This is a genomic window from Streptomyces africanus, assembly GCF_002150735.1.
GTDB lineage: Bacteria > Actinomycetota > Actinomycetes > Streptomycetales > Streptomycetaceae > Streptomyces > Streptomyces africanus.
This window is the reverse complement of record NZ_MUKA01000207.1, coordinates 1-40,441: the sequence shown is the minus strand read 5'-3', so window position 1 is coordinate 40,441 and position 40,441 is coordinate 1. Positions and strand designations below refer to the sequence as shown.

Sequence of the window (40,441 nt, the reverse complement as noted above, 5' to 3'; positions counted from 1 at the left end):
TGGTACGCCTCGCCGATGAGCTGCATGTCCGCGTACTCGATGCCGTTGTGCACCATCTTCACGAAGTGGCCGGCACCGTCAGGACCGACGTGCGAGACGCACGGTGAACCGTCGGCCGCCTTCGCCGAGATCTTCTCCAGCATCGGGCCCAGCGAGTCGTACGACTCCTTCGGACCGCCCGGCATGATGCTCGGGCCGTTGAGCGCGCCCTCCTCACCGCCGGACACGCCCATGCCGACGAAGTGGATGCCCTGCTCGCGCAGGTCGCGCTCCCGGCGCCGGGTGTCCGCGAAGTGCGCGTTGCCGCCGTCGATGATCATGTCGCCGGGCTCCAGCAGCGGGGCGAACTCCTGGATCACCGCGTCCGTCGGATCACCGGCCTTCACCATCACGACCAGCCGCCGCGGCCGCTCCAGTGCCGCCACGAAGTCCTTCGCGGACTCGCACGCGACGAAATCCCCTTCCCCGCCGAACTCCTCGACCAGGGCGCGCGTGCGCGAAGGCGTCCGGTTGTGCACCGCCACCGTGTAGCCGTTGCGGGCGAAGTTGCGGGCGAGGTTGCGGCCCATGACCGCGAGACCCGTGACGCCGATCTGCGCTGTACTGCTCATTCGGTTCGCTCCTAAAGACCTCGGTATCGGTGCTGCTGCCGGTGTCCACCAGCGTGTCCACCAGCATGCCCCGTCGACCATCCTGACGTGCCGCTACTCCGTCCGCACGCGCGGGTCGCACGACGTCGCGCAGGCAGATACGCACACGAGCCCCCGTCGCACTCACCCGATGTACGCGTCCCCGCGCGCGCCGCACCCGCGCACGGGGTGACGTACACGGTGCGCCGCCGTGGCGCACGACGCGCAACAGGGGCCTCATCCCGGCCATTTGGGCAACCGGGCGGCCGATAGCCGCCTTGTCCTGGCCGGTTCGCAGCGCTTACTTTTGCCCCTCCTGACGCATGTCTAGGGGGGCTCTCGATGGCCGTACGCGGCCGGCATCGCCGGTATCAGCCGAACAGGATCAACCGCGCCTCACTCACCGTCACGGCGGGCGGCGCGGGCATGGCGCTCCCGTTCATGGGCGCCGGCACCGCCCAGGCGGCGGACGTGGACACCTGGAACAAGGTCGCCGCCTGCGAGTCGAGCAGCGACTGGAACGTCAACACCGGCAACGGGTTCTACGGCGGCCTCCAGTTCACCCAGTCCACCTGGGAGGCGTACGGCGGCCGGGCCTACGCGGCGCGCGCGGACCTGGCCTCGAAGCACCAGCAGATCGCCGTCGCCGAGAAGGTGCTCGACGGGCAGGGGCCGGGCGCCTGGCCGGTGTGCTCCGACCGGGCCGGACTGACCCGGGGCGGTGCCGAGCCCGACATCCGGCCGGCCGCCGAGAGCACGCGCACGAGCGAGAAGGCGGACCGGAAGACCAGGGCCAAGACGTCCATCGAGGACGTGCGGCCGCAGTCCACGCCGCAGTCCCGGGCGGGCAGCGCCGAGCTGTACACGGTGGTGCGGGGCGACACGCTCTCCGGCATCGCGGAGGAACGGGACGTGCGGGGCGGCTGGCGGGGTCTGTACGCCGCCAACCGCTCGGCCATAGGGGGCGATCCCGACCTGATCGTGCCCGGCCAGCGGCTCGCGCTGCGCGGGGAGGGCGCCACGAAGACGCGTCCCGCGCCCGAGCGGGCCCCGGCCCCGTCGGCCAAGCCGTCGACGAAGAAGCCGGCGAAGAAGCCGTCATCGAAATCCCCGGACCGTGCCAAGGAACGGTCCAAGGACGAGAGCAAGGAGCGCGCCGCACGGTCCACGTCCACCCGGCAGGGCTTCGTCGCCCCCGTCAGCGCCTCCCTGGGGACGCCCTACCGCAAGGCGGGCCCGTCCTGGTCGAAGGGCTACCACACCGGCGTCGACTTCCCCGTGCCCACGGGCACGTCCGTCAAGTCCGTCGCCTCGGGCAGCGTCGTCAGCGCGGGGTGGGGCGGTTCGTTCGGCTACCAGGTCGTCATCCGGCACGGCGACGGCCGCTACAGCCAGTACGCCCACCTGTCGGCGATCTCCGTGCGGGACGGGCAGACGGTGAGCGCGGGCCAGCGCATCGGCCGCTCCGGCTCCACCGGGAACAGCTCGGGCCCGCATCTGCACTTCGAGGTGCGGACGGGGCCCGGGTTCGGCTCGGACGTCGACCCCATCGCCTATCTGAGGGCCGGCGGCGTCAGGATCTGATACGCGTGCGGTGCCGGTCCACGGTGGGCATCGGCACGTACGGGATGCCGTAGCAGGCGGCGTAGGAGAGCGGGCGCTCCCCGCTCTCGTACGCGTCGTCCGGTCCGGCCTCGGCTTCACCGGCAACGGCACCGGCAACCGCAGGCACGGACACCGGCACGTCCCCTGACGCCCCCCGGCCGGCCTCGGCACCCGTCGCCCCGGTCAGCGCCCCCACAGCGACGGGCGGCGCACCCACGGTCCCGGGCAGCGAGGCGCCCACGGACTCGGGAAGCAACGCGTCCACGGTCTCGGGCAGCGACGCGTCCACCGTCTCGGGAAGCGACGCGCGCCCCGGCTCGGCGTGGGTGAGCCGCTCCGTCGTCAGCAGGATCAGGCCGCCCGCCGCCACCACGCCGCAGCTCAGGGCGAGCGCCGTGCCCGTCGTGCCGTAGCGGAAGGTTTCGCCGAACATCGTGATGCCCACGGCGGCCGCCACCACCGGGTTCACGACCGTCAGCGTGGCCAGCGGGGCCGCGAGGCCGGCACCTCGGTAGGAGGCCTGCGACAGCAGCATGCCGGCCGTGGCCAGGACACCGATCACCGCGAGGGACGGCACGTCCGCCGCCGACACACCGCCGGTCCAGTCGACCGCGACGGTCTTGGTGAACACCGAGGCCATTCCGAACGCGATACCCGAGGCCGTCGCCAGCAGCATGCTGCGGACCGCCGGGTGCCGGTGCGCGGCCCGGCCGGCGATCATCAGGGACACGACCACACCCGCGGTGACCAGGGCCACGGCCACCCGCTCCGCCGCGTCGAGCGACCGCGCGTCGGACGCGGCGACCAGGGACAGCAGACCCGCGAGCCCCACCGTCGCCATGATCGCGCCCCGCCACGCCGTGGCACCCGCCTTGCGGCCGACGAACAGCGCCGCCATCGGCAGGGCCACCACGATGGTCAGCGCGCCGAGCGGCTGCACCAGACTGAGCGGACCGTACGCCAGCGCCACCACATGCAGCAGACCACCGAGGCCGTTCAGCGCGACCGCCGCCCACCAGCCCGGCCGCCGCAGCGGCGCGTACTGCTCGTCCGGCGAGGACTCCGCCACCCGCTCCTGCACGATCGCCCCGCCCGCGTAGGCGAACGCGGACACGAGGGACAGCAGGACGGACAACGCGAGGGCGCTCATCGGCTGCTCCTCTGCGTCAGGCGGGGGCGCTCGGCCCGGCGCGGCGAAAGGTCGGCTTTCATGACCAACACCCTGCCGTGTCCAGGTCTTCCCGTCGTCGTCCCTGAGCACTCATTGGGTCCTACTGCCGATGGAGTACGAGGGGACCCCCATCATCCCCAGGGTGGGCGACCTTGGTCGGGGGCACCGGGTCGCATCCCTCAGGTGCCTTGGTACTACTGCTCTTCGTGGACCTCGACCCCGGCCTTGCCGCGCTCCGCCCGCTCGGCGGCTACTTCGTGCTGCGCACGGGAGAAGCGGCGGCGGGGCCTCCCCCCACTCTCGCACAGGCCTACGCCGCCGCGTCACCGGATGTATACGGAAATCCCCTGATTTTCCGTGTCGGCAAAGTCGCCCATGCACTGCGCGCCCCGGAGTTACGCGTCGCGGCCTCCGTGGCCCACCTCGGACTCGCGGCCCGCCTCTGGTCCGTGGCACTGGGCTGCGCCGCGCTCTACGGCCGTCTCCCCGACCTCGACCCCCGGCTGCTGCACTGGGACGCCGACGCCGGGGCCCCCGACGACCTGTGGCTCCCGGACGTACGGCCGCTCCCCGGGGACGCGCCGGCCCTCGCCGACGTCGTCCTGCACGGTCACCTCGAACCCCTCTCGGCCGCCCTGCGCGCCCACTACCGCCTCGCACCGGGCCTGCTGCGGGGCAATGCCGCCTCCGCGCTGGCGGGCGCCGCCCGGGAACTCGACCGCTGGGCCCGGCGGCACGGCCGTACGGACACCGCCGCCCGGGCCCGTTCCCTGACCGCCGAACTCCTCGCGCACCCCCTGCTGACCGGCTCCGGAACCCTCACCGGCACGGCCTTCCGGCGCCGCAGCTGCTGTCTGTACTACCGCGTGCCCGGCGGGGGCCTGTGTGGTGACTGTTGCTTCACACGGCCGCCTCGCTCTTCCCCACACGCCCCATCTGGGTGACCATGAAAGGGAACGGCCGCTGAGAGCAGGGAGTTGCGGGTGCGCGTCGGACTGCTGACCCGGGAGTACCCGCCGGATGTGTACGGCGGCGCAGGTGTCCATGTGGAGTTCCTCGCCCGGGAGCTCCGGCCACTGGTCGACCTCGACGTGCACTGCTGGGGCGAGGGGCGCGCCGACGGCGTGCTGCGCCATCGCCCCTGGTCCACGCTCGACGGGGCCAACGACGCGCTGCGCACCTTCTCCGTCGACCTGGCCATGGCCGCAGCCCTCGAAGGCCGCGAGCTGGTCCACACCCACACCTGGTACGCCAACCTCGGCGGCCACCTCGCCAAGATGCTCCACGGCATCCCGCACGTGATGACCGCCCACTCCCTGGAGCCTCTGCGCCCCTGGAAGGCCGAGCAGCTCGGCGGCGGCTACGAGCTGTCGAGCTGGACCGAGCGCACCGCGATCGAGGCCGCCGACGCGGTGATCGCCGTGTCCGCCGCCATGCGCGAGGACATCCTCGGCTGCTATCCGGCCCTGGACCCGGAGAAGGTCCACGTCGTGCACAACGGCATCGACACGAGCCTGTACCGGCCCGACCACGGCACGGACGCCCTGGACCGCGTCGGCCTCGACCGCTCCCGTCCGTACGTGCTGTTCGTCGGCCGCATCACCCGCCAGAAGGGCGTGCCCCACCTGCTGCGCGCGGTGCGCGACATCGACCCGGCCGCGCAGGTCGTGCTGTGCGCGGGAGCACCGGACACGCCGGAGATCGACCAGGAGTTCCGCGAGCTGTTCGGGGAGCTGAGCCGGGTCCGCGACGGCGTCTTCTGGATTCCGAAGATGCTGCCGCGCCCGGAGGTGATCCAGCTCCTCACGCACGCCGCGCTGTTCGTCTGCCCCTCGGTGTACGAGCCGCTCGGCATCGTGAACCTGGAGGCGATGGCCTGCGGCACGCCCGTGGTGGCCTCGGCGGTGGGCGGCATCCCCGAGGTGGTGGACGACGGCAGGACGGGCCTGCTCGTCCCGGCCGGCGACGGCTTCGAGGCGGGACTCGCCCGGGCCATGGACTCCGTCCTGGGCGACCCGCAGGCCGCCCGGCGGATGGGTGAGGCCGGGCGGGAACGCGCGGTCGGCGAGTTCGGCTGGGACGCGGTGGCCCGCCGCACGGTCCGACTCTACGAGGAGATCCTGAAACAGGCTTAGTCCGAGCTGCTCAGGGGCAGGCATCGGGAAATCTGCGTGAGGGGAGCGGCCATGCGTCGTGGTGGTCCTTCGGTCCTGGGAATCGTACTGGCGGGCGGAGAGGGCAAGCGTCTGATGCCCCTGACCGCGGACCGGGCGAAACCCGCGGTGACCTTCGGCGGTACCTACCGCCTGGTCGACTTCGTCCTGTCCAACCTGGTGAACGCCGACGTGCTGCGCATCTGCGTGCTGACGCAGTACAAGTCGCACTCGCTGGACCGGCACATCACCACCACCTGGCGGATGTCCAGTCTGCTGGGCAACTACGTCACCCCCGTGCCCGCCCAGCAGCGCCTGGGCCCGCGCTGGTACCTGGGCAGCGCCGACGCGATCCTGCAGTCGCTGAACCTGATCTACGACGAGCGCCCCGAGTACGTCGCCGTCTTCGGCGCCGACCACGTCTACCGCATGGACCCCCGCCAGATGCTCACCCAGCACATCGACAGCGGGGCGGGCGTCACGGTGGCCGGGATCCGGGTGCCGCGCACCGAGTCCTCGGCGTTCGGCGTGATCACCCCGGGCTCGGACGGCCAGACGGTGGAGCGCTTCCTGGAGAAGCCGACGGACCCGCCCGGCCTGGCCGACGACCCCGAGATGGTCTTCGCCTCCATGGGCAACTACATCTTCACCACGAAGGCCCTCATCGAGGCGCTCCAGCGGGACGCGGAGGACGAGCACTCCGTGCACGACATGGGCGGCTCGATCCTGCCCCAGCTCACCGACCGGGGCGAGGCCGCGCTGTACGACTTCAGCGCCAACCACGTGCCCGGCGAGACCACCCGCGACCAGGGCTACTGGCGGGACGTCGGCACGCTGGACGCCTACTACGAGGCCCACATGGACCTGATCGCCGAGCGCCCGGCCTTCAACCTGTTCAACCGCAGCTGGCCCATCTACACGCACTCGTACCAGCTCTCTCCGGCCCGCTTCAACGCCGGGGGCATCGCCAGCGAGTCCATCATCAGCGCCGGCTGCCTCATCCGCGGGCAGGTGACGCGGTCCGTGCTGTCGCCGGGGGTGGTGGTCGACCCGGGGGCCGTCGTGCAGGGGTCGGTGCTGCACGACAACGTGCACATCGGCCGGGGCGCGGTGGTGCGCGGTGCCGTGCTGGACAAGAACGTCGAGGTGCCGCCGGGCGCGACGATCGGCGTCAACCCGGAGCGTGACGCGGAGCTGTACACGGTGTCCAAGGGCGGCGTCATCGCCCTCGGGAAGGGGCAGCTGGTCACCTGACGAGGAGCGCCCGGGGGACTTTGTCCTGGCTCTGGACGAAGAACGGAATCCGTGATGTTGTCATGCCAACTCCTGTCCATGACAACGTTGTTATGGAGGTTCCGTGCGTACCGGACGTCTCAGAGCCCGACTCGCGTTACTGCTCGCCGCGCTCCTCGCCCTCGCCGGCCTGACCGCGGCACCCGCCCTCGCGGACGACCCGGCCGAGATCCACGGCCTCAAGGGCGAGTACTACACGCACTCCGCCCCCGGCGCCTTCGACTTCCACACCCTCAAGGCGACGACCTTCGACCAGGACCTCGACTTCGACAACCTGGAGCCGCGCCTGACCTTCACCACCGGACAGTCCGACGACGTCAGCGTCCGCTGGACGGGGAAGATCGTCCCGGAGAAGACCGGGCCGCACACCTTCTCGATCACCGCCGACAACGGCTTCCGCCTGTGGGTCGACGGACAGCTCGCCATCGACCACTGGGTCGACGACTGGGACCGTGAGCAGACCGCCCGCCCCGTCGACCTGACCGCCGGCAAGGCCTACGACATCAAGGTCGAGTACTTCGAACACTACGGCGGCTCCAACCTCCACCTCCGCTGGACGCAGCCCGGCGGCGGCAAGGAGCCCGTCCCGCAGTCGGCGTTCCGCCTCCCCGACGGCTTCGCCTACGACGGCGCCCTCGCGGCCGCGGTCCAGCCCACCGGCCGCACCCTCAAGCTCGACTTCGCCCAGCCCCTCGCCGTACCCCCGGCGGGCTTCACCGACCACCTCAAGGCGGTGATCGGCGGCGCCGCATGGCCCCTGGGCGCGGCACGGCCGGACCCGTCCGACCCCACCTCCCTCCTGGTGACCCTCGACGAACCGGTCGTCGGCAACAGGACCGGCACGGCCCGCGGCACCGCCGACGTCCGCTACGACGGACAGGGCGGCCTCACCGACGCCGACGGCAACGTTGTCAAGGAGTTCTGGACCAGCGGCCCGAACCGCTCGACGTACCAGCTGCGCACCCGCTGGGCCGACGAGGTGGGAGCCGGCAACGCCCTCCCGGAGTACCCGCGCCCGCAGCTGACCCGGGACACCTGGCAGAACCTCAACGGCCGCTGGCAGTTCGCCGCCGCCGAGCCGGGCGAGCAGCCGCCCGTCGGCAGGGCCCTGAAGGAGCGCATCCTCGTCCCGTACCCGGTGGAGTCCCAGCTCTCCGGCATCAAGCGGCACGAGGACCTCATGTGGTACCGCCGCACCTTCACGGTCCCGCCCGACTGGCACATCGGCTCGGCCAAGCGGCTCAGGCTCAACTTCGGCGCCGTCGACTGGCGGGCCGAGGTGTACGTCAACGGCACCGAGGTCGCCGCGCACGAGGGCGGCTACGACAAGTTCAGCGCCGACATCACCGACGCGCTCAAGCCCGGCCGCACGCAGGAGCTCATCGTCGGCGTCTACGACCCCACCGACGCGGCCGCCGGCGAGAACCCGCCGCTCGGCAAGCAGCGCCTGGACCCCAGCGGCATCTGGTACACCCCGTCCTCCGGCATCTGGCAGACGGTCTGGATGGAGCCGGTGGCCCGCGACCACGTGGACTCCCTCCAGCTCGTCCCCGATGTGGCCGGCGAGAAGCTGACCGTGCAGGCCCGGGGCGTCCGGGACGGCGTACCGATCACGGCGACGGCGTACGACGGCCGGCGCAAGGTGGCAACGGCCAGCGGCCGCACCGGCAGCCCGCTGACCCTGACCGTCCACGACCCCCACCTGTGGTCACCCGACGACCCCTTCCTCTACGGCCTGAAGGTGAAGGTCGGCGCCGACCGGGTCGGCAGCTACTTCGGGATGCGCTCCATCGCCGTCGAGAAGGTGAACGGCGTCCCGCGCACGGTCCTCAACGGCGAGCCCGTCTTCATGATGGCCACGCTCGACCAGGGCTTCTGGCCGGACGGCCTGCACACCGCGCCCACCGACGAGGCCCTCGCCTCCGACCTGAAGGCGCACAAGCGGCTCGGCTTCAACTCCGTCCGCAAGCACATCAAGGTCGAGCCGGACCGCTGGTTCTACTGGGCCGACCGGCTCGGGCTGCTGGTGTGGCAGGACATGCCCGCGATGACGGCCGGGGTGAACCCGAGCGCCGCCTCCCGCGCCCGCTACGAGCGCGAGCTGAAGGAGATGATCGACGAGCACGTCAGCAGCCCGTCGGTCGTCATGTGGGTGACCTTCAACGAGGGCTGGGGCCAGTACGACGTGGGCCGGATAGCCGAGCAGGCCAAGGCGTGGGACCCCACCCGGCTCGTCAACGGCCAGTCCGGGCTGAACCTCGGCGCCGACGGCGGCACCGGCGACATCATGGACGAGCACGGCTATCCGAGCCCGGCCCTGCCGCCCCGCCCCGACGGCGAGCGCGCCCTGGTCAGCGGCGAGTACGGCGGCCTGGGCCTCGCGGTGCCCGGCCACGCCTGGTCGGTGCAGCAGTCGTACGTCGACGTCGACCCCGCCACCTACACGGACGACTACCTGGCGAAACTGGACGAGGTCCGGGCGCTGGCGTGCCGGGGCGGCAACGGGGCCGTCTACACCCAGATCACCGACGTCGAGGGCGAACTGAACGGCTTCCTGACGTACGACCGGGCCGTGCTGAAACCGGACACGGCCCGGCTGAAGGCAGCCCACCAGGCGCTGATCCGTGACGCCTCTCGGGTGACTCCCACGGGGTGCCCGGCGCCGTAACCTGTGCTGAACTGACCACACATGCACCATAAGTCCCGTCCCTCTCGCCAGGGCGGGACTTAATGTGCTGTTAACTGTACGTAGCCTGATCGTACTTGACCGTAATCGGCTGGGGGCGATTGACTGCTGGCCCACCCGTTCGACGCGAGGCAAGCCCTTGACTGCTGACCTGCTCGCTCCTCTCGACCTGGCGTTCTGGAACATCGAGTCCGCGGACCACCCGATGCACCTCGGCGCGCTCGGGATCTTCGCGGCCCACTCGCCCGCCGCCGGCGCCCACGCGGCCGACCTGCTCGCGGCCCGCGCCGCCGGCGTGCCCGGACTGCGGATGCGGATCCGCGACGTGTGGCAGCCGCTGCCCGCCGCGCTGCGCCGGCCCCTCGCCTTCGGCGGCGCGGCCCGCGAACCCGACCCGGACTTCGACGCCCTGAACCATGTGCGGCTGCACGCCCCGACCGCCGACTTCCACACGGTCGCGGGCCGGCTCATGGGACGTCCGCTGGAGCGGGGCCGGCCGCCGTGGGAGGCCCATGTGCTGCCCGGCGAGGACGGGGACTCCTTCGCGGTGCTGTTCAAGTTCCACCACGCCCTGGCCGACGGGCTGCGGGCGCTGACCCTCGCCGCGGGCGTCATGGACCCGATCGACATGCCCGCGCCCCGGCCCCGCCCCGCCGAGCCCCCGCGCGGTCTGCTGCCCGATGTGCGCGAGCTGCCCGGGAGGGTGCGCGGCGCCCTGTCCGACGTGAGCCGGGCCCTGGACATCGGCGCCTCCGTCGCCCGCTCCTCCCTAGACGTGCGCTCCACGCCCGCCCTCACCTGCGAGCCGAGCGGCACCCGCCGCACCGCCGGAGTGCTGCTCGACCTCGACGACGTGCACCGCGTCCGCAAGACCGTCGGCGGCACCGTCAACGACGTGCTGATCGCGGTGGTCGCGGGCGCGCTGCGCCGCTGGCTCGACGAGCGCGGCGACGGCAGCGAGGACGTCGCGCCCCGCGCCCTGATCCCCGTCTCCAAACGCCGCCCGCGCACCGCGTACCCACAGGGCAACCGGCTCTCCGGCTACCTGATACGGCTTCCGGTGGACGACCCGGACCCGCTGGCCCGCCTCGCCTCGGTCCGCACCGCCATGGACCGCAACAAGGACGCCGGCCCCAACCGGGGCGCGGGCGCCGTCGCCCTGCTCGCCGACCACGTCCCGGCCCTGGCCCACCGGCTGGGCGGACCCCTGGTCGGCCAGGCGGCCCGGCTCTGGTTCGACATCCTGGTCACCAGCGTGCCCCTGCCCAGCCTCGGCCTGAAGCTCGGCGGCAACCCGCTCACCGCCGTCTTCCCGTTCGCCCCGCTGGCCCCCGGCCACTCCGTGGCGGTGGCGGTCTCGACGTACCGGGGCAGCGTCCACTACGGGCTCGTCGCCGACGGTCATGCCGTGCCGGACCTCGACCGGCTCGCGGTGGCCGTCTCGGAGGAGGTGCGCACGCTGATCACGGCCTGCCGGTCCTGAATCGGGCGGGTTTGGCGGTGTGGCCCGCCGCTCGCGTAAAATCCGCCCTTCGAAAGCGGGCGCGACCGGCGCGCCGCCACAGCAGAGCAGGGAACGACAGCGGCGATGACGGTGACAGAGGACGGTCCGCAGGCCATGGACGAGGCGAGCGGGCTCTCGTACGGACCCGGCATCGACCCGGAGCGGCTGGCCGTCTGCCTCAGTGTGCTCGAGGAGCTCGACAAGCTGGAGATCGACCACCCGGACGCCGTGGCCGTGCGCCGGGCCACCGCGGGTGTCTACCGCCAGGTCAAGCAGCGCCGCCGCCAGGAGCGCCGGGCCGCCAAGACCGCCCACGACAAGGCGGTCACGGAGGCCACGGCGACCGGCTCCGCCCAGCGCATCGACGACGAGACCGAGGGCCTGCTGCCCTCCTCGCGCACCGAGGAGGGCAGGATCGCGGGGATACTCCAGCGCCCGCGCTCCTGCTACACCTGCAAGACCCGGTACGTGGAAGTCGACTACTTCTACCACCAGCTCTGTCCCGACTGCGCCGCCGTGAACCGAGCCAAGCGCGACGTCCGTGCCGACCTCTCCGGCAAGCGCGCCCTGCTCACCGGCGGCCGCGCCAAGATCGGCATGTACATCGCGCTCAGGCTGCTGCGCGACGGCGCGCACACCACGATCACCACGCGCTTCCCCAAGGACGCCATCCGCCGCTTCAAGGCGATGGACGACTCCGCGGACTGGATCCACCGCCTGGAGGTCGTCGGCATCGACCTGCGTGACCCCGCCCAGGCCGTGGCCCTCGCGGAGCAGGTTGCCGAGGCGGGTCCGCTCGACATCCTCGTCAACAACGCGACCCAGACCGTACGCCGCCTGCCGTCCGCCTACGCCGCCCTGGTCGAGGGCGAGAGCGCCCCGCTGCCCGCCGGTGAGCTCCCCGCCCACCACGTCATCGGCGCGTTCAACTCCGGCGCGGTCGACGGCCTGGCCGCCCTGCCCCTGGGCACCAGCGGCCTCGACGCCCAGCAGGTCGCCGACCTCGCCCTGGTCGCGGGCAACGCCAGCGTCGAGCGGCACCTCGACGGCACGGCGATCGACGCGGGCGGGCTGGTGCCCGACGTCGTCGACTCCAACACCTGGGTACAGACGATCGAGCAGATCTCCCCGGTGGAGCTGCTGGAGACCCAGCTGTGCAACTACACGGCGCCGTTCATCCTGATCAGCCGGCTCCGCCCGGTCATGGCCGAGGCCGCGAAGAAGGCGGCGAGCGGACGCGCGTACGTCGTGAACGTCTCGGCGATGGAGGGCGTGTTCGGCCGCGGCTACAAGGGTGCGGGGCATCCGAACACGAACGCCGCGAAGGCCGCGATGAACATGGTGACGCGGACCAGTGCGCAGGAGATGTTCCAGACCGACGGGATCCTGATGACCTCGGTCGACACGGGGTGGATCACGGACGAGCGGCCGCACTACGACAAGCTGCGGCTCGCGGAGGCCGGGTTCCACGCGCCCCTGGACCTCGTCGACGGCGCGGCCCGGGTCTACGACCCGATCGTGCGGGGTGAGGCCGGGGAGGATCTGTACGGGGTGTTCCTGAAGGATTACGCACCGGGCAAGTGGTAGGGCTTCCCGGCTTCCCGGCTGACGTCTGGAAACCGCCGGTGCGGGTTTACCCCGTTCGGGTGATCGGCAAAACGTCTTTCGATGGGGCAAAACGGTGCGTAAACCTGAGCTGAACACGGGATGACGCGCGATCGTTACCGCTTGTTTTCAGCCCCATCGAGCGGGGGGCCGCTCATTTGGTTAACCTGGGGCCGACGGACAGCAGGACGGGACCCACACCCACGGTCCGTCATGGGACTAGCCGGTACACCACGGCCTGCGCTCCCGCGAGTTACCGGCGCCACCGCGTCCGAACTGCATTTGGCATCAGACCCGCGCGGGCGTCAGGCGCAGAGCAGGATGGCGCACCGTCCCGAGGGTGACCGACACATAAGGAGTGCGCGGTGACACCGGAGAAGACGAATCGCGAGCAACGCCCCAAGGAACGCACCGAGCGCAAGGGCCGCCGGTCCGACGAGCTCGGCAGCCTCGACGTGTGGGCCCGGTCGGCCCCCATCCGACTCGCGGGCTACGAGGAGGACCTCGCCGAGCCCCACATCCTGCCCAGCGTCGACTGACCGGGCGCGAGCCCTCCGCGTTCGCCGATCAGCATGGGCGTGCCAGACTCACGCCCATGCTGATCAGGGAAGCAGCGGCTGACGACTGGCCGCGCATCTGGCCGTTCTGGCACCGCATCGTCGCCGCGGGCGAGACCTACGCATGGGACCCGGGCACCTCCGAGGACGAGGCCCGGGTCCTGTGGATGAATCCGGCGAAACGCGTCTACGTCGTCGAGGACGACAGCGGCAGCGTCGTCGCCTCCGCGTACCTCACCCCCAACTACGGCGGGCCCGCCGCCCGTATCGCCAACGCCGGCTTCATGGTCGACCCGGACCAGGGCGGCCGGGGCTACGGCCGTGCCCTCGCCGAACACCTCCTGACCGAGGCCGGGGCCGCCGGCTACCGGGGCATGGTGTTCAACGCCGTCGTCGAGACCAACCCGGCCGTGAAGTTGTGGACCTCCCTCGGCTTCACGATCCTCGGTACGGTGCCCGACGCGTTCGAACATCCCCGGCACGGCCTCGTGGGGCTGCACATCATGTACCGGGCGCTGTGATCCGGGCGGCCGTCAGGGACGGACGTACGGCCGCGTCATGATCTCCATGTTGTGTCCGTCCGGGTCGGCGAAGTAGGCGCCCCGGCCACCGAAGAGGTCGTTGACCCGCCCGGGCTCGGTGTGCCTCGGGTCGGCGTAGTAGGTGACCCCCAGCGCCTCCAGCCGGGCGATCATGGTGTCGAACCGCTCCTCGGGCACGAGGAACGCGTAGTGCTGTGCCTGGATCGGCTCGTCGGTCTTCTCGTAGTAGTCGAGGGTCACGCCGTTGCCCAGGTCGACGGGGAGGAACGGCCCGAAGGGGGCGCTCACCTCCAGGCCCAGGACCGCCGCCAGGAACTCCGCCGACAGGCGGCGGTCCGAGGCGTAGACGACGGTGTGATCGAGGCGGGCGACGGCGGCCGGCGGTTCGGGTGCGTGCGGTGCGTGGGACATGGGTGTGAAACCTCCGGTCTCGGGATCCTTGGTGAAGCGCCGCGGTGGCGCCAGGGGATGAGGAAACGCGGAGACGCCAGGCGGGGCTCGTGCCCTCTCCGGCTCTCGGCGGGGCCCGCGCGGGGTCGCCCCCGCCGCGCTCACTCCGAGGCCGGGCGCCTCACTCGTACATGGCCTACGGCCGACCCGGCAGTCACCCGGCCGACTCTAGTTCATCGGCGCCGTACGCCGCCACGGATTACGTTCCTGCAACTGCTCGGCCAGTTCCAGGAGTTGGTACTCCGTACCGGGGCGGCCCACCAACTGCACGGCACAGGGGGCGCCGGAGGGGAGGCTTCCGCAGGGGACCGACATCGCGGGCCAGCCGGTCAGGTTCCACGGGGGCGTCAGGGGCGAGTAGTTCGTGTTCGCCAGGACGTTGCTCAGCCAGCCCCGTTCGTGCCAGGGCCCGGCCTTCGGGGAGCGGCGGGCGAGCGCGGGCGTGAGCAGCACGTTGTACTCGGCGAAGAACGGCTCCAGCCGCCGGCGCAACTGCTCCCGGGCCGCCCCCGAGCGCGCCCTGTCCAGGAAAGGCCGGCCGAGTCTCGCGTGGACCCGGGTGCGCCGGGTCAGCAGGTGTGCGTCGAGGTGCCGGGCGTCCGCGGCGGTGCCCGCCGTCCAGTGGACCAGTGAGGTCACGGCGAGGGACATCGGGTAGGGCGGGTCGGCGCGCCGGACCTGGTGGCCCGCCTTCATCAGCACCCCGGCCGCCTCCCGCGCGGCCGCCGTGTACGGTCGGCTGACGGTGACGCCGGCCAGCGGACTGCGCAGCGACACGGCGACCCTGAGCGGACCGGGCTCGGAGCGCAGGGCGGGCTCGTCGCCCGCGAGTACCGAGAGCATCAGGCGGGTGTCCTCGACGGTCGTGGCGAGCGGTCCGTGCTCCGCCATGCCGAACCAGCCGCCGTCCCCGGCGCCCGTCGGGACCACTCCGCGCCCCGGCTTGATGGTGACGAGGCCGCAGTTGGCGGCCGGTATGCGCAGGGACCCCATGCCGTCGTTGCCGAGGGCGATCGGCACCATCCCGGCGGCGACCGCGGCGGCACTGCCGCCCGACGAGCCGCCCGCCGAGCGCGTCGGGTCCCAGGGGTTGCGGGCGGTGCCCAGCACACCGTCCGTCGTGCCGAAGACGCACAGCTCGGGCACGTTCGTCAGCCCCACGACCACCGCGCCCGCCGCCCGCAGCCGGGCGACCGTCACATGGTCCTCGGCGGCCGGGGTGTCCGGTGTCGCGGCCGAGCCGACGCGGGTGGACTCGCCGCGCACGGCGAGATTGTCCTTGACGGCCACCGGCACCCCGGCCAGGGGCAGAGAGGCGAAGTCGCCGCGTGCGGCCACCTCGTCGGCCTCGGCCAGCGCCGCCTCGGCGCGCACGGTGCGGAAGGCCCCGACACGGCCGTCGAGCCGCTCGATCCTGGCGAGGTGCTCGGCGGCCACCTCGCGCGGGGTGACCTGCTTCTCGCGTACGGCGGCGGCTATCTCGGCGGCGGTGCGGCCGGCCCAGGTGGTCACGGAGGCTCCTCGGCGTGGAGGGACGGGACTTACTGACGAGTACGTAGGGAGAACTGTGCACGGGCCGGGGGCGCACGTCGAGGCCGGGAGCGGGGCGTCGGGTCGGCGGGAGACGCACGTCACATTCCTCGATGTCACATCGGGCCGGGCCGCCGGCTCATAAGGGCGTAAGCATCGACAACGACAGAGGAGTTCACCATGAGCGCGCGTCTGGACGTCTTCGCCATCCCGAGCGCCGGCAAGGTCATGAAGCAGTTCATGTCCCTGGGGCACCTGGTCGTTCAGTCACCGCTGCCGGCCGCCACCCGGGAGCTGGTCTCGCTCCGGGTGAGCCAGATCAACGGCTGCGCGGTCTGCATCGACATGCACACCAAGGAGGCCGCGGCGGCGGGTGAGACTTCCGTACGCATCAACCTGGTCGCCGCCTGGCGCGAGGCCACGGTCTACACCGAGGCCGAGCGGGCCGCTCTGGAACTGGCCGAGCAGGCGACCCGGATCGCGGACGGCGCCGGCGGGGTGCCGGACGAGGTGTGGGAGCGGGCCGCCAAGCACTACGACGAGGAGCAGCTCGTCGCGCTGGTGACCCTGATCGCCTTCATGAACACGGCGAACCGGCTGAACGTCGTCCTCCAGCAGCCGGCGGGCGACTACCAGCCCGGTCAGTTCAAGTAGCGGCGGCACATCGGGCCCTGGGGACTGTGCGGACACGCCCCTAGGGCCCGAGCTGTGTCCGCAGCCACTCCTCCACCTCGCCCACGTGCGCGGCCGCCGCCGTGCGGGCCGCCTCCGGGTCGCGGGCCGCCAGGGCGCGGTGGATCGCGGCGTGTTCGCGGCGGGTGCGGGCGAAGGCGCCCTCCTCCTGGTAGCCGCGCCAGACACGGGCGCGGAACGTCCGCGACGACAGGCCCTCCAGGATCGCGGCCATGGTCTCGTTGCCCGCGGCCACCGCGATCTCGCGGTGGAAGGCCAGATCGTGGGCGAGGATCTCCTCCGGATCGTCCGTGGCGTTCATCGCCGCCAGGTGCCTCTCGACCTCGGCCAGCTGGTCCGCGGTGATCCGGGCCGCGGCCAGAGCCGTCGCCGTCGACTCCAGGATCCGCCGGATCTCCAGCAGCTCCACCAGACGCGGACCGCGCGACAGGTCCGCCACGACCCCGAAGGTCTCCAGCAGGTCGCCGGCCTCCAGCTGCGTGACGTAGATGCCCGACCCGTGCCGGGCCTCCAGCACGCCCAGCACCGTCAGCGCGCGGATCGCCTCCCGCATCGAGCTGCGGGACATGCCGAGCTGGGCCGCCAGATCACGTTCGGTCGGCAGTCGCTGGCCCGGCTCCAGCCGGCCCTCGCCGATCATCGCCTTGATCCGCTCGATGGCGCGCTGCGTCACGGTGCCCTTCTGCGGGGCTGTCTCGTCGTCCACGCCATTCCTCCGATCACCGGCTGCGGCGCAGTCTAATCCGCGATGTGGTCGGACCACTATGCGCCAGAAGCGCGAAAAAGTGGCGTCGCAGGGTGTTCCGTCGGGGGAGTGGTCTGATAAGTATGCGGGCATCTGCTGGAAGACCGGTCGATGGGAGGGCCTCAGATGCCCGGAAGCACAGCCCGCAAGCGGAACAGGTCCCGGATCGTCGGCACGGTGGCCTTGGCCGCCGGCGCCTCCCTCCTGCTCGCCGCGTGCGGCAGCACCAAGGACACCGGCGCCTCCAGTACCGGCGGCGGCGACGGCAGCGGCAAGGTCGGGGTCGTCCTGCCCCTGCTGACCTCGCCGTTCTGGCAGTCGTACAACGACTACGTGCCGAAGATGGCGAAGTCCGAGGGCGTGGACGCGATGAAGACCGTCAACTCCAACAGCGATCCCTCGCAGCAGATCACCGACATCAACAACCAGCTCAACCAGGGCGTCAAGGGCCTGGTCGTCGCCCCCCTGGACAGCGCCGCCATCGAGGCGGGCCTCGACCAGGCCGAGCGCAAGGGCGTGCCGGTCGTCGCCGTGGACGTGGCGCCCGACAAGGGCAAGGTCGCGATGGTGGTCCGGGCGAACAACGTGGCGTACGGCGAGAAGGCCTGCCAGTACCTCGGTGAGCACATCACCTCCGGCAAGGTCGTGCAGATCATGGGCGACCTCGCCTCGGTCAACGGCCGCGACCGCTCCGAGGCGTTCCGCGCCTGCGTGAAGAAGAACTTCCCGAAGCTGAAGGTCCTGGAGATCCCCGCCAAGTGGGAGTCCGACGCGGCGGCCTCCAAACTCGACACCCTCCTCAACGCCAACCCCGACCTCAAGGGCATCTACATGCAGGCGGGCGGCGTCTACCTCGCGCCCACCCTCCAGACCCTGAAGTCCAAGGGAATGCTGAAGAAGGCCGGGCAGCCGGGCCACATCGCCATCGTCTCCAACGACGGCATCCCGCAGGAGTTCGACGCGATCCGCAAGGGCGAGATCGACGCGACCGTCTCCCAGCCCGCCGACGCCTACGCCAAGTACGGCATGTACTACATCAAGGCGGCGATGCAGGGGAAGACGTTCAAACCCGGCCCGACGGACCACGACTCGACCATCGTCAAACTGCCCAGCGGCATCCTGGAGGACCAGCTGCCCGCGCCGCTGGTGACGAAGGACAACGTCGACGACCCCAAGCTCTGGGGCAACACGGTCAAATGAGTACCCCTCTGGCTGAAGCGCGGGGCGTCGTCAAGCGGTACGGCCCCACCACCGCCCTCGCCGACGGACAACTCACCGTCCTGCCGGGCGAGTCCCACGCCCTCGTCGGACGCAACGGCGCCGGCAAGTCGACCCTCGTCAGGATCCTCACCGGCCTTGAGGCCCCCGACGAGGGCACCGTCCGCTTCGACGGCGACCCCGCGCCCCCGCTCACCGACCGCGACGCCTGGCGCCGCAAGGTCGCCTGCGTCTACCAGCACCCGACGGTCGTCCCCGAACTGACCGTCGCGGAGAACCTGTTCATCAACCGGCAGCCGCTCCGGCGCGGGTTCATCAGCTGGCGCCGCCTGCAGACCGAGGCGTCCCGGCTCCTCGACACCTGGGACGTGCGCGTCGACCCCGGCGCCCGCACCGCCGACCTCAAGGTCGAGGACCGGCAGATGGTGGAGATCGCCCGGGCCCTCAGCTTCGGCGCCCGCTTCATCATCCTCGACGAACCCACCGCCCAGCTCGACAACCGCGAGATCGAGCGGCTGTTCACACGCATGCGCGCCCTGCAGGACTCGGGCGTCACCTTCCTGTTCATCTCCCACCACCTCCAGGAGGTGTACGAGGTCTGCCAGACCGTCACGGTGCTGCGCGACGCCCGCTGGATCACCACGGCCCCGGTCGCCGACCTGCCCCGCCAGGCCCTGGTGGAGGCCATGGCGGGGGAGACGATCGCCGAACAGGCCGAGCGGCTGCGGACCGCCTCGGCCGCCGGGCCCGTCCTCCTCGACGTCCACGGCCTCACCTCGCCCGCGTACGAGAACGTCGACCTCACCGTCCGCCGCGGCGAGGTCGTCGGACTCGCCGGATCCAGCGCCAGCGGCAAGATCGAGCTCGCCGAGTCGTTCACCGGACTGCACACCCCCACCGGCGGGACGGCCCGGATCGACGGCGCCCCGCTGCCGTTCGGTGACGTCCAGGCCGCGCTGAAGGCCGGTGTCGGCTTCGTCCCCCGCGACCGGCACGACGAGGGCCTGGTGTTCGGCATGTCCATCGGCGACAACGCCACCCTCAGCGTCCTGGACCGGCTCGGCCGCTTCGGCTTCGTCGGCACCGACCGCAAGCGCGGGGTCGCCACGGCGCTGATCGAACGCCTCGACATCCACGCTCAGGGCCCCGACCAGCCCGTCTCGGACCTGTCCGGCGGCAACGCGCAGAAGGTCGTCATGGCCCGGGCCCTCGCCTCCGACCCACGGCTCCTCGTCCTCGTCAACCCGACCGCGGGCGTCGACGTCAAGTCCAAGGAGTCCCTGCTCGCCCGGGTGGACAGCGCCCGTGAGGACGGCACCGCCGTGCTCGTCGTCTCCGACGAACTCGACGACCTCAGGCGCTGCGACCGGGTCCTCGTCCTCTTCCACGGCCGTGTCGTCGCCGAGCACCCGGCCGGCTGGCGCGACCACGAGCTCATCGCCTCCATCGAAGGAGTGGACCATGGCTGAGACCAAGGCGGCCCCGCCGCTCGCGCCCGCGCGAGTCACCGACCCGCGCGCCGCCAAGGCCGTCCTGATCCGCCGCGCCCGCGAACTCGCCCTGGTTCCCGCCCTGTTGCTGCTCCTCGTGCTCGGCGCGGTGGTCAACGACTCGTTCCTCACCGAGCGGAACATCGTCTCGATCCTCGGTGCCTCGGCCGCCCTCGCGATGGTCGTGCTCGCCGAGTCCCTCGTGCTCATCACCGGCAAGTTCGACCTGTCCCTGGAATCGGTCGTCGGCATCGCACCCGCCGTGGGCGCCCTGCTCGTCCTGCCCGCCGCCCAGTCCGGCTGGGGCACCGAACTCCCCGCCGCCCTGGCCCTGTCGGCGATCGTGGTCGCGGGTGCGGCCGTGGGCGCCTTCAATGGCCTGCTCGTCGTGAAGTTCAAGCTCAACGCGTTCATCGTGACGCTCGCGATGCTGATCGTGCTGCGCGGCCTGCTGGTCGGCGCGACCAAGGGCAAGACCCTGTTCGGGATGCCCGACAGCTTCTACGCGCTGGCGACCACCACCTTCCTCACCGTGCCGCTGTCGGTGTGGTTCGCCGCGCTCGCCTTCGCCGTCGCCGGGCTGGTCCTGAAGTACCACCGGGTAGGCCGCGCCCTGTACGCCATCGGCGGTAACGCGGACGCGGCCCGGGCGGCGGGCATCCGCGTGGAGCGCGTCATGCTCGGCGTCTTCGTCGTCGCGGGCGCGCTCGCCGCCGTCGGCGGCATCATGCAGACCGGGTACGTCGGCGCGATCAGCGCCAACCAGGGCCAGAACATGATCTTCACCGTGTTCGCCGCCGCGGTGATCGGCGGCATCGCCCTCGACGGCGGCAAGGGCACCATGTTCGGCGCCCTGACCGGCGTCCTCCTGCTGGGCGTCGTGCAGAACCTGCTCACCCTCGCCCAGGTGCCGTCGTTCTGGATCCAGGCCATCTACGGCGGGATCATCCTGGTCGCCCTCATGATCGCCCGGGTCACCACGGGCCGCGCCCAGGACTGACCAGCCCGCCTCCGCAACCGACCCGAAAGGCCCTCAGTGTCCCCGACGCCCGCCCGCATCATCGCGGTCGACACCCACGACATCCGCTTCCCCACCTCGCGCGAGCTCGACGGCTCCGACGCGATGAACCCGGACCCCGACTACTCGGCGGCCTACGTCGTCCTGCGCACGGACGCGGCCGACGGGCACGAGGGGCACGGATTCGCCTTCACCATCGGGCGGGGCAACGAGGTGCAGGTCGCCGCGATCGACGCGCTGCGCGGACACCTGATCGACCGCTCCGTCGACGACCTGTGCGCCGACCCGTCCACCCTGAACCGCGACCTGATCGGCGACAGCCAGCTGCGCTGGCTCGGCCCCGAGAAGGGCGTGATGCACATGGCGATCGGCGCGGTCGTCAACGCCGTGTGGGACCTGGCCGCCAAGCGCGCCGGCCTGCCGCTGTGGCGGCTGCTCGCCGAGGCCGAACCCGAATGGCTGGTCCGCCAGGTCGACTTCCGCTACCTCACCGACGCCCTCACCCCCGAGGAGGCCCTGACCCTGCTGCGCCACGGCAGGCAGGGCGCCGAGGAGCGCACGGCCCGGCTGCTGGAGCGCGGCTACCCCGCCTACACCACCTCGCCCGGCTGGCTCGGCTACGACGACGAGAAACTCACGCGGCTCGCGGACCGGGCCGTCGCCGACGGCTTCCGGCAGATCAAGCTGAAGGTCGGCGCCGACCTCGACGACGACATCCGCCGCTGCCGCGTCGCCCGGTCCGTCATCGGCCCGGACGTCCGCATGGCCGTCGACGCCAACCAGCGCTGGGACGTCGACGAGGCGATCCGCTGGACCAAGGCCCTCGCCGAGTTCGACCCCTACTGGATCGAGGAACCGACCAGCCCCGACGACATCCTCGGCCACGCGGCGATCCGCCGCGCCGTCGCCCCCGTGAAGGTCGCCACCGGCGAGCACGTGCACAACCGGATCGTCTTCAAACAGCTCCTCCAGGCCGGCGCGCTCGACGTCCTCCAGATCGACGCGGCGCGCGTCGGCGGCGTCCCCGAGAACCTCGCGATCCTGCTGCTCGCGGCCAAGTTCGGCGTCCCGGTCTGCCCGCACGCGGGCGGCGTCGGCCTGTGCGAACTCGTCCAGCATCTGTCGATGTTCGACTACGTGGCCCTGACCGGAACCACCGAGGACCGTGTCATCGAATACGTCGACCATCTGCACGACCACTTCCTCGACCCGGTCGTCATCAGCGAAGGTCATTACACGGCACCCAGCGCGCCGGGGTTCTCGGCCGCCATGCGGCCCGAGTCGCTGGCGCGGTACACCTACCCGGGCGGCGAGTTCTGGGCCGCCGACCTCGACAAGCAGAAGAAGGGTCGGGCTGCATGAGCGACTTCGAGGGCATCAGGGCCCTGGTGACGGGCGGCGCCTCCGGCATCGGCCGGGCGACCGCGGAACTCCTGGCCGAGCGCGGCGCCCAGGTCGCCGTCCTCGACCTGGACCCGTCGCAGGTCGACAAGCCCCTGACGGCCTACCGCGCGGACGTCACCGACGACGCCTCCGTGCGCGAGGCCGTCGCCGCGGCGGTCGCCGACCTCGGCGGGCTGGACGTCCTGGTCAACAACGCGGGCATCGGCGCCCAGGGCACCGTCGAGGACAACTCCGACGAGGACTGGCACCGCGTCTACGACGTCAACGTCGTCGGCATGGTCCGCACCACCCGCGCCTGCCTGCCCCACCTGCGCGCCTCCGCGCACGCGGCCATCGTCAACACCTGCTCCATCGCGGCCACCGCGGGCCTGCCGCAACGCGCCCTGTACAGCGCCACCAAGGGCGCCGTGTACTCGCTGACCCTCGCCATGGCCGCCGACCACGTCCGCGAGGGCATCCGCGTCAACTGCGTCAACCCGGGCACGGTCGACACCCCCTGGGTCGGCCGCCTCCTCGAAGCGGCCCCCGACCCGGCCGCCGAACGCGCCGCCCTGGAGGCCCGCCAGCCCACCGGCCGCCTGGTCGGCGCCGGCGAGGTCGCGGGCGCCATCGCCTACCTGGCGAGCCCCCTGTCCGGCGCCACCACGGGCACCTCGCTCGCCGTCGACGGCGGCATGCAGGGCCTGCGGCTGCGGCCGGTGACCCGGTGAACCGGCTCGGCCGCAGCGGCGTCGGGGTCAGCGCCCTGTCCTTCGGCGCGGCCGCGATCGGCAACCTGTACACCGAGGTCGGCGAGGAGCAGGCCCACGAGGCGGTGGAGGCCGCCTGGCAGCGGGGCATCCGCTACTTCGACACCGCCCCGCACTACGGCCTCGGCCTGTCCGAACGCCGCCTCGGCGCCGCCCTGCGCGGCCACCCCCGCGAGCAGTACACGATCTCCACCAAGGTGGGCCGCCGCCTGGAGCCCGCGGACGGCACCGGCGACGACCTCGCCGGCGGCTTCGCCGTGCCCGCCACCCACCGGCGCGTCTGGGACTTCAGCGCCGACGGCATCCGCCGCACCCTGGAGTCCAGCCTGGAACGCCTCGGCCTCGACCGGGTCGACGTCGTCTACCTCCACGACCCGGACGAACACGCCGAGTGGGCCTTCCGCGAGGGCTACCCGGCGCTGGAGAGGCTCCGCTCACAGGGCGTGGTCGGGGCGATCGGCGCCGGGATGAACCAGGCGGAGATGCTCACCCGCTTCGTCCGCGACACCGACGTCGACGTGGTGCTGTGCGCCGGCCGCTACACCCTGCTGGACCAGAGCGCCCTCACCGGCCTGCTGCCCGCCGCCCACGACCGCGGGAAGTCCGTCGTCATCGGCGGCGCCTTCAACTCCGGCCTGCTGGCGAACCCGCAGCCGGGCGCGAAGTACAACTACACCGTCGCACCCTCCGACCTCGTCCAGCGGGCGCTGCGCCTGAAGTCCGTCGCCCACCGCCACGGCACCACGCTGCGCGCCGCCGCCCTGGCCTTCTGCGCCGCCCACCCGGCCGTCGCGAGCGTCCTCGTCGGAGTCCGCTCGGCCCACGAAGTGCGCGACTGCGCCCACCAGTTCGCCGCCCGGGTGCCCGCCGCGTTCTGGCGGGAGCTGCGCGCCAAGGGCCTGCTGCCCGCCGAGGCCCCCGTCCCCGGCGAGGTGCCGTCGAAGGAGCCGTCATGAGGGTCGCCCTGCACACCAAGGTCCGCGCCGACCGCATCGCCGACTACGAGGCCGCCCACCGCGAGGTGCCCGAGGAGCTCACCGACGCCATCCGCGCCGCGGGCGCCACCTCCTGGACGATCTGGCGCAGCGGCACCGACCTGTTCCACGTCCTGGAGTGCGAGGACTACGCCCGTCTCCTCGCCGAGCTGGAGAAGCTGCCGGTCAACGTCGCCTGGCAGGCCCGCATGGCCGAACTGCTGGACGTGGTGCACGACTACTCCGGCGAGGGCGCGGACGCCGGCCTGCCCGTCGTCTGGGAGCTGCCGTCATGACGGTCGTCGACGCCCACCACCACGTGTGGGACCTGTCCGTGCGGGACCAGGACTGGATCGCGGAAGGCAGCCCGATCCGGCGGGATTTCACGGTGGAGGACCTCGCACCCGAGGCCCGCGCGGCGGGCGTCGACCGCACCGTCCTCGTCCAGACCGTCACCGTCGCCGAGGAGACCCCGGAGTTCCTCGCCCTGGCCGCCGGGCACGAGCTGATCGCCGGGGTCGTCGGCTGGACCGACCTCACCCGCCCCGACGTGGCCGACGAGCTGGCCCGGCTGCGCGAACTGCCCGGCGGGCGGTACCTCAAGGGCATCCGGCACCAGATCCAGGGCGAGCCGGACCCGGAGTGGCTGCTGCGTCCGGACGTGGGCCGGGGCCTGACCGCCGTGGCCGACGCGGGGCTGGTGTACGACCTGGTCGTGCTGCCCCACCAGCTCCCGGCCTGCACCAAGGCGGCCGCGTCCGTGCCGCACCTCACCTTCGTCCTGGACCACTTGGGCAAGCCGCCCATCGCCTCCGGCGCCCTCGAACCCTGGGCGTCCGGCCTCCGCGCCCTCGCGGCGCTGCCCAACACGGTCTGCAAGCTCTCCGGCATGGTCACCGAAGCCGACCTCGCGTCCTGGACGATCGACGACCTGCGCCCGTACGCCGACGTCGTGCTGGAGGCCTTCGGCCCGGACCGTCTGATGTTCGGCTCGGACTGGCCGGTGTGCACCCTCGCGGCGGGCTACGGCGACGTGCTCGACACCGCACGCCGGCTGACCGGCCCGTCCGAACACGCCCGGATCTTCGGAGCCACTGCCACCCGCGTCTACGACCTCTGAGCCACCCCGGTCAGCCGCGTCGGCGGCAGATACTCCCGTACATACGTCCGCTCCCAGCACGCGCCCGTCTCCCGCAGCTCGCGCCAGGTCGTGTACCGGTAGCGGAAGAGGCGGGCGCGGACGAAACGGGGCGGCGCGTCGGGCGGGAACGGGGAGCGGCGCAGCAGCTTCAGCGTGTCGCGGTCGTTCTCCAGCAGCCGCTCCACCAGGACGCCGAACCATACCCCGGCGTACGCGGGGGAGAGGGCCGCGAACCACATCATCCAGTCCAGGCGCAGATGGTACGGCGCGAACTGGCGCGGCCAGCGCCGGGGATCACCGGGCTTGCCCTTGAACTCGTACTCCCGCCAGCCGGAGTCCTCGCGGGGGACGTCGTCGGCCGTGCCCTCGACGACCACCTCGAAGCGGACCCGGCCGACGCTGCCGAACGCGCCGTAGGTGTTGACCAGATGGAGCGGGTCGAAGGAGCGGTTCATGATCTGCCGGCGGGAGATCATGTTGCGGACCGGCTGGTAGCTGAGCCCCACCAGCAGCGCGGCGACCGCGAGGACCACGACCTCGTACCAGAGCGGCGCGCCGGGCACCGACGGCGGATCGGCCGGGAACTGCACCGCCGACAGGGCCAGCACGATCGTGATCCAGTTCAGCCAGGAGAAGTTGCCCGACAGCACCAGCCACCCCTGCGTGACGATCATCAGCGCGGCGGCGGCCGACGCGACCGGCTGCGGGGTGAAGAGCAGGAACGGCACCACGAGTTGCGTGACGTGGTTCGCGGCCACCTCGACCCGGTGCAGGGGCCTGGGCAGATGGTGGAAGAACCAGCTCAGCGGGCCCGGCATCGGCTGCGTCTCGTGATGGTGGTCCAGGCAGGTCAGCTTCCGCCAGCACTCGTCGCCCCGCATCTTGATCAGCCCCGCGCCGAACTCCACCCGGAACAGGATCCACCGCAGCAGGAACAGCACGACGACGGGCGGCGCCACCTCGTCGTTGCCGAGGAACACGGCGAGGAAGCCGACCTCCAGGAGCAGCGACTCCCAGCCGAACGAGTACCAGGTCTGCCCGACGTTGACGATCGACAGGTACAGCACCCACGGCACCAGCCACAGCAGCATGCCGCCCCACAGGGGCAGAGCCGAGTCGAGCCCGGCCAGCAGCGCCGCCGACACCGCGCAGCCCGCCCACGCGCAGACGGCGAAGAAGCGGTCCGAGTAGTGCACCTGGAACAGGCTCGGCGCCCGCTTGAACGGCACCCGCTCGACGAACCGCGGCACCGGCAGCATGCCGCGTTCCCCGAGCAGCGCGCGGAACTGCAACGCCGCCGTCAGGAACCCGACCAGGTACACGGCGGCCAGGGCCCGCTGGAAGACCAGCCGGCTCAGCCAGTAGTCGGATGCGGTGAACCAGTCCACGGCTGTGCGTTCCTCCCAGTGCGGCGCCGGACCCCGGCGTCACGTTCCGTGTACCAACGCTCCGGTTGCGTGACCCGAGTGAGTGTGCGGCCACCACGACGGCTACCCCCTCGCCCGTGCCCCGAACGCCGGAGACGGTACGCCGACCTCATCCTCGTCAGCCCCACGGACATCTTCGGTAACGGAGGGCCGGTTCGGCGGAGTGGCCCGTAAACTCAGCACATCCGGTCGAAGAATCGGACGAATCCTGGCAAGGTGGGCCCATGGCTGATCGGGGAGCGAGTGCCCTGTCCCTCCCGGACGACTGGCCCGCCCACCCGGACCCGATCCTCGCGCTCAACCGGATGGGCAGCTTCGACTGGGATCTGGACACCGGCCTGATGCACATGGACGCCCAGGCCCACGACATCTTCGACGTGCGGCCCGACGAGTACGACGACCATCCCGAGACGCTCGCCCAGCGCGTCCCGCCGGATGAGTCCCGGCGCCTGGACACCGCAGTCTCCCAGGCCCTGAAGGACGGCAGCGAGAACTACGGCGCCTACTTCCGAGTCCGCCGCCGCGACGGCTCCCTGCGCTGGACCCACACCCAGGGCTACATCCGGCGCGACGACACCGGACGGCCCCGCCGCATCATCGGCATCGTCCGGGACGCCACCCGGGAACTCGCCGAGAGCGATGCCCGCAGCGACGAGGCCGCCCAGGACGAGGCCCGCCGGCAGCAGACCAGCGTCGTCGAACTGACCACGGCCGCCCTCGCCCACGCCCGCACCGTCCAGGACGTCATCGACGTCCTCAAGGACACCCACGGGCTCACCCACCTGGGCGCCACCAGCCTCGTCATGGGCCTGGTCGAGGCGGGCCGCATACGCCTGGTCGCCGAGGGCCCCTCGGACAGCTTCGTGCCCGGCACCCGCATCACCCGGATCGACGAGCCCTACCCGATGAGCGAGGCCGTACGGACCCTCGGCCCCTGCTTCATCGAGTCGCCGGAGGAATTCGCCGAGCGCTACCCGATCCTCTGGCCGCACATCACCGACCTGAACATCACCTCGGCCGCCTATCTGCCGCTCATCGTCCAGGCCCGGCCGATCGGCGCCATGGGCCTGCTCTACAGCGACCGGCGCGGCTTCACGCCCGAGGAGCGCAACATCCTCGTGGCCCTCGGCAGCAGCATCGCGCAGAGCCTCCAGCGGGCCATGTTCTACGAGCAGGAGATGGACCTGGCCCAAGGCCTCCAGCAGGCCATGCTGCCCCGGACCATCCCCAGCGTGCCCGGGGCCGACATAGCCGTCCGCTACCGCGCCGCCACCATCGGCGGCTCCGTCGGCCGGGACATCGGCGGCGACTGGTACGACCTGATCCCGCTGCCCGGCGGCCGGGTCGGCGCCGTCATCGGCGACGTCCAGGGCCACGACACGCACGCGGCGGCCGTGATGGGCCAGCTGCGCATCGTGCTGCGCGCCTACGCCGCCGAGGGGCACACCCCGGCGACCGTGATGGCCCGCGCCTCCGTCTTCCTGCACGAACTCGACACCGACCGCTCCGCGACCTGCCTCTACGCGGAGGCCGACCTGTCCACCGGCGTGCTCCAGATGGTCCGGGCCGGCCACATCGACCCGCTCGTGCGGCACACCGACGGCTCCTGCCGCCGCGTCACCGTCCCGGGCGGCCTGCCGCTCGGCCTGTCCGCCGAGTTCGGCCGCCTCGACTACCCGGTGAGCACCGTGGAGCTGGACCCGGACGAGACCCTGCTGCTGTGCACCGACGGCCTGGTGGAGCAGCCCGGCGCCGACCTCGACGACGGTATGCGCACCCTCACCGCACTCGTCGCCACCGGCCCCGACGACGTACGGGACCTCGCCGACCGGCTCATCGACGTGGCCGCCGAGCGCGGCGGCGACGACGACGTGGCGCTGCTCCTGCTGCGCCGGCGCGGCCCGGACAGCCCGCGGTCCGGCCAGCGGCTCCAGCGGCACGTCGCCCCGGGCGACCCGGCGGCCCTGGCCGAGGCCCGGCACATGATCCGCACCGCGGTCGGCGTCTGGGGAGCCCGGGAGCGCGCCGACGACATCGAGCTCGTCGCCGACGAGCTGATCACCAACGCCCTGATGCACACCGAGGGCTCCGCGATCGTCACGCTGCGGGCCCTCACCGGCTCCGAGCGCCGGCTGCGCGTCGAGGTCGAGGACTCCTCCAGCGCCCTGCCACGCCGCCGTGAGGCCGGTGAGTCGGGCGTCTCCGGCCGGGGCCTGCTGCTGGTCGAGCTGCTCGCCGACGTGTGGGGCGTGGAGGCACGCGGCGGCGGCAAGGCCGTGTGGTGCGAGTTCGTGGTGCCCGACCACGACTAGGGTCCTTCTGGCGGATCTCCGCAGGAGAAGGACCCTGACCTCACGTGGCACTCTGGACCTATGCCGGAACTCCCCGAGGTCGAGGCGCTCAAGGACTTCCTCACCGAGCACCTCGTCGGCCACGAGATCGTACGGGTGCTGCCCGTCGCGATCAGCGTCCTGAAGACGTACGACCCGCCCCTGGCCGCGCTGGAGGGGCACGAGGTCGCCGCCGTGCGCCGGTACGGCAAGTTCCTCGACCTCGCGACCGACGGCGGGCCGCACTTCGTGACGCATCTGGCCCGAGCCGGCTGGCTGCACTGGAAGGACCGGCTCCCCGACGGCCCGCCCCGCCCCGGCAAGGGCCCCCTCGCGCTGCGCGTCGCCCTGGAGACCGGCGCCGGGTTCGACCTGACCGAGGCCGGCACCCAGAAGCGGCTCGCGGTGTACGTCGTGGCGGACCCGCAGGAGGTCCCCGGCATCGCCCGGCTCGGCCCGGACCCGCTGGCCGACGACTTCGACGAGCCGCGCCTCGCGGAGCTGCTGGCCGGTGAACGGCGCCAACTGAAGGGCGCGTTGCGCGACCAGGCCCTGATCGCGGGTGTGGGCAACGCCTACAGCGACGAGATCCTGCACGCGGCGAAGATGTCGCCCTTCAAGCTGGCCGCGTCCCTGAGCGAGGAGGAGACCGGGCGGCTGTACGCGGCCCTGCGCGACACGCTCACCGAGGCGGTCGAACGCTCCCGGGGCGTGGCGGCCGGCCGGCTGAAGGCCGAGAAGAAGAGCGGCCTGCGCGTGCACGGCCGCACCGGTGAGCCCTGCCCGGTGTGCGGCGACACCATCCGCGAGGTGTCCTTCAGCGACTCCTCGCTCCAGTACTGCCCGACCTGCCAGACGGGCGGCAAGCCGCTGGCGGACCGCAGGATGTCCCGGTTGCTGAAGTGACCCGTTCCCGCCCGTCGCGCACGGACCGGCCTACTGCGGCTGGAGCCTGACCAGGACCTCTCCGGACGCCGAGCGGACCTCGTAGCGGGCGGTCTCGTCGGGATGCTTGGAGGAGCTGGCCATCATCGTGCTGGGCCGGTCGTCGTGTCCGGGTCCGTGCCAGCTGGTCGCGGTCTCCTCGGTGCCGTCACGGCCGACGATGACGAGGTGGCAGGGGCGGGGACCGGCGGCGTCCTTCACCTTCAGTTCGACCTGGCTGCCCGAGGCCTTGTCCTCCACCGTGACCTGGGCCCAGACGCCCGACCGCGCGTCGGTCGCCGCGATCCGCACCGGCTCCTCGGCGCCGCCCCGCGCCATCATCGCGACGCCGGGTACCGACACGGCGATGACCACCGACGCGGCCAGGCCGAACAGCATGCGCCGGCGTCCGGCCCGGCGCCGCGTCGCCACCTCGGCCAGCAGCCGGTCCAGCATGCGCGGCCCGGGCTGCGCCATCGGGTGCACGAACCGTGGCGTCGCCCGCCGGTAGAGCATCAACTGCCGTGTCGTCGGGCCGAATTCCGTCACCTCTGCGGCGCACCGAGGGCACTCCATGAGGTGGTCCTCGAAGCGGAAGGCCTCCGCCTCGTCCAGCACGCCGAGCGCGTAGGCGCCGACGTCGCGATGCCTTTCCAGGGACCTCATGCCGAATCCTCGTGCCGTTGGGTGCGGGTGGGGTTACTCCTTGCTCCCACCGGTACGGACCAGGCAGCGGAATCACTCAAGCCGGTGACACAATCGCAACCAATGGATTCGGAGCCCTCCGGCCCGCGGATTGGTCCGGGACCGCAGAAATCTAGAAAAGGTGGATGGCGAGGTGCCCCAGCGGCAGTCCGAGCTGCCAGGCGGGCGTCCAGACCTTTGGTCCCTCGTCCTCCCCGACCACCGGAGCGCCGCCCGGCACCGCGTTCAGGTCGGGCGCGAGCAGCTCGGTCTCCTGGAGCCAGCGCCAGGCCTCTTCCGCCAGATCCAGGTCCGGCGCGGGCCTGCCCGACCCCGCGGCCGCGGCGGTGAGCTCGGCCAGCCGCTCGCGCACCCACTCCTGCCACGGCTGGTCGTAGGCCGTCAGTGACAGCCATGTCTCCAGCTGCGTGACGACCCGGATGCCGGACAGCTCTCCCTCGGTGTCGGCGAGGAAGATGGTCAGTGCCAGTGCGTCCCGCCCCGCGCGGAACTCGAAGGACGTCGGCGGCATCAGATCGCCGGTCCGCAGCAGCTCGTCGGCGATGTACTCGGCATACAACCACGCCATGGGGACGGTCAGTTCACCGTCGGCGCCGTCCGTGCCCTCGTCGCTTCTGTGCAGCATCCCTTCCTGCCTTCCTCCGGTACGTGCGCGTCGCCCGACACCGGGCCCCGGGGCGCTGGATGCCCCCTCCGGAACACGGATGGGAACAGCCGATTACTCAACCGGGGTCCTCAGCAAGGCGCTTTACGGAGGCTTGACTCGGCCATTGGTTTCAGCGCAGGTCGGCGGCGTATCCAGGAAGCACCCGGCGCAGGGCGCGCAGCGCGTAGTACGCGCGGGACTTCACGGTACCGGGCGGGATGCCGAGGGTCGCCGCGGCTTCCGCCACACTCGCCCCCTGGAAGTACACGAGCACCAGGACTTCACGGTGTTCCGGAGTGAGTGTCTTCACAGCCCGGCGGACGTCGAGCATCGCCGCGGCCCGCTCGGCGTGGTCGGAGATGACCCGCGCGTTCTCCAGCACCGCGTCGCCGACCTCGGCCGGACGCGCCTGCCGGGCCCGTCGGGCGTCGATCGCGAGCCGCCGCCCGACGGTCATGAGCCAGGGCCGTACGGAGTCGAAGTCGTCGGCGCGCAGGGCCTCGGGGTGCTGCCAGGCACGCACCAGCGTCTCCTGCACCAGGTCCTCCGCGCGCTGCCGGTCGCCGTCGCAGAGCCGGAGCAGGAGCGCGAAGAGGGGCCGGCCGTGCTCCCGCTGCAGTGCGGCGAGCTCGTGCTCGGCGGTCGTCCCGTTCGTGAGAGTGGATCCGGCCGTCATGGCCGTATGCCACCGCAGGGCGCGGCCGGGGGACAGGGCACGTACCGGCTTGTGCGGCGGACGGTCGATCGCGTCGACGAACGGTTCGACGAACGGTCACGGCCCCCGGCCATGCGGGTGCCGGACGGGCTGATGAGCGTGTCGGAGCCGCATGGGGCGGCGTGCGCCTTCTTTCCTGTTTGTGTGTAAATACGACCACAACGCCCACAGTGGGGTGAATGGATGATCGCACGCAGTCGACAGGTGGCCCTGGCCCTGACCGTCGCCCTCGCCGCGGGAGCCGCCTGCCAGGCCCGCAGTCACGAACCGGGCGGGCACGGACGCCCGGCACCGTCCGTGGCCGCGCCACGCGGCTTCACACTGGTCGCCTCCGGCGACGTCCTCCCGCACAGCTCGATCATCGACCGGGCCCGCTTCGACGCCGGAGGCACCGGCTACGACTTCCGGCCGATGCTCGCGGGGATCCGCTCCGTCGTCTCCGGCGCCGACGTGGCCCTGTGCCACATGGAGACCGTGTACGGCGCGAACGGCCAGTACACCGGCTACCCGGCCTTCAAGTCCCCGCCCGAGGTGGCCCCGGCCCTCGCCGCCACCGGCTACGACGGCTGCTCCACCGCCTCCAACCACACCCTCGACGACGGCGCCGACGGCATCGGCCGCACCCTCGACGCCCTCGACCGCGCGGGCGTCCGGCACGCCGGCTCGGCACGTAACGAGGAGGAGGCCCGCACGGTGACGGTCCTCCAGGCCGGGCCGGCGAAGGTCGCCCACCTCGCCTACACCTACGACACCAACGGCATCCCGCTCCCCGACGGCCGGCCCTGGGCCGTCAACCTCATCGACGAGGCCAGGATCCTCGCGGACGCCCGCGCCGCGCGCGAGGCGGGCGCCGACGTGGTCGTGGTCTCCCTGCACTGGGGCACCGAATGGCAGGACGACCCCGACGAACGGCAGCTGACCCTGGCCCGCAGTCTGACCGCCGCGCGCAGCGGGGGCCGCCCCGACATCGACCTGATCCTCGGCACCCACGCCCACGTCCCGCAGGCCTACGAGAAGGTCAACGGCACCTGGGTGATCTACGGCATGGGCGACCAGATCGCCGGCGAGATGACCAACCACCAGGGCGCCAAGGACCCGCGCGGCAACCAGTCCACCCTCGGCCGCTTCACGTTCACCCCGCCCGCGCGGCCGGGCGGCCGCTGGGAGGTGACGAAGGCCGAGTTCGTCCCGCAGTGGTTCGACGTCGACGCCGGCCGGGTCGTCAACCTCAACCGGGCGATCGCCCAGGGCGCCGGCGTCCAGGCCGTCCGCGACCGCATCCGCGACATCGTGCTCAGCCGGGGCGCGGCCGAGGACGGCCTGGTGATGGGGGAGTAGGCCGGCGCAGCCGCCCGGTCAGCGCCGCGCCAGCTCCGAGCGCCGGTAGGAGTAGCCGAAGTAGATCACGAGCCCGATCGCGAACCAGACGGCGAACCGCACCCACGTCTGCCACTGGAGGAAGGTGATCAGCCAGATCGAGAAGACGATGCCCGACGCCGGCACCACCGGCATCCACGGCGTACGGAACGTGCGCGGCAGGTCCGGCTGCCGGTAGCGCAGCACGATCACCGCCGCGCACACCACCACGAACGCCAGCAGGATGCCGATGTTGGTCAGTTCGGCCGCCTCGCCGATCGGCAGGAAACCGGCGATGGCGGCCGACGCGACCCCCACGATCCAGGTGACACGCGTGGGCACGTGCCGCGTCGGGTGCGTCTTCGCGAACCACTTGGGCAGCAGCCCGTCACGGGACATGGAGAACCACACCCGGGTCACGCCCAGCATGAAGGTGAACATCACCGTGAGGATGCCGATGATCGCGCCCACCGCGATGACGTCCGCGAGACCGCTCAGCCCCACCGACTTGAACGCCGTCGAGAAGCCGCTCTCCTTGTCGATGTCCTTGTAGTCCTGCATGCCCGTCAGCACCAGGCAGGCCGCCACGTACAGCACCATCGAGATGACGAGCGAGTAGACGATCGCCTTCGGCATGTGCCGCTGCGCGTCCTTGGACTCCTCGGCCGCCGTCGACATGGCGTCGTAGCCGAAGACCGCGAAGAACACCGTCGCCGCGCCCGTGAACGCACCGCCCACCCCGTACGGGAAGAACGGGTTGTAGTGCGCCGTGTCGATGTGGAACACGCCGACCCCGATCACCAGCAGCACGACCAGGACCTTCAGCACCACCACGACCGTCTCGAACCGGGCCGCGTTCTTGATGCCGAGCGTCAGCAGATAGGCGATGAGCAGGCACAGCAGCGCCGCGAACAGGTCGACTCTGTGCCCGTCGCCGGTGCCGGGCGCGCCCAGCATCCAGTGCGGCAGGTCGGCGCCCATCTCGCCGACCAGGAAGCTGAAGTAGCCCGAGATGCCGATCGCGACCACCGCCACGATCGCCGTGTACTCCAGCAGCAGGTCCCAGCCGATGAACCAGCCCGCGAACTCGCCGAGCACCGCGTAGCCGTAGGTGTAGGCGGAACCGGCCTTCGGGATGAGGCCGGCGAACTCGGCGTAGGACAGAGCGGCCGCGGCACTCGCGAAGCCCGCGACGAGGAAGGAGACGAGCACGGCCGGACCCGCCGTGCCGTTGGCCACGGTTCCCGCGAGCGTGAAGATGCCCGCGCCGATGATGCCGCCGACCCCGATGGCGGTCAGCTGCCACAGCCCAAGAGACCGTTCCAGCTGGGTGCCCTTGCCGACTTCCGTCTCCTCGATCTGCTCGATGGGTTTGCGACGGAGAATCCCTTGTCCCATCCGGAGCCCGGCCATGCGCCTCACCTCTTCGCGATCGGCAAACGGCTGATGGCGGATGATGATGGCCCAGGTGCTCCCGCGACGGAAGACACCGCGCAAGGCCCCGCCGCCTCACGGGGCCACGGCATAGCTCAGGTCGTGCGCGACGAGGGACTCGGGCTCCAGCCGCAGCCACACCGTCCCCCGCTGGGCGGGGTCGTCGTACAGATAGCGCACGAAGCGCTCGTCCCACCGCTCCTCGTCCGCGCCCAGATAGCGGACCAGCTTGCGCCTGCCGCGCTCGACACCGAACGGCACGAGTTCGGCCCGGCCCCGCGCAATCACCTGCCGGACCAGCCCGGTCGCCAGATCGCACTCGTCCACCACCAGCGCGACCCCGGGATCGGCCCGCACCCGGCCGAAGAGGCGGGCCCAGGGCCCGGTCAGCACCCAGAAGGCGCCCTCCTCCCACAGGAACCAGACGGGGCGGACCGTCGGCCCGTTGGTGGCGAGGCGTGCGGTGAGGGGCCGGCGCAGGAAGGCGTCCACGTCGAAGGCGTAAGAAGTCACCGCCGCATCATCGGGCCCCCGCGCCCTCGTGCCTACCGGCCGGGGACCTAGGCCCCCGGTCCCCCGATCAAGGCCTACGGCACCACCGTCACCGGCCACCGCCCGGCCTTCACCAGACGCACCGCCACCGATCCGACGAACCGGTGGCCCGCCTGCTCCGACGCGCCCACGACCACCGCGTCCGCCTTGAGTTCGTCCGCCGCCTTCACCAGGCCGCTGTACGGGTCGCCGCGGAACGTGTGGAACTCCCAGCGGACCTCGAATATCCCCTTGAGCCGCTCGGCCGCGTCCCGGATGTACGCCACCAGGTCCTCGGCGATCTCGTCGGTCGTCTCGGCCACCGGCGCCCCGAGCGCCGCGCCCGCCGCCAGCACCGGCTGCACGTACACCAGAGCGAGCAGCGCGTGCTGGCGGCGGGCCAGACCGGCGGCGTAGGCCGCGGCCCGCAGGGACGAGTCGGAGCCGTCCACCCCGGCCACGATCACCTTCGGCCCGTCCGTGCCCCGTTCGAACTGAGGGGAGTGCTGTTCCGTCACGCCGCGAGGTTATCGGAGGCCGCCACTCCGGTCCTGCGCGGGAGCCTTCGCGGGGCGAGACGACGCGGGTGCTGAACTTCGCCGTCTTCCGCTCCGTGTTCGAAGAGGGCGGTGTCCGTACCTTCCCTGCACAAGCTCCGGAGAAAAGGGCACCCGAGGGCGGACAGCGGCCCGCCACCACGCAGGGGCTGCCGTCACTGGCGGCGCTCGGCCTCGCCGGAGGGGACGGGACCGAGCCCGCCGACCCTCTCTCCTGCCCGGCCAGGTCCGCGTCCGGCACCGCGAGCTCGGCCGGCTGCGCGCCGCCGTTGACCCGTCTGCTTGGCCCGGTCGGGTGAAAACGTGCCGCCGCACCGGTGTTGCTCAGGTGCGTCGGCCTTCCACCGGGCGACTGATGAGTCATGAAGAAGGATCAGTTGCTCACCCGCCGCCGACTGTTGATCGCGGGCACCGGCGTCGTGGGAGCGGCAGCCACGGCCGGTGTGCTCACAGCGGTCACCGAGGAGGGCCCCGCCGGGTCCGTCCCGGCGGCGGGACCCCAGCCCCGCAGCCCTCGCAGCGCCTCCGCGTACCGTCTGCAGCCCCTGACCGGATACGGCCCGCCGCAGGCCGCGCCGCGCCGGACCCTGGTACGCCGCGAACCGCTGCTGCGCCTGTCCGGACGCGGCCGGACCATGGTGCTGACCTTCGACGACGGGCCCGACCCCCGCTACACCCCGGCCATCCTCGACACCCTGGCCGAGTACGACGTGCGCGCCATGTTCTTCGTGTGCGGGGAGATGGCCGCCGACCACAAGGTGCTGCTGGCCCGGATGGCCGACGAGGGCCATGTCGTCGGCAACCACACCTGGTCCCACCCGCTGCTCACGCGCCTCACCCGCCGGCAGATCCGCTCCCAGATGGAACGCACCTGCGACGTCATCGAGGAGGCCTACGGCGAGCGCCCCGAGTGGTTCCGCGCCCCCTACGGCGCCTGGAACCGCGCCGCCTTCCAACTGGGCGCCGAACTCGGCATGGAACCCCTCGCCTGGACGGTCGACACCCTGGACTGGACCACCCCCGGCACCCGGTCCATCGTCGACCGGGTCGAGAACGGCGCGGCCCCCGGCGTCGTGGTCCTCTCCCACGACGCCGGGGGCGACCGCTCGCAGAGCGTGCGGGCCCTGCGGCGCTACCTGCCCGAACTGCTGGACTCCGGCTACCACGTCACGGTGCCCCGGCGGGACAACGCCTGAGACCTGCCGCCGGGCCTTCGCCCGCCCGGCCGGGGAACGCTCAGCGCACCTCGACCAGGCGGGCGAAGGCGACGACGTTGCCCTCGTAGCCGTTCTGCTGGGAGAAGCCGCCGCCGCAGGTGATGACCCGCAGTTCCGCCGCGCCCTTGGAGGCGTAGACACGGTCGCCGGGGAAGTCGTCCTTCGCGAACACCTCGATGCCGTAGATCTCGAACACGGCGGTCTTCCCGTCCTGCCGGGCGACCTCGACGCGGTTTCCCTTCTTCAGGGCCCCGAGCGCGTAGAACACGGCGGGGCCCTGCTGGTTGTCGACATGGCCGACGACGACCGCCGTGCCCTTCTCTCCGGGGGCGACGGCGCCGGTGAACCAGCCGGCCAGGTTCGGGTCCTCCGGGGGCGGCGCGCCGACCCAGCCGTCCGCGTCCAGGCCCACGAGAATTATCGGCGCGTCGACCTGGATCGCCGGGATCCGGACCCGGTCCGGGAGGGAGTAGGGGAGGGGCTTGACGGCCCCGGCGAAGGTGGCCCCGGGCAGGCGGCTGTCCGCCGCGGCCGCGGTCGCCGGCTGCGGCGGGCCCTCGTCGAATTCCCCCGAACCATTTCGGATGAGCGCGAGGCCGGTCAGCAGAACCAGCGCGATCACGCCCCACGGGGCGCGCTTCTTCCGCCGCGCCTCCTCTTCCGCCTCGGCCAGCTCGGACGCAGACATGGGCCATCCCCTCTCGACGCGGCCGTGCCGTGTCGTTCGCGCATACCAGAACGCTAAGTGCCGCGCGCGAAACCGGCGACGGGGCCGGAGCGAACGGGTGGCGCAGGGCCGTCCCGGGGCACGGGCTGTCCGGGGCGGCCCGCAGCCGTGAGGTGCGCCATCCGAGTTGCCGCCACGAGGAAATTTCTGACGGTCCGTGACCTGCGGCGATATCCGATTGCGCGGTTTCCCCGCAGTGCCTTCTCTCACCAGGACGGACCATTCCCGAAATGCGGCTCAGGGCAAGGCAACTGACTGTCTTTCTGGGAGGCGCTTTCTCGCCGATCGACCGGGGACGGGTCCCGGGGCGTCTTCCGCGGAGGTTCACATGCGTAACACTCGTGCCCTGGCGGTCGCCGGCGCCGCGGTCGCGGCCCTCGGCCTCTCCGCACCCGCGGCCGTCGCGTGGGACACACCCAGCAACATCGTCGCCCTGCCCAGCGTGATCGCCCGCGGCGGCCAGCTGACCATCACGGTCGACGGCTGCCGCCACGGTGGCACGGCTACCTCCAACGCGTTCACGATGCCGGCGAAGCTCTCGCCCATCCGCAGCGCCAGGCAGACGGCGAGGGGCACCGCCACCATCAGGAACAACGCTCGTCCGGGGCCTTACGACATCACGGTCACGTGTGACGGCAGGACCCTGACCAAGCCGCATGCCTTCACCGTCATCGGCGGTGTCCGCGGCGGTGTCGGCGGCAGCAGCACCACCGGTGCGACCCCCACCGACATGGCCATCGGCGGTGGGCTCGTGACCGCCGCGGTCGTCGGCGGCGGGGTGTTCTGGATGCGCCGTCGCGCCGAGCGGCGCGTCTGACGCCTCGCTCCACGCTCCTTTGGGCCCCTTCGATACGAGCCGCCTCGCACGCGCAGGTCTTCGCCCCGGATCCGTCGACGGATCCGGGGCGAAGACCTGCGCGTGCGAGGGGCCGGTCAGCCGGTGTCCTCCTCGGTGCGGCGGCGGGCGAAGTGGTACGCCGTGCCCAGCGCGCCGGTGATCAGCGCGGCGCCGAGGCCGATCTCCTTGAGGTCGAAACCGCCGAGGGTGCCGCCCTCTCCGGCGTGCACGCCTTTCCACGGGTGGCGCTGGTGGTGCGTCGGGGGATGGTGGCGGTGGTGGTGCGTCGGGGAATGCGCCGGATCGCCGCCGGCGATGGTCAGGCGCGCGGTGCCGCTCGACCCGTCACAGAAGAACTCCACGTCGTACACGGCACCGGGCCGGGCGTCCCCGGCGACCCTGGCCGTCGCCGACGACTTCTCCGGCGGGATGGCGACCACGTCGAAGACCGGTGAGGAGACCGCTGCCTCCCCCTCGCACGCCTGGTTGCGCTCCACCACCAGCGTGACCAGGCCGTCCGCCGCGACGGTGGAGGGCTGGACATCGAAGGCGAAATCGGTCCGGTTGGCCGCGTCGGCGGCCGGCACGCAGGAGGTGAGGGCGCCGGCGCCCAGCAGTACGGCCGAGGCCGAAGCGACGCGTATCACGCGCATGGTGAAACCTCCGGGTCCCCGAGGAGCAGCCGCGGACCTGTTCCGCTCGCGCCGGAAATGCACCTCGATGCCCGAAACGCTAAGAACGTGTGCGCGGCTGCGCGATCGCAGTAGCGCGAATGGGTCACACGTGTGGGCCGCCAGGGGGAAGCCCGTTGACGCGACCGGGGGCGGCGACGGTGTGTCGCTCGCCCCCCGGCCCGGTTCCGTGGTGCGGGTGCGGTCAGTCCCCGGCCCCCGGGAAGAGGTTCAGGAACGGGTCCGCCGACGCGGTCACGCCCCTGCTGTAGGGCGAGTCGAAGTCCCAGATCAGGAACAGCAGGAAGGCGATCAGCGCCGAGAACAGCCCGGCGAGGATCAGTTCACGCGTCGTTCTGCGGATCTGGAGGACGAAGATCATCCCGATGGTGACGACGGCTCCGGCGATCAGCCCGAACCACACCACGCCCGGCATGGTCTCCCCGGTCGACTCCGACCGGGCGATCCGGGCCTGGCTGGCCGCGGTCACCTGGTCGACGAGCGGCTGGTAGGCCTGCGCCTCGAAGTCGGTCTTCGGCTCGTAGTCGGTGACGTCCTGCCGAACGCGCTCGAAGAGCTCACCGCCGCGCTCGGTGACCTGGCCCCGGTCGGCCATGGTGTCCCACTCGGTGGTGACGACATGGCTCACGTACGTATGGATGTCGTCCCGGATGCGGTCGCGCACATCGTCCGGGTAGACCCGGACCCGCTCCGAGATCTCGTGCAGCGCGGTGGCCTCCGCCTGGACGTGGTCCTGGGCGGCGCTGCGCCCCTCCCACACACCGGCGATCGCCAGACCCAGGACGATGGCGTACACCACGCCGATCCACATGGTCATGTACTCGATGACGTCCGGGGTCTCGCTGGGGTCCTCGTCGTCGGACGCCGTGCGGTGGCGTACGAGGGTGACGACGACCACCACCACACCGGCGGCCAGCATCGCGAGGGTGAGAACAAGCCATTCCGGCAAGAGATGCCTCCAGAGCTTCAGGGATCAGCGCGCGCGCAGCGCGGCGACGGCGACCACCGCGGGCACCGTGACGAGCAGGACGAAGGTGAGCGGCGACATGGTGTGGCGCACCGGCCGGGGCCGCGGCGCGGCGCGGTACCGCGGGTAGTGCACGGGCGCCGCGGACGGACGCGGAGTGGGCTTCGCCGACGGCTTCGGTGCCGGGGCGGGGGGCGGGGGAGGGACCGGCCGGGGGG

The 40,441-nt window shown here is 71.9% G+C and carries 38 protein-coding genes and 1 pseudogene; 23 read left to right on the top strand and 16 right to left on the bottom strand.

The window, feature by feature from the left end:
- The coding region (locus CCL05_RS24180) for an NAD(P)-binding domain-containing protein (protein ID WP_158102488.1) at positions 1-611 on the bottom strand (611 nt) is incomplete at its 3' end.
- Positions 612-971: 360 nt separating this feature from the next.
- Here CCL05_RS24180 and CCL05_RS24175 point away from each other — a divergent pair.
- Positions 972-2,213: a transglycosylase family protein gene (locus CCL05_RS24175; RefSeq protein WP_086562585.1), complete on the top strand. Its 1,242-nt coding sequence runs from the start codon at positions 972-974 to the stop codon at positions 2,211-2,213.
- On the opposite strand, the gene CCL05_RS24170 is transcribed toward CCL05_RS24175, so the two are convergent.
- Positions 2,203-3,384 carry a DMT family transporter gene (locus tag CCL05_RS24170; RefSeq protein ID WP_208641606.1) on the bottom strand — a complete coding sequence of 394 codons (1,182 nt, stop codon included), beginning with the start codon at positions 3,382-3,384 and terminating at the stop codon, positions 2,203-2,205. The genes CCL05_RS24175 and CCL05_RS24170 overlap by 11 nt on opposite strands.
- Before the next feature lie 209 nt (positions 3,385-3,593).
- Here CCL05_RS24170 and CCL05_RS24165 point away from each other — a divergent pair, with 209 nt between their 5' ends.
- The 8 genes from CCL05_RS24165 to CCL05_RS24135 all read left to right on the top strand — a co-directional run bounded on the left by CCL05_RS24165 (position 3,594) and on the right by CCL05_RS24135 (position 13,724).
- Positions 3,594-4,349 carry a (2Fe-2S)-binding protein gene (locus tag CCL05_RS24165; RefSeq protein WP_244204385.1) on the top strand — a complete coding sequence of 252 codons (756 nt, stop codon included), beginning with the start codon at positions 3,594-3,596 and terminating at the stop codon, positions 4,347-4,349.
- Positions 4,350-4,388: 39 nt separating this feature from the next.
- Positions 4,389-5,540, top strand: a complete 1,152-nt coding sequence (gene glgA, locus CCL05_RS24160; RefSeq protein ID WP_086562582.1) for a glycogen synthase — start codon at positions 4,389-4,391, stop codon at positions 5,538-5,540.
- 51 nt (positions 5,541-5,591) lie between these two features.
- Positions 5,592-6,812, top strand: coding sequence for a glucose-1-phosphate adenylyltransferase (gene glgC, locus CCL05_RS24155; protein ID WP_086562581.1), 1,221 nt, complete (start codon positions 5,592-5,594; stop codon positions 6,810-6,812).
- A gap of 103 nt (positions 6,813-6,915) precedes the next feature.
- Positions 6,916-9,519, top strand: coding sequence for a PA14 domain-containing protein (locus tag CCL05_RS24150; RefSeq protein WP_086562580.1), 2,604 nt, complete (start codon positions 6,916-6,918; stop codon positions 9,517-9,519).
- Between the two features lie 157 nt (positions 9,520-9,676).
- The gene (locus CCL05_RS24145; protein ID WP_086562579.1) at positions 9,677-11,020 is read left to right on the top strand and encodes a wax ester/triacylglycerol synthase family O-acyltransferase; all 1,344 of its coding nucleotides are present in this window, start codon (positions 9,677-9,679) and stop codon (positions 11,018-11,020) included.
- 105 nt (positions 11,021-11,125) lie between these two features.
- Positions 11,126-12,628 (top strand): SDR family NAD(P)-dependent oxidoreductase, encoded by a 1,503-nt coding sequence (locus CCL05_RS24140; protein ID WP_086562578.1) that lies wholly within the window; start codon positions 11,126-11,128, stop codon positions 12,626-12,628.
- Between the two features lie 383 nt (positions 12,629-13,011).
- A complete protein-coding gene (locus CCL05_RS44085) occupies positions 13,012-13,185 on the top strand; it encodes a hypothetical protein (protein WP_010037330.1) in 174 nt (57 codons plus the stop codon).
- 56 nt (positions 13,186-13,241) lie between these two features.
- Positions 13,242-13,724 (top strand): GNAT family N-acetyltransferase, encoded by a 483-nt coding sequence (locus tag CCL05_RS24135; RefSeq protein WP_086562577.1) that lies wholly within the window; start codon positions 13,242-13,244, stop codon positions 13,722-13,724.
- 12 nt (positions 13,725-13,736) lie between these two features.
- Here the strand turns inward: CCL05_RS24135 and CCL05_RS24130 are convergent, their stop codons facing one another.
- Positions 13,737-14,156 (bottom strand): VOC family protein, encoded by a 420-nt coding sequence (locus tag CCL05_RS24130; RefSeq protein ID WP_086562576.1) that lies wholly within the window; start codon positions 14,154-14,156, stop codon positions 13,737-13,739.
- Between the two features lie 207 nt (positions 14,157-14,363).
- On the bottom strand, positions 14,364-15,707 hold the full coding sequence (locus tag CCL05_RS24125) for an amidase (RefSeq protein ID WP_086562575.1): 1,344 nt from the start codon (positions 15,705-15,707) through the stop codon (positions 14,364-14,366).
- Between the two features lie 198 nt (positions 15,708-15,905).
- Between CCL05_RS24125 and CCL05_RS24120 the strand changes: the two genes are divergently transcribed.
- Positions 15,906-16,379 (top strand): carboxymuconolactone decarboxylase family protein, encoded by a 474-nt coding sequence (locus tag CCL05_RS24120; protein WP_086562574.1) that lies wholly within the window; start codon positions 15,906-15,908, stop codon positions 16,377-16,379.
- Positions 16,380-16,419: 40 nt separating this feature from the next.
- On the opposite strand, the gene CCL05_RS24115 is transcribed toward CCL05_RS24120, so the two are convergent.
- On the bottom strand, positions 16,420-17,124 hold the full coding sequence (locus tag CCL05_RS24115) for a FadR/GntR family transcriptional regulator (protein ID WP_086562573.1): 705 nt from the start codon (positions 17,122-17,124) through the stop codon (positions 16,420-16,422).
- Between the two features lie 165 nt (positions 17,125-17,289).
- Here CCL05_RS24115 and CCL05_RS24110 point away from each other — a divergent pair, with 165 nt between their 5' ends.
- From CCL05_RS24110 to CCL05_RS24075, 8 genes are read left to right on the top strand one after another with little or no spacing between them, the layout of a single operon-like run.
- Entirely contained in the window at positions 17,290-18,363 is a 1,074-nt protein-coding gene (locus CCL05_RS24110) for a sugar ABC transporter substrate-binding protein (RefSeq protein WP_086562572.1), read from the top strand.
- A complete protein-coding gene (locus CCL05_RS24105) occupies positions 18,360-19,850 on the top strand; it encodes a sugar ABC transporter ATP-binding protein (protein WP_086562571.1) in 1,491 nt (496 codons plus the stop codon). Before CCL05_RS24110 ends, CCL05_RS24105 begins: the two co-directional genes overlap by 4 nt.
- The gene (locus tag CCL05_RS24100; RefSeq protein ID WP_086562570.1) at positions 19,843-20,871 is read left to right on the top strand and encodes an ABC transporter permease; all 1,029 of its coding nucleotides are present in this window, start codon (positions 19,843-19,845) and stop codon (positions 20,869-20,871) included. Before CCL05_RS24105 ends, CCL05_RS24100 begins: the two co-directional genes overlap by 8 nt.
- A 36-nt stretch (positions 20,872-20,907) precedes the next feature.
- On the top strand, positions 20,908-22,251 hold the full coding sequence (locus CCL05_RS24095) for an L-fuconate dehydratase (RefSeq protein WP_086562569.1): 1,344 nt from the start codon (positions 20,908-20,910) through the stop codon (positions 22,249-22,251).
- Positions 22,248-23,003, top strand: coding sequence for an SDR family NAD(P)-dependent oxidoreductase (locus tag CCL05_RS24090; RefSeq protein ID WP_086562568.1), 756 nt, complete (start codon positions 22,248-22,250; stop codon positions 23,001-23,003). Before CCL05_RS24095 ends, CCL05_RS24090 begins: the two co-directional genes overlap by 4 nt.
- Positions 23,000-23,998, top strand: a complete 999-nt coding sequence (locus CCL05_RS24085; RefSeq protein WP_086562567.1) for an aldo/keto reductase — start codon at positions 23,000-23,002, stop codon at positions 23,996-23,998. The genes CCL05_RS24090 and CCL05_RS24085 overlap by 4 nt, the downstream gene beginning before the upstream one ends.
- Positions 23,995-24,312, top strand: coding sequence for an L-rhamnose mutarotase (locus CCL05_RS24080; protein ID WP_086562566.1), 318 nt, complete (start codon positions 23,995-23,997; stop codon positions 24,310-24,312). Before CCL05_RS24085 ends, CCL05_RS24080 begins: the two co-directional genes overlap by 4 nt.
- Entirely contained in the window at positions 24,309-25,136 is an 828-nt protein-coding gene (locus CCL05_RS24075) for an amidohydrolase family protein (protein WP_086562565.1), read from the top strand. Before CCL05_RS24080 ends, CCL05_RS24075 begins: the two co-directional genes overlap by 4 nt.
- Here CCL05_RS24075 and CCL05_RS24070 read toward each other — a convergent pair.
- A complete protein-coding gene (locus tag CCL05_RS24070) occupies positions 25,124-26,545 on the bottom strand; it encodes a lipase maturation factor family protein (protein WP_086562564.1) in 1,422 nt (473 codons plus the stop codon). The genes CCL05_RS24075 and CCL05_RS24070 overlap by 13 nt on opposite strands.
- 263 nt (positions 26,546-26,808) lie before the next feature.
- Here CCL05_RS24070 and CCL05_RS24065 point away from each other — a divergent pair, with 263 nt between their 5' ends.
- Complete coding sequence (locus CCL05_RS24065) at positions 26,809-28,896, top strand: SpoIIE family protein phosphatase (protein WP_086562563.1); 2,088 nt, start codon at positions 26,809-26,811, stop codon at positions 28,894-28,896.
- Between the two features lie 60 nt (positions 28,897-28,956).
- Positions 28,957-29,820, top strand: coding sequence for an Fpg/Nei family DNA glycosylase (locus CCL05_RS24060; RefSeq protein ID WP_086562562.1), 864 nt, complete (start codon positions 28,957-28,959; stop codon positions 29,818-29,820).
- Positions 29,821-29,850: 30 nt separating this feature from the next.
- Here CCL05_RS24060 and CCL05_RS24055 read toward each other — a convergent pair whose 3' ends face one another.
- From CCL05_RS24055 to CCL05_RS24045, 3 genes are all read right to left on the bottom strand, one after another.
- Positions 29,851-30,504 carry a zf-HC2 domain-containing protein gene (locus tag CCL05_RS24055; RefSeq protein WP_086562561.1) on the bottom strand — a complete coding sequence of 218 codons (654 nt, stop codon included), beginning with the start codon at positions 30,502-30,504 and terminating at the stop codon, positions 29,851-29,853.
- A 151-nt stretch (positions 30,505-30,655) separates the two neighbouring features.
- Positions 30,656-31,168 (bottom strand): hypothetical protein, encoded by a 513-nt coding sequence (locus CCL05_RS24050; protein ID WP_086562560.1) that lies wholly within the window; start codon positions 31,166-31,168, stop codon positions 30,656-30,658.
- 151 nt (positions 31,169-31,319) lie between these two features.
- Positions 31,320-31,865 carry a sigma-70 family RNA polymerase sigma factor gene (locus tag CCL05_RS24045; protein WP_020275827.1) on the bottom strand — a complete coding sequence of 182 codons (546 nt, stop codon included), beginning with the start codon at positions 31,863-31,865 and terminating at the stop codon, positions 31,320-31,322.
- A gap of 222 nt (positions 31,866-32,087) precedes the next feature.
- On the opposite strand from CCL05_RS24045, the gene CCL05_RS24040 reads away from it, so the two are divergent.
- Positions 32,088-33,242 (top strand): CapA family protein, encoded by a 1,155-nt coding sequence (locus CCL05_RS24040; RefSeq protein WP_086562559.1) that lies wholly within the window; start codon positions 32,088-32,090, stop codon positions 33,240-33,242.
- Positions 33,243-33,260: 18 nt separating this feature from the next.
- Here the strand turns inward: CCL05_RS24040 and CCL05_RS24035 are convergent, their stop codons facing one another.
- The 3 genes from CCL05_RS24035 to CCL05_RS24025 form a co-directional block, all read right to left on the bottom strand.
- Entirely contained in the window at positions 33,261-34,673 is a 1,413-nt protein-coding gene (locus CCL05_RS24035) for an amino acid permease (protein ID WP_086562558.1), read from the bottom strand.
- Between the two features lie 96 nt (positions 34,674-34,769).
- Positions 34,770-35,207, bottom strand: a complete 438-nt coding sequence (locus tag CCL05_RS24030) for a pyridoxamine 5'-phosphate oxidase family protein (protein ID WP_086562557.1) — start codon at positions 35,205-35,207, stop codon at positions 34,770-34,772.
- Positions 35,208-35,281: 74 nt separating this feature from the next.
- Positions 35,282-35,743 (bottom strand): universal stress protein, encoded by a 462-nt coding sequence (locus CCL05_RS24025; RefSeq protein ID WP_086562556.1) that lies wholly within the window; start codon positions 35,741-35,743, stop codon positions 35,282-35,284.
- Positions 35,744-36,144: 401 nt separating this feature from the next.
- Here CCL05_RS24025 and CCL05_RS24020 point away from each other — a divergent pair, with 401 nt between their 5' ends.
- On the top strand, positions 36,145-36,978 hold the full coding sequence (locus tag CCL05_RS24020) for a polysaccharide deacetylase family protein (protein ID WP_086562555.1): 834 nt from the start codon (positions 36,145-36,147) through the stop codon (positions 36,976-36,978).
- Between the two features lie 40 nt (positions 36,979-37,018).
- Here CCL05_RS24020 and CCL05_RS24015 read toward each other — a convergent pair whose 3' ends face one another.
- A complete protein-coding gene (locus CCL05_RS24015) occupies positions 37,019-37,687 on the bottom strand; it encodes a class F sortase (RefSeq protein ID WP_086562554.1) in 669 nt (222 codons plus the stop codon).
- 367 nt (positions 37,688-38,054) lie between these two features.
- On the opposite strand from CCL05_RS24015, the gene CCL05_RS24010 reads away from it, so the two are divergent.
- Positions 38,055-38,543 (top strand): hypothetical protein, encoded by a 489-nt coding sequence (locus tag CCL05_RS24010; RefSeq protein ID WP_167409605.1) that lies wholly within the window; start codon positions 38,055-38,057, stop codon positions 38,541-38,543.
- A gap of 116 nt (positions 38,544-38,659) precedes the next feature.
- Here the strand turns inward: CCL05_RS24010 and CCL05_RS24005 are convergent, their stop codons facing one another.
- The 3 genes and pseudogenes from CCL05_RS24005 to CCL05_RS45650 form a co-directional block, all read right to left on the bottom strand.
- Positions 38,660-39,217: a hypothetical protein gene (locus CCL05_RS24005; RefSeq protein ID WP_086562553.1), complete on the bottom strand. Its 558-nt coding sequence runs from the start codon at positions 39,215-39,217 to the stop codon at positions 38,660-38,662.
- Positions 39,218-39,440: 223 nt separating this feature from the next.
- Positions 39,441-40,205: a bestrophin-like domain gene (locus CCL05_RS24000; protein WP_086562552.1), complete on the bottom strand. Its 765-nt coding sequence runs from the start codon at positions 40,203-40,205 to the stop codon at positions 39,441-39,443.
- 24 nt (positions 40,206-40,229) lie between these two features.
- Positions 40,230-40,441: pseudogene (locus CCL05_RS45650) on the bottom strand (hypothetical protein); the annotation flags it as partial.

Bases quoted from the DNA above. Each gene is read 5' to 3' on its own strand.
- CCL05_RS24175 (WP_086562585.1), top strand. From the start codon at position 972: ATGGCCGTACGCGGCCGGCATCGCCGGTATCAGCCGAACAGGATCAAC.
- CCL05_RS24170 (WP_208641606.1), bottom strand. From the start codon at position 3,384: ATGAGCGCCCTCGCGTTGTCCGTCCTGCTGTCCCTCGTGTCCGCGTTC.
- glgC (WP_086562581.1), top strand. From the start codon at position 5,592: ATGCGTCGTGGTGGTCCTTCGGTCCTGGGAATCGTACTGGCGGGCGGA.
- CCL05_RS24140 (WP_086562578.1), top strand. From the start codon at position 11,126: ATGACGGTGACAGAGGACGGTCCGCAGGCCATGGACGAGGCGAGCGGG.
- CCL05_RS24135 (WP_086562577.1), top strand. From the start codon at position 13,242: ATGCTGATCAGGGAAGCAGCGGCTGACGACTGGCCGCGCATCTGGCCG.
- CCL05_RS24130 (WP_086562576.1), bottom strand. From the start codon at position 14,156: ATGTCCCACGCACCGCACGCACCCGAACCGCCGGCCGCCGTCGCCCGC.
- CCL05_RS24120 (WP_086562574.1), top strand. From the start codon at position 15,906: ATGAGCGCGCGTCTGGACGTCTTCGCCATCCCGAGCGCCGGCAAGGTC.
- CCL05_RS24110 (WP_086562572.1), top strand. From the start codon at position 17,290: ATGCCCGGAAGCACAGCCCGCAAGCGGAACAGGTCCCGGATCGTCGGC.
- CCL05_RS24105 (WP_086562571.1), top strand. From the start codon at position 18,360: ATGAGTACCCCTCTGGCTGAAGCGCGGGGCGTCGTCAAGCGGTACGGC.
- CCL05_RS24100 (WP_086562570.1), top strand. From the start codon at position 19,843: ATGGCTGAGACCAAGGCGGCCCCGCCGCTCGCGCCCGCGCGAGTCACC.
- CCL05_RS24090 (WP_086562568.1), top strand. From the start codon at position 22,248: ATGAGCGACTTCGAGGGCATCAGGGCCCTGGTGACGGGCGGCGCCTCC.
- CCL05_RS24080 (WP_086562566.1), top strand. From the start codon at position 23,995: ATGAGGGTCGCCCTGCACACCAAGGTCCGCGCCGACCGCATCGCCGAC.
- CCL05_RS24075 (WP_086562565.1), top strand. From the start codon at position 24,309: ATGACGGTCGTCGACGCCCACCACCACGTGTGGGACCTGTCCGTGCGG.
- CCL05_RS24065 (WP_086562563.1), top strand. From the start codon at position 26,809: ATGGCTGATCGGGGAGCGAGTGCCCTGTCCCTCCCGGACGACTGGCCC.
- CCL05_RS24060 (WP_086562562.1), top strand. From the start codon at position 28,957: ATGCCGGAACTCCCCGAGGTCGAGGCGCTCAAGGACTTCCTCACCGAG.
- CCL05_RS24055 (WP_086562561.1), bottom strand. From the start codon at position 30,504: ATGAGGTCCCTGGAAAGGCATCGCGACGTCGGCGCCTACGCGCTCGGC.
- CCL05_RS24050 (WP_086562560.1), bottom strand. From the start codon at position 31,168: ATGCTGCACAGAAGCGACGAGGGCACGGACGGCGCCGACGGTGAACTG.
- CCL05_RS24045 (WP_020275827.1), bottom strand. From the start codon at position 31,865: ATGACGGCCGGATCCACTCTCACGAACGGGACGACCGCCGAGCACGAG.
- CCL05_RS24040 (WP_086562559.1), top strand. From the start codon at position 32,088: ATGATCGCACGCAGTCGACAGGTGGCCCTGGCCCTGACCGTCGCCCTC.
- CCL05_RS24035 (WP_086562558.1), bottom strand. From the start codon at position 34,673: ATGGCCGGGCTCCGGATGGGACAAGGGATTCTCCGTCGCAAACCCATC.
- CCL05_RS24020 (WP_086562555.1), top strand. From the start codon at position 36,145: ATGAAGAAGGATCAGTTGCTCACCCGCCGCCGACTGTTGATCGCGGGC.
- CCL05_RS24015 (WP_086562554.1), bottom strand. From the start codon at position 37,687: ATGTCTGCGTCCGAGCTGGCCGAGGCGGAAGAGGAGGCGCGGCGGAAG.
- CCL05_RS24010 (WP_167409605.1), top strand. From the start codon at position 38,055: ATGCGTAACACTCGTGCCCTGGCGGTCGCCGGCGCCGCGGTCGCGGCC.
- CCL05_RS24005 (WP_086562553.1), bottom strand. From the start codon at position 39,217: ATGCGCGTGATACGCGTCGCTTCGGCCTCGGCCGTACTGCTGGGCGCC.